Origin of the sequence: Micrococcus luteus (assembly GCF_022664405.1) — a bacterium.
Lineage (GTDB): Bacteria > Actinomycetota > Actinomycetes > Actinomycetales > Micrococcaceae > Micrococcus > Micrococcus luteus.
Map to the genome: position 1 here is coordinate 1 of NZ_JAKRLB010000015.1, position 56,318 is coordinate 56,318.

Below are 56,318 nucleotides of genomic sequence, written 5' to 3' on the forward strand. Positions count from 1 at the left end.
TTAGCGTGGGTCATGAGCGGGCTCTTTCCAGCGGAGGGGTTGTTGAGGAACTTCCATCCTGCCGGGCGGGGCCCGCTCGTCTCATCTCAGCCCGGGCCTCGTGCCAAGAACCTCATGACCCACAACAACTAGGCTGGCCGCATGACGGACCGCTTCGCCACCGCCACGGGCACGGTGCCGATGGTCGACCCCCAGACCCGCGGGGAACGTCTCGGCCGCTTCCTGCGTCGGCGCGCCCGTGCGGGCTGGTCCCGCGTCCGCTCCTCCGTGGGCCAGGCCGCCCTCGTCGCTGTCTGCGCGGTGGGCGCCTACTGGTTCGCGGAGGCCGTCCTGGGCCACCAGCAGCCCCTGTTCGCCTCCACCGCCCTACTGATCGCCCTCGGCTTCCAACGGGAGCCGAAGCTGCGCAAGGTGGCCGAGGTCGCCGTCGGCTGCACCGTCGGCATCCTGATCGGGGACCTGCTCATGGTCGGGCTCGGCCGCGGCCTGTGGCAGGCCTCGGTGGTCCTGTTCGTGTCCGTGATGGTGGCCCGGTTCCTGGACTCCGGCGCCACATTCACGATGCAGATGTCCCTGCAGTCCGTCCTCGTGGTCCTCCTGCCCACCGGCACGGGAGGGCCGTTCGTCCGCAGCCAGGACGCGATCGTGGGCGGCGTCCTGGCCCTGCTCGTCACGTTCCTCTCGCCCCAGGACGTGCGCCGTCCCGCGGTGCGTCAGCTGGGTGGACTCTACGACTCGATCGCCACGGTGCTGCGCGACCTCTCCCGGGCCCTGCGGGAGAACGACTCCCGCACCGCCTGGATGGCGCTCGTGGCCAGCCGCGGCACGCACACCACGCTGGAGGCGCTGCGCAAGGAGCTGCGCGTCACGCATGAGCAGACCGTGTTCAACCCGCTGCACCGCTCCTCGCGCTCCTTCGTGGAGGACGCGGTGAACGCGGCGGACCGCTCGGACCTGGCGGTGCGCTCCCTGCGGATCGTGGCCCGGCGGGTGGTCTCGGTCCTGGACGAGGGTGTGTTCGACGACGACGACCGCGAGCGCCTGGCCGCCTGGTTCGACGACGCCGCGGACGCCGTCGAGATCCTGCACCGCTCCCTCGTGGAGCCGCAGGCCGAGGGCCGCCATCGCTCGCTGTCCGTGGCGCGGGACGCCCTGGGGGCGTCCGCGTCCGCGCTGGACCCGCACCAGCTGGGCGGCGGGTCCGTGCACGGCGAGGCGCTCGTGATGCTGCTGCGGCCCATGATGGTGGACCTCATCGAGGCCACGGGCGCCGAGCACGACGAGGCGCGCGGCTACCTGCCCCGCGTCTGAGCCCGACGGCGGCGCACGGCCCCGGCGGCCGACGTCGGACCGCGCGCGGTGCCGGCTAACGCGTCCGCCTCGGCTCCTAGAGTGGGCGCATGGCCACCAAGACCGCCCCGAAGCGTGCCCCCGGATACCGCTGCACCGAGTGCGGCTGGACCACCGTGAAGTGGGTCGGCCGCTGCGGGGAGTGCCAGTCGTGGGGCACGGTCGAGGAGATCGGGCTGACGTCGACCACCGGTCGCACGCGCGCGGCCACGGTCGCGGAGGTCGCGCCGCGCATCGCGGACGTGGACGCCACGCTGGCCTCGTTCCGCTCCACGGGGGTGCGTGAGCTGGACCGCGTGCTCGGCGGCGGCCTCGTGCCGGGCGCGGTGATCCTGCTGGCCGGCGAGCCGGGCATCGGCAAGTCCACGCTGCTGTTGGACGTGGCCGCCCAGACGGCGCGCGGCGCGGGCGGCGGCGGTCCGCGCTCGGTGCTGTACCTGACGGGCGAGGAGTCGGCGGCGCAGGTGCGCTCCCGCGCAGACCGGATCGGGGCGATCGCGGACACCCTGCGTCTGACGGCGGAGACGGACCTGGGCCGGGCACTGGGGCAGATCGAGCGGACGGACCCGGAGCTGGTGATCGTGGACTCCGTGCAGACCCTGCAGTCCACCGAGGTGGACGGGATCGCCGGGGGCGTCAGCCAGGTGCGCGAGGTGGCGGCCAGCCTCATCCGCACGGCCAAGGAGAAGGGGATCACCACGGTCCTGGTGGGCCACGTGACGAAGGACGGGACCATCGCCGGCCCGCGGCTGCTCGAGCACCTCGTGGACGTGGTCTGCCAGTTCGAGGGGGACCGCCACTCACGGCTGCGCCTGGTGCGTGCGGTGAAGAACCGCTTCGGGCCCACGGACGAGGTCGGCTGCTTCGACCTGCGGGAGGACGGCATCGAGTCCCTGGACGACCCCTCCGGTCTGTTCCTCTCGGGCGTCTCGGAGCCGGTCGAGGGCACGTGCGTGACGGTGACGCTCGAGGGCCGGCGCCCGCTCGTGGCCGAGGTGCAGTCCCTGCTCACCCCGTCCGCCGGCGGCAGCCCGCGCCGCACCGTCTCCGGCGTGGACGCGGCGCGCGTGAACATGCTCCTGGCCGTGCTCCAGCGCCGGGCCCGTTTCGCCCTCGCCCAGGACGACTGCTACGTGGCCACCGTGGGCGGCGTGCGACTCTCGGAGCCCGCCTCGGACCTGGCCGTGGCCGTCGCCGTGGCCTCGGCGAAGCTCTCGGCCCCCGTCCCGCAGGGGATGATCGCCGTCGGTGAGCTCGGGCTGGCCGGGGAGGTGCGCCCCGTGCCCGGCATCGGGCGACGGGTGCGCGAGGCCGCCCGCCTGGGCTTCACCCGCGCCCTGGTCCCCCGCTCCCCCGAGCCGCTCGGGGACGTCCCCGCGGGCTTCACGGTGGCGGAGGTCGGCTCGATCGGCGAGGCCCTCGCCACGATCCCCACGTGGACCGGCGGCGGCCCGGCCGCGCATCCGGAGGCCGGCCCCGGCCGCTGACGGCGCGGCCGGCTCAGCGGGACGATGACGGCGACGGGTCGGTGGTCGAGGCCGACGCCGGGTCGGAGGCGGACCCCGACGGGGAGGCGCTGCCGCTCGAGGAGGGGGTGGCCGAGGAGGGGGTGGCCGAGGAGGGGGCGGCCGAGGAGCTGCTGTCCTGGGCCCCCGGGGCGAGCTCCTCGAGGATCTTCAGCGCGACGGGGCGGGAGGTGACGTCGCCGAGGCTGACCGTCAGCAGATGGGGCCCGGGCTCCGCGAGAGCGCCGAGGCGGCCGCAGTCCTGGCTCGAGGCGCGGCCGGACCAGCGGTACACGGCGGTGAGCTCCTCGTGCGGGTACAGCACCCGCTGGGCCTCCGCGGGGTCCGCCTGGCAGATGCGGGTGGAGAAGACGTCGTCGCCCTCGGCCGTGCGGATCGTGAACTCCTGCCGGGCCGTGCCCACATCCGTGCGGCACGGGGTCGAGGAGAGGTTCGTGATGCCCAGGCGCAGCTCGGCCTCCTCGCCCCGCTGGTACTCGGACCGGTCCGCGGAGGCGGCGATCCGCAGATCCGAGGGCTGGCACTCGGCGGCGTCCTCGAGGGCCACGGTAGGCGAGGCGGAACTGGACTCGGCGTCCGTGGCCGGGGCGGGCGACGGGGAGTGCACCGGCGTCGGGGCGGCGGAGGGGTCGGCGTCCTCGGAGGAGAAGGCGCCGATCCCGGCTCGGACGAGCGCCACGACGGCCCACCCCACCAGGAGCAGGAGCACGAGGGCGAGCAGGGCGGCCACGAGCCGCCGGCGGCGGTAGACGGCGGGGGACGGCTTCGACCCGGGGGAAGTCGGACGAGACGGCATGCGATCCAGGGTAGGCGGCGGCGCACCCTACAGTGGACGCCATGCCCGCGCCCGCCCCCCTCGTCCCGCCCACGGTGGACGTGCCGCACCTGCACGACGCGATGCTGGGCTGGTTCGCCGTCCACGCCCGGGACCTGCCCTGGCGCAGCCCGGACTGCTCCCCGTGGGGCGTGCTCGTCTCGGAGATCATGCTCCAGCAGACCCCGGTCGTGCGGGTGCTGCCCCGCTGGCGGGAGTGGCTGGAGCGCTGGCCCACCCCCGCGGACCTGGCCGCCGCCCCCACCGCAGACGTGCTCACGGCCTGGGACCGACTCGGCTACCCGCGCCGGGCCCTGCGCCTCCAGGAGGCCGCCCGGGCCGTCGTCGGGCGCCACGACGGCCGGGTGCCGGCCGACCCCGCCGCCCTGCGCGCCCTGCCCGGCATCGGCGAGTACACGGCCGCGGCGGTCGCGAGCTTCGCGTTCGGCGTCCCCGAGACCGTCGTGGACACCAACGTGCGCCGGGTGATCGCGCGCGCGGTCGCGGGTGAGGCCCTGCCCGGCAGGTCGCTGACCCGCGCCGAGATGCGCCGCGCCCAGGCCCTCATGCCCGAGGACCCCGCCCGCGCCAACGCGTGGAACGCGGCCGTCATGGAACTCGGGGCCCTCGTCTGCACCGCCCGCTCCCCCGCCTGCGACCGCTGCCCGCTGGCGGAGACGTGCGCGTGGGTCGCAGCGGGCTCCCCGCCGCCGGTGGAGGTGCCGCGCGGCCAGGCCTGGGCCGGCACGGACCGTCAGGTGCGCGGGGCCGTGATGGCCGCCGTCCGCGAGCACGGGCGCGTGGCCGAGGCGGAGGTGCCCGCCGTCGTCGTGGCCGGGGGGCGGCTCGGGTCGCACCGCCCCGACGACGCGCAGTGGGCGCGGTGCGTCGCCGGGCTCGTGTCGGACGGGCTGCTGGCCCGGGACGACGACGGCGGCCTCACCTTCCCGGCCTGACCTCGCCGGGGCCTGGGGCGGCCCGCGGTGCGGCGGCTCAGAGGCGGCGGATCATCCGCGTGTTGCCGAGCGTGTTCGGCTTGACCCGGGCGAGGTCCAGGAACTCGGCGACGCCCTCGTCCGTGGAGCGCAGCAGTTCCGCGTAGACCTCCGGGTCCACGGCGGACTGGTCCGCCATCACCTCGAAACCGTGCCGGCGGAAGAACTCGACCTCGAAGGTCAGGCAGAAGACCCGCTCGACGCCCACGGCCCGCGCACGGTCCAGCAGCTCCTCGATGATCAGGTGCCCGACGCCGGTCCCCCGGTGGGCCTCCGAGACGGCGAGGGTGCGGACCTCGGCGATGTCCTGCCACATCACGTGGAGGGCGCCGAAGCCGGCCAGGGTCCCGTCCGCCTCCTCGGCGACCACGAACTCCTGGATGGCCTCGTAGTAGGCCACCGCCTCCTTCTGGAGCAGCACGCGCTCCCGCGCCAGCGGCTCCACGAGCGCCTGGATGACCGGGACGTCCTGGGTCCGCGCCGAGCGGAGGGTGAGGGGGCGGTCGGCAGGCATGGGGTCCAGTCTAGGCACGGACATCCCGACCCCGGACAGACGGGAGCCCCCGTCCCGGCGGACCGGGCGGGGGCTCCCGCGGCGTCGACGGCAGGCTCAGGCCTGCTGCTCGCCCTCGTCCCCGGACAGGAACTTCTCCTGCGCGCCGTCGACACCCTTGTTCACGGTGTCGCCGTGCTCGCCGAGCTTGTCGCCGTGCTGCTCCTGAGCGTTGTCCACGGCCTCGTCGATCTTGTCCGAGTGCTGGTTTGCGAGGTTGTTCAGGTCACCGATACCCATGGGCGGCCTCCTTCTTCTCGGGGCTGCCCCGCAGCCGTCCCGGCGAGCGCCGGGTCGAAGCGGAGACAGGACCACCGTCGAGCGGTCACAGACCACAGTGGCACCGATCCCGCCGCGAGGGAACCCCTCTCGTGCCTCCGGAGAGGCGGGCCGGTTCAGCGGTCCTTCGCGAGGCCGTCCTTGATGCCGGCGGCGGTGTCGCGGACCTCGGCCCCGGCGTCCCCGCGGGGGCACGACGACGGCCCGCCGCCTCCTCCCCGAGGGGGAGGGGCGACGGGCCGTGGCCACCGGACGCGCGGTCCGGCGTCGTGGGTCAGACCCCGCAGGTCACACGGAGCGGTCGGCGTCCACCGGATCGCCGGCACCGGACTCGAGCTCGGCCAGGTCCGCACCCTCCAGGGCCTCCCGGCCGCCGGAGAACGCGAACGTCAGCTCGGCGCCCTCCCCCTCGCCCGTGGCGTCCACGGTGATGAGGGAGCCGGCCGGGATCTCGCCGAAGAGGATCTTCTCCGAGAGCTGGTCCTCCACCATCTGCTGGATGGTGCGGCGCAGCGGGCGGGCGCCCATGGCCGGATCGTAGCCGCGGTCCGCGAGCAGATCCTTGGCGGACTGGGTGAGCTCGATGGACAGGTCCTGCTCCGCCAGGCGCTTGCCGAGGCGGGAGACGAACAGGTCCACGATCTCCACGATCTCGTGCTTCTGCAGCTGCGGGAACACGATCACGTCGTCCACACGGTTGAGGAACTCGGGGCGGAAGTGCTGGCGCAGCTCCTCCTTGACCTTGCCCTTCATCCGCTCGTACCCGGTGGTGGTGTCCGTGGCCGACTGGAAGCCGGTCATGACGCCCTTGGAGATGTCCCGGGTGCCGAGGTTCGTGGTCATGATGATCACGGTGTTCTTGAAGTCCACCACACGGCCCTGCGAGTCGGTCAGGCGACCGTCCTCGAGGATCTGCAGCAGGGAGTTGAACAGGTCCTGATGGGCCTTCTCCACCTCGTCGAACAGCACCACGGAGAACGGACGGCGGCGGACCTTCTCGGTGAGCTGGCCGCCCTCCTCGTAGCCCACGTAGCCGGGAGGGGCGCCGAACAGACGCGAGACGGTGTGCTTCTCCTGGAACTCGGACATGTCCAGCGTGATGAGCGCGTCCTCGTCCCCGAAGAGGAACTCCGCGAGGGACTTGGCCAGCTCCGTCTTGCCGACGCCGGTGGGGCCGGCGAAGATGAACGACCCCGAGGGGCGGTTCGGGTCCTTCAGGCCCGCGCGGGTGCGGCGGATGGCGCGGGACAGGGACTTGATGGCCTCGTCCTGGCCGATCACGCGGCGGTGGAGCTCGTCCTCCATGTTGCGCAGGCGGTCCGTCTCCTCCTCGGTGAGCTTGAACACCGGGATGCCGGTGGACTTGGAGAGCACCTCGGCGATGAGGTCCTCGTCCACCGTGGCGACGTCGGCGTCCGCGCCGGTGCGCCACGCCTGCTCCTTCTCGCGGCGCTCGTCCCCGAGCTGCTGCTCCTGGTCCCGCAGGCGGGCGGCGCCCTCGAAGTCCTGGCCGTCGATGGCGGCCTCCTTCTGGGTGCGCACCTCCGCGATCCGGGACTCGTAGGCCTTGATCTCCGGCGGCACGGTCATGCGACGGATGCGCAGACGCGCGCCGGCCTCGTCGATCAGGTCGATGGCCTTGTCCGGCAGGTGCCGGTCGGAGACGTAGCGGTCCGCCAGGCCGGCGGCGGCCTTGAGCGCGCCGTCGGTGATGGAGACCTTGTGGTGCGCCTCGTAGCGGTCCCGCAGGCCGCGCAGGATCTCCGTGGCGTCCTCGACGGACGGCTCGGCGACCTGGATCGGCTGGAAGCGGCGCTCGAGCGCGGCGTCCTTCTCGATGTGCTTGCGGTACTCGTCCAGCGTGGTGGCGCCGATGGTCTGCAGCTCACCGCGGGCCAGCATCGGCTTGAGGATGCTGGCGGCGTCGATCGCGCCCTCGGCCGCACCCGCCCCGACGAGGGTGTGGATCTCGTCGATGAACAGGATGATGTCCCCGCGCGTGCGGATCTCCTTGAGCACCTTCTTCAGGCGCTCCTCGAAGTCGCCGCGGTAGCGGGAGCCGGCCACGAGGGAGCCGAGGTCCAGCGAGTAGAGCTGCTTGTCCCTGAGCGTCTCCGGGACGTCGCCGCGGTCGATCGCCTGGGCCAGGCCCTCGACGACGGCGGTCTTGCCGACGCCGGGCTCGCCGATGAGCACGGGGTTGTTCTTGGTGCGGCGGGAGAGCACCTGCATGACGCGCTCCATCTCACCCGCACGCCCGATGACGGGATCCAGCTTGCCGTCGTGCGCGGCCGCGGTGAGGTTGCGTCCGAACTGGTCCAGCACCACGGAGCCGGCGTTCTGGCCGGCCTCGCCGCCCTGGCCCACCCCGGCACCCGCGGTCTCCTTGCCACCCTGGGCGCCGCCCTGGTAGCCGGAGAGCAGCTGGATGACCGTCTGACGGACGCGGTTCAGGTCCGCGCCGAGCTGCACGAGGACCTGGGCGGCCACGCCCTCGCCCTCGCGGATCAGGCCGAGCAGGATGTGCTCGGTGCCGATGTAGTTGTGGCCGAGCTGCAGCGCCTCGCGCAGGGACAGCTCGAGCACCTTCTTGGCGCGCGGCGTGAAGGGGATGTGGCCGGGCGGGTTCTGCTGACCCTGGCCGATGTCCTCCTGCACCTTCTCTCGCACGGCGCCCAGGGAGATGTCCATGGACTCCAGTGCCTTGGCTGCGACGCCCTCACCCTCGTGGATCAGACCGAGCAGGATGTGCTCGGTGCCGATGTAGCTGTGGTTGAGCATGCGCGCCTCTTCCTGGGCGAGCACGACCACCCGCCGGGCGCGGTCGGTGAATCTCTCGAACATGGGCACACTCCTTGCGTACGGTCGTGGTCGACACTACGCACCCGGACCGCGTGCCGCGCGGCTGTTCGCCAGCGGGAGAAGCGGCCCGGCCGTCCTCGGGAGGGGCCGGAACGAGGCCCGGGGACGCCGATTCCTCGACGCACCCGGGCGGGACGCTCACTTGCGCTTCGCGTTGCGGTAGGCCTCCACCACGTCGCGGTGCAGGCGACCGCGGCTCGAGACCTCGTAGCCGTTCTCGGCCGCCCACTTGCGGATCTGGGCGGCCTCGACCTTGGGCGACGGCGGCGCCACGGCGCGGCCCTTCTTCATGTAGGGCTTCAGGAACTCACGGAGTTCCGCAGCGTGCTCCTTCGACAGGTCGATCTCGTAATTGCGACCGTCCAATGCAAAGTTCACGGTCTCATCTGCAGGCGAACTGTCAAGATCATCCACGAGGACCACTTCTACCTTCTGTGCCAACGGTGATTCCCACTTTCTTCTCTCGTGCGCGTGTCCCTGGGTTCCGGTCTTCGCTCTCGGGGTTCTTTCCCGCGTGCTCACGATTCCGGCCGTGCACTTGTGGTGATTCAAGAATACCGCAACGAAGCCGGGCAGAAGGATTCTTCAACGCCGGGGAAGGAATCTCACCGGGCGCGGTCCTCCGGATCAGCCCCCGGCCCTCCCTCGGCTCGGCGTCGGGCCGCCCACTCACGGGCCTCGGCCTCCTCGCGGGCCGCCCGCGCGTCCGCGCCCGAGAGCCGGCGGGCCTGACTCTCGCGCTCACCCGTGTCCGAACGCAGCAGGGAGCGCATCACCAGCCAGAAGATGAGCCCGAGGCCGATCGAGGGGGCGAGGACGGAGAAGTAGTCCCAGAAGGCGGCCATGTCAGGCCTCCGGCTTGAGCAGCGGGAAGAGGATGGTCTCGCGGATGCCGGCGTCCGTGAACAGCATCACCAGGCGGTCGATGCCCAGGCCGATGCCGCCCATGGGCGGGGCGCCGTACTCGAGGGCGCGCAGGAAGTCCTCGTCCAGCTGCATCGCCTCGTCGTCGCCGGCGGCCGCCATCGCCGACTGGGCGGTCAGGCGCTCGCGCTGGATGACGGGGTCGATCAGCTCGGAGAACGCGGTGCCGCGCTCCATGCCGCCGATGATCAGGTCCCAGGCCTCGATGACCCGGTCGTCCGAGCGGTGCGGGCGCGCGAGCGGCTGGGCGGCCGGCGGGTAGTCGTACACGAACGTGGGGTTCATCAGGGTGGGCTCCACGATCTCGCCGAACAGCTCGATCACGAGCTTCTCCGCGTCCCACGCGGGGTCCACCTTGACCTCGTGCTCCGCGGCGATCGCCCGCAGCGTCTCGGCGTCCGTCTCCGGGGTGATCTCGCGGCCCACGGCCTCGGACAGCCCCGGGTACACGGCGACCCAGGCCCACTCGCCGTCGAGGTCGATGACGCCCTTCGCGGTCTCGAGCCGACGCCCGGCGCCCACCGCGTCCGCGGCGTTGAGGATGATCTCCTGCATGCGCTCGGCCATGACGTGCATGTCCGCCCACGCCTCATAGGACTCGAGGGTGGTGAACTCGGGCGAGTGGGTCGAGTCCACGCCCTCGTTGCGGAACACGCGGCCGATCTCGAACACGCGGTCGATGCCGCCGACGACGGCGCGCTTGAGGTACAGCTCGGTGGCGATGCGCAGGGTCATCGGCTGGTCGAACGCGTTGAGGTGCGTCTCGAAGGGACGTGCGAGGGCGCCGCCGTGGACCAGCTGGAGCATCGGGGTCTCCACCTCCACGTAGCCGTGGCCCTCGAGGGTGCGCCGCACCGCCGAGGTGACCTTGGCCCGGGTGTAGACCATGCGGCGGGCCTCCTCGCGCACGATCAGGTCCGCGTAGCGCTGGCGGACGCGGGTCTCCTCGTTCAGGTCCGCGTGCAGCACGGGCAGGGGGCGCAGCGCCTTGGAGGCCATCTCCCACGCCGAGGCCATGATGGACAGCTCGCCGCGGCGCGAGACGATCACCTCGCCGGTGACGGAGAGGAAGTCGCCCAGGTCCACGACCTTCTTCCACTCGGCCAGGGACTCCTCACCGACGGCGGCCAGGGACACCATGACCTGGAGGCGGACGGCCTCCCCGTCCGCGCCGGACTCCTGCAGGGTGGCGAAGCAGAGCTTGCCGGTGTTGCGGAGGAAGACGACGCGCCCGGTCACCGACACGGTCTCGCCCGAGGTCCAGTCGGGCTCGTGGCCGTCGAACCGCTCACGCACCTCGGCCAGCGCGTGGGTGCGCGGCACCTGCACGGGGTAGGCCTCGCGGCCCGAGGCGAGCAGCTGCTCACGCTTGGCGGCGCGGACGGCCTGCTGATCGTGGTGGTCGACGGCGGCGGAGGCGGAGTTCTGGGTGGTCACGGTCCCCGAGTCTACCGACGGCGCCCCGCCGGTCAGCCGCGCACCTCGGGGTTGACGAGGGCCGGGGCCTCCGCGCCCGTGGCCATGGCGATCGCGTTGCGCGCGGCCAGCTCGGCCATCGCGGCGCGGGTGTCCCGGGTGGCGGAGCCCAGATGCGGCAGGAGCATCACGTTCTCCAGCTCGGCCAGGCCCGGGGCGAGGGCGGGCTCGTCCTCGTAGACGTCCAGACCGGCGCCGAAGAGCCGCCCCTCGCGCAGGGCGGTGACGAGGGCCGCCTCGTCCACCACGGGCCCCCGGGCCGTGTTGACGAGGACGGCGTCGTCCTTCATCTTCGCGATCACGTCCGCATCCACGAGGTGATGGGTGTCGTCCGTCAGGGGCACGTGGAGGGACAGGACGTCCGCGACCTCGACGAGCTCCTCCCAGCGGACCTGACGGACGCGGCCGGCGAGGTCGCCGAGCTCCGCGGCCGCGACCTCCCGGTGCGCGGGCGGCCGCGGCGCGAACACGACCTCCATGCCGAAGGCGAGCGCACGCTCGGCCACCGCCTTGCCGATCCGCCCGAAACCGGCCAGGCCCAGGGTCGCGCCACGCACGTCCCGGCCCACGAGCAGGTCCGGCGCCCAGCCGTGGAAGCGTCCCTCGCGCACCATCCGCTCACCCTCGGGGGCACGGCGGGTCACCCCGAGGATCAGGAGCATCGCGATGTCCGCGGTGGCGTCCGTGAGCACGTCCGGGGTGTTGCCGACGGCGATCCCCCGCCGCGTCGCGGCGGCCACGTCCACGTTGTTGTAGCCGACCGCGTAGTTGGCGATGCCCCTGATCCGCGCGTCGGCGAGCACGTCGGCGGTGAACTTCTGGTCCAGGGCCGCGACGACGACGTCGTAGTCCCCCGAGGCCACCAGCCGCGCGAGCGCGGCGTCCCCTCCGACGTCGGCGCCGTCCACCACCTCTCCGGCCTCGCGCAGCATTCCGAGCCCGGGCTCAGGGAGGCGGGTCATGAGCAGGAAACGGGGGGTCACGGCGGGCCTCACTCTCGGATCGGGGCGGGGAGGACGCGGCGTCGTCCGGCGTGACCAGGCTAACCGCGGACGGCGGGTGCGGCCCGGGCCGACGCCCCTTATGATTGACTCTCGTCAATCATTGACTTATGTCAATCACCGCGCCGCCCCTCCCGCCGAAGGACCCCATGACCCCAACCTCCCCCGCCCCCGAGGCCGTCGCGCCGGCCGGCGCCCCCTCGCTCGAGCGCGCCGCCGCCGACGCCGCGCGCCACCGCTCCGTGCTCCAGGCCCTGACCGGCCTCCTGCTGGGCATGTTCGTCTCGATGATCGCCAACACGGTGGTCTCGACCTCGATGCCGGTGATCATCCACGACATCGGCGGCGACCAGACCGCCTACACCTGGGTCATCACCTCGGCCCTGCTCGCCACGGCCATCGCCACCCCGATCTGGGGCAAGCTGGCCGACCTCGTCAACCGCAAGGTCCTCTTCCAGGTCGCCCTGGCGATCTTCGTCGCCGCCTCCGCGGCGGCCGGGTTCACCCACGATCCGACCTTCCTGATCGTCTGCCGCACCGTGCAGGGCCTGGGCGGCGGCGGCCTCGTCGCGCTCAGCCAGGTGATCATGGCGGACATCATCAGCCCGCGTGAGCGCGGCCGCTACATGGGCCTGTTCGGCGCCGTGATGGCCGTGGCCACGGTGGGCGGCCCGCTCGCCGGCGGCGTGATCACCGACCTGTGGGGCTGGCGCTGGAACTTCTTCGTGGCGGTGCCCTTCGCCGTCGTCGCCCTGGTGATGGTGCAGCGCACCCTCCACCTCCCGCACCGCGAGCGCCAGAAGGTGTCCATCGACTACCTCGGCATCGTGTTCCTGACCGCGGCCACCGCGCTGCTGCTGATCTGGGTCACCAGCGCCGGTCGCGACTTCGACTGGGCCAGCACCACCACCGCGTGGATGCTCGGCGGCGCCGCCGTCGCCACCGTCCTGTTCGTCGTGACCGAGCTGCGCGTCGCCGAGCCGCTCATCCCGCTCACCCTCTTCCGCGACCGCACCTTCACCCTCGCGACGATCGCCTCGATCGCCACGGGCCTGGCCATGTTCGGCTCCTCCGTCTACCTGGCCCAGTACATGCAGCTGGCCCGCGGCGCGACGCCGACCCAGGCCGGCCTCATGACCATCCCGATGATCCTCGGCCTGCTCGTGTCCTCCACGGTGATCGGCGGCCTCATCACCCGCACCGGCGTGTGGAAGCGCTGGCTCGTGATCGGCGCCGTCCTGCTGATCGCCGGCACCGCCCTGCTCGGCACCCTGCACTACGACACCTCCTTCTGGCTGGTGTCCCTCTACATGTTCCTGCTCGGCGCCGGCGTCGGCATGACCATGCAGAACCTCGTGCTCGTGGTGCAGAACACCACCGACCCGCGGCAGATGGGCGTCGCCAGCTCCGGCGTCACCTTCTTCCGCACCCTGGGCGGCAGCATCGGTGTCGCCGTGATGGGCGCCGTGGTCTCCAACGTGGTCCCGGACCGCATCGAGGAGCGCCGCGCGGACCTCGCCGCGGCCCTGCGCAGCCTGGGCCCGGACGCCGCCGAGTGGTCCGAGAGCCTGCAGTCCAGCACCCTGCCACGCGTGGCAGAGATGCCCGACTCGCTGCGGGTGATCTTCGAGGACGTCTACGCGCAGGGCATCGCCCTCGCCTTCCTCGTGGCCGTGCCGCTCGCGATCGTCGCGTTGATCGCGATCCTGTTCCTGCCGAACCTCCCACTGGGCCGCATGACCACCTCCGAGCGCCTCCACGCCACCCGCGCCGACCTGGCCACCCATGCCACGGCCGAGGCCATGCAGACGCTGCCCGCGACCGGCCCGATCCCCGTGGTGACCGCGGCGCAGGGGCAGCATCCGGCCGAGGACCCGGAGGAGTCCCGGTCGGTGTCGGCCGAGCGCCCGGCGACGGCGGTGGCCGACCGGCCCGTCGTCCCCGCGGCGCTGGCCGTGGCAGGGACGGCCCTGCTGGCGGCCGTCGTCACCGCGCTGGTCCGGGCCCGCCGTGGCTGACGGCGCCCCGGACCCGGGCGGAGGCGGCGACGACGCGGGCTTCGAGGCCGCCGTCCAGGGGCTCGAGCAGGCGTTCTCGCGTCTGGTCCTGCAGCACCGCCAGGTGATGGTCCGCTACGCGGCGGCCCTCAGCCCGGCCCTGTCCGTCGGGGCGATGAAGGCGTTCATGATGCTGGCCAACGAGGGGACCATGACGCCCTCGGCCGTGGCCGAGGGCCTGCTGGTGGACCGCGCGCAGGTCTCCCGCATGGTCCGCGACCTCGAGGCCGCCGGGCTGATCACCCGAGAGCCGGACCCGCGGGACCGCCGCTCCGCCCTCCTGAGCGCCAGCCCCGAGGGGCTCGCCCGCCTCGACGCGGTGCGCGGCGGCCCGGCGGGTCGCGGGCTGCGCGACGACCTGGCGCGCTGGGACCGCGAGGACATCCGGACGCTGACGCGCCTGCTGGACCGGCTGGCCGCCGAGCGTCAGACCCGGATGCAGGACCCCGCCGAATCCGAGTGAGCCGCCGGCCGGACCCGCGGGGCCCGGCCGGCGGGCGGGATCACCAGATGGTGACGCGCTCCTCCGGGGCCAGCCACATGGGATCCCCCTCGCGCGTGCCGAACGCCTCGTGGAAGGCGTCGAGGTTCTTGACCACCTGGTTGCAGCGGAACTCGTTGGGCGAGTGCGGGTCCGAGGCGATGCGGGTGACCATGGCCTCCGGTCGCGTGAGCTGACGCCACACGGTGGCCCAGGCGGTGAAGAACTCGCGGTCCCCCGCCGCGGCGTCGAGGGAGGCGCCGTCGCCCTCGTCCCGCCAGATCTCCAAGGCGCGGTGGGCGATGCCCAGGCCGCCGAGGTCGCCGATGTTCTCCCCCAGGGTGAACTCGCCGTTGACGCGGTGGTCCGGGGCCTCGGCCGGGGAGAGCGCGTTGTACTGGGCCACCAGCCGGGAGGTGCGCTCGGTGAACGCCGCGCGGTCCTCCTCGGTCCACCAGTCCTCGAGCCGACCGGCGCCGTCGTACCGCGAGCCCTGGTCGTCGAAGCCGTGGCCGATCTCGTGGCCGATCACGGCGCCGATCGCCCCCAGGTTCGCGGCCATCGAGGCCTCGGGGTCGAAGAACGGGGGCTGCAAAATGGCGGCCGGGAAGACGATCGCGTTCTCGAGCGGGGAGTAGTACGCGTTCACCGTCTGCGGCGTGATGTGCCACTCCTCCGGGTCCGGCCCGTCCGCGATCTTGCGCAGGTCCCGCTCCCACTCGAGCTCCGAGGAGGAGCGGGCGTTGCCCAGCAGGTCGCCGGCGTGGACCTCGAGGGCGGAGTAGTCCAGCCACTTCGAGGGGTAGCCCACCATGGGGCGGAACATCGCCAGCTTCTCGAGCGCCCGCTGACGGGTCTCCTCGCCCATCCACTCGAGCTCCTCGATGGACCGGCGATAGGCCTCCTGGAGCAGGCCCACGAGCTCGTCCATCGCGGCCACGTGGCCCTGCGGGAAATGGCGGGCCACGTAGAGCTGCGCCACGTCCTCGCCGGCCGCCCCGTTGACGAACGCGACCGCGCGCTTCCAGCGGGGGCGGACCTCCTCGGTGCCGGCCAGGCGGCGGCCGTAGAAGGAGAAGTTCTCCTGCACGAACGCGTCCGGCAGGAAGCCGGCGAAGGAGCGCAGCACCTGCAGGATCAGCCAGTGACGCCAGTCCTCGAGGTCGGCGGCCTCGGGTCCCTCGAGCAGCCCCTGCACACCGGAGAGGAAGTCCGGCTGCCACACCACGACCTCCGCGGCGCGCTCGCCGGCGGCGTCCACGCCCTCGAGCCACGCGTCGGCCAGGGGGAAGAGCTCCGTCAGCCGGTCGTGGGTCATGGGGTTGTAGCGGGCCACGGCGTCCCGGCTGCGGACCAGGTCCCAGTGCAGGGCGGCGATGCGCTTCTCCAGCTCCACCACCCGGACGCCCAGCGCGGCGGCCTCGTCCCGGTCCGCGCCGATCCCGGCCAGCGCCAGCAGACGGCCGGTGTGCTCGGTGTACTGCTCGAGGATCTCGGCGTAGGCCTCGTCCCGGTAGTAGGACTCGTCCGGCAGGCCCAGGCCGCCCTGGAGCAGGTGCAGGAGCATGCGGTCCGGGTTCCCGGCGTCGTTGAGGGCGCCGGTGTTGATGAGGCCGGAGACGCCCTGGCGCTGCAGTCGCCCGGACAGGGCGAGCAGCTCCGCGGGGGTGGACACGGTGGCCACCGCCGCCAGGTCCGAGGCGATCGGCTCGAGGCCGCGGGCCTCCACGGTCTCGTCGTCCATGAACGAGGCGTACAGCGCGGCGATCCGGCGCTTGAGCTCCGGATGCTCCGTGCCCTCCGTGTCCTCCGCATCCAGCGGCGCGAGCGGGGCGTCCCGGTGCGCGCCGGCCGCGGCCGTGGCCTGCACGCGCGCCTGGGCGGGGTCGAAGCCCGTGCCGACCTCGCGCACGGCGTCCTCGCACAGGTGCCGGACGGCGAGCTCGGCCGCGTCCCGCAGCTCGAGGAACGCGCCGTAGGCGCCCTGGTCCGCGGGGATCTCGTGGGTGTCCAGCCACCCGGTGTTGACGTGGCGGTACAGGTCCTCGCGCGGCGACGGGACTTCGGGCTCGGCGGTGGCGGTCACGGCGGATCCTCCTGGACGTGGGGGTGGACGGTCTCGCACGGCACTCTAGCCGTGACACCGGACACGACGACGGGCACCGCACCCTGGCCGGGTGCGTGCCCGTCGTCGAGGGGACGGCCGGCCCGGAGGCCGCCGTCGGGAGGCGGGGGTCAGCCGACCTCGGCGGCCAGCTTCGCGAGCGACTCCTCCATCTGCTCCTCGGACACCATTGGGAAGAGGTTCTTCGCCAGCAGCTCCGGGTCGGTCACGGCGGTCCAGTCGTAGGTGAGGGACACGACCGTGCTGCCGGAGCCGTTGTCCTCGAGCCGGTAGACCCACTGCCAACCCTTGGGCTCGGTGCCGGCGGGGGCGGTCTTCCAGCCGACCAGCTTGTTCGGGTCGTAGGCGACCACGTGGTTGTCCGTCTGGTAGTCGCCACCCATGTGCTCCGCGTGCATGTTCATGGTGAACACGTCGCCGACCTTCTGGATGCGCTGGGTCTTGTCGTCCGACTGCACCATGCCCGAGCCGTCGAACTTCGCGTGGTTCGCGGGCAGGGTCAGGAAGTCGAACACGTCCTTGGCGGACGCGTCGATGGTCCGGGTGACGGTCTGCTGGGTCTCGCCGTGGGCGGTCTTGTTCATCTCGGTCATGGTATCAACCTAGGCACGGGGCCGGGGCGGCCGACAAGGTCTGGGGCTCAGTCCGGCACGTTGCGCCCACGCCGGAACGCGGACACGCTGCGGTGGCCGGCCACGCTGAACCGCCACGGGAAGCGCACGGAGCCGCCCTCCCCCGAGACGCCGACGCGCGGGCCCGTCACGACCTCGGTCGGCGGCTCGGCCGGATCGCGGGGCGCGGGCGGGGCCAGGAGGAACCGGGCGGGCGCGGCCGGCGCGGCGAGGCGGGCCGGGGTGCCGCCGTCGTCGGACACCTCCGGCGGCGAGGCGACGATCTCCACGGGCGCGTGGCCCATCTCCAGGGTGATGCCGAGGCCCTGGCCGAGGTTGCCCGGCCCGGAGAGCAGCTTGGGGCCGGTGTCACGGCCGCGGCGGGCCACCGCGAGGTCCCCTCCCGCGAGCACCTCGGCCGCACGCAGCAGCACACCGCCGGCCTCCCCCTCGGGGTGGCCCACCAGGTTCAGGCAGCGGTGGATGCCGTAGTTCAGGTACACGTACGTGCGCCGCGGCGGCCCGAACAGCGCGGCATTGCGCTCGGTGCGACCGCGGAACGAGTGGGCGCCGGGGTCTGCGCCCGCGTTCCCGTACGCCTCGGTCTCGGTCAGCCGCACGGTGACGGCGCCGTCCGGGGCGACGACGGTCAGCCGGCACCCCAGCAGCGTCGCGGCGAGCGCGGGCGAGGGGCCGTCGAAGGCGGCGGCGAGACGCTCCGGGGTCACGGCAGCGGCCCCGCGGCGGGCAGCACCATGGTGTCGATCAGCCGGACGGGCGGCACGTGCGCGGCCACGAGGGCGAGGGCCTCGCGGCGCAGCGGCTGGCACAGCAGCTCCGGACCGAGCTCGGCGAAGGTGTCCCGGTCCACCACCACGAGGTGGTCCAGCTCGACGCCCGGCTCGTCCTCGACCATCCGGCGCGCGGCCTGGACGTCGACGGGCTCACCGGCCGCCGCGGCGTCGGCCAGGGAGCGCAGGGCGCGGCTGAGGACGAGCGCGTGTTCCAGGCCCGCGGCGTCCAGGCGGGTGTTGCGGCTGGAGAGCGCGAGGCCCTCGGGCGAGCGGACGATGGGCACGGCGCGGACGTCGACGTCGATGTCGAGGTCCGTGGCCAGGCGGCGCAGGACGGTGAGCTGCTGCGCGTCCTTCTGGCCGAAGTAGCTGCGCAGGACCGGCGCCGCCGGGCGCACGATGTTCCACAGCTTCGCCACGACGGTGGCCACGCCGTCGAAGTGGCCCGGGCGGGAGGCGCCCTCGAGGACCTCCCCCATGCGGCCGGCGGAGACGGTGACGATCGGCGCGTCCGGGTAACCCGGGTACATCTCCTGCACGTCCGGGGCGAACACGACGTCGGCGCCCGCCGCCGCCAGCAGGTCCAGGTCCGCGTCGAGGGTGCGCGGGTAGTGCTCCAGGTCGGCCGGATCGCCGAACTGGAGCGGGTTCACGAAGATGCTGACCGCGACGACGTCGTTCTCGGCGCGGGCCCGCCGCACCAGGGCCGCGTGGCCGCCGTGGAGGGCGCCCATCGTGGGGATCAGGCCGACGGTGACGGGCTCGGCGTCGCCGTCGTCCGTGGCGTGGGCGACGAGCTCACGGAGAGCGGAGCGCATCTCGGCGACGGTCCGGGCCAGACGCGGGCGCGCGGAGACGCCGTCGGCCTCGGCCGTCACGGGAGCGGGGAGGGCGTCCTCGAGGGTCAGGCCGGTGCCGGCGGGGACGGGGCGCTGGTCGGGGACGCGGTCGAGAGGGGTCACCCTCCGAGTCTAGGCACGGGGCCTCGGGGAGGACTTCCGCCTCACCACGCGCATCTGGTCCAAGGCCTGAGCCGCGGGCCGGATTCGGCCCCACCACGCGCGACGCCGGCCAGTCCCGTCAACGGGACCGGCCGGCGTCGTGCTCGGGTCGGGCTCAGGCGTCCTTCGCGGTGTCCTTCACCTGGCGGGCGGCGTCCTGGGACTCCGCCTTGAGGTCCTGCGCCGTGTCCGTGCCCTGCTCCTTGAGGCGGGAAGCGGCCTCGGCAGCCGACTCCTTCACGCTCCCGGCGGCCTCGCGGGCGGCGGGCTCGAGGTCCTCGCGCAGCTGCTGGGCGGCCTGCTTGGCCTCGTCCACCAGCGGGGCGGCCTGCTCCTTGAGGCCCTCCGCGGCGCGCTGCTCCACGCGTGAGGCGGGGATCAGCGAGCTGAGCAGCAGGCCGGCGCCGAAGGCGATCAGCCCGGCGGCCAGCGGGTTGCCCGCGGTGCGGCCGCGCAGCTGAGCCGGGGCCTGCTGCAGGGCGAGCTGGGCGTCGTCGGCCCACTCGGACACGCGGTCGCCGGCATCGCCCAGGCGGTCCTGGGCCTGGCCGGCAGCGTCGTACGCGGAGGCCCGGGCGTCGTCGATCACCCCGTGGGCGCGATCGCCCAGCGAGGGCTCGTGGCGGTGCTGCTCCGGGGAGCCCATGATGTTCTCCTTCGCGTGGATGAAGCCGTCCTTGATGCGGTTGGTCTGCCGGGACACGGCCTTCGTGGGGCTCACCTTCTCGGCGAGGGCGTCCACGTCCTGGCCGAGCTCGCGGCGCGTACGCTCGATGTCGGCGCGGATCTCATCGGGGTTGTTGCTCGTGGTCATCGCGTCTCCTTCGCGGGGTTCAGGGTCTCGGGGATCTCCTGAAGCGTCTCCTGGGTCTGCGGCAGACCCTTGATCTTCTCGATGTCCTTCTTGCCCTGCACGGCCAGCACGGCCGCCACGACGCCCCACAGCACGGCCACGATCAGCGCGGCCCAGCCGATCGGCAGGAACACGTCGAGCAGGTGCATCAGGGCGAGGGACAGGAACATCAGCAGGAAGAAGCCGCCGACGGCGGCGCCGGCCAGCAGCCCCGCCCCCTTGCCGGCCTTCTTCGCGGACTCGGTGGCCTCGGCCTTGGCCAGGGCGATCTCCTGGCTGACCAGCGTCGACAGCTTGGCCGACAGGCTCTGGAACATCTCGCCGAGGCTCTCGTGCTCGGCGCGGAACTCCGCCTGCGTGGGCGGCGGGGTGTGCGCGCCGGAGTGCGGCGTCGCGTCGCGGAACGGCTCGTGGGCGGTGCTCATGCGTCACCCCCGGGCCGGGTCTGGTCGAACGGCCGCTCGGCGGTCAGGCCCTGCTGGACCGGTGCCTGCGTGCCGTACGGGACGTCCCCGACGCCGGCCGCGCGGCGGGGCCCGGCGCCGTCCGCGACGCGGCCGTCGGCCTGGGAGAGCGAATCGCTCGAGTAGGCCGGGGCCTGCGAGTCCAGGTGGTGCGGAGTCACGTCCGCGTGCACCGCGTCCGGACGGGTCTCGTGACGGCGCGGCGAGGTGGAGGCGGTGGAGTCGGGCTGGGCGGCGTCGCGGATGCCGCGCGTCAGTCGACCGGCCACCAGCCCGGCGCCCAGGGCGAGGGCCAGGAACGTGCCCGGACGGCGAGCGGCGAAGCCGCGCACGTCCTGCAGCAGGTCCTGCGGGGAAGCGGTCTCCAGGCGCTGGGTCAGGGCCTCGGCACGGTCCGCCACCGAGGCGACGCCCTGGCGCACCAAATCGGTCTGCGGCTGCTCACCGGAGACCACGCGGTGCAGGTCGTCGGTGTAGCTGCGCACCTGGCCCGCGAGCCGCTCCTGCTGGGTCTGCACCTGCGCGCCGACCTGCTCCTGGGCGGAGCCGACCAGCGACTGCACCTGGTCAGCGGCCTCGTCCTTCACCTGGCCGGCCTCGTGCTTGGCGGTGGCCGCGAGGTCCTGGGCCTTGTCCTTGGCGTCGTGGGCCACGGCCTTCGCCTGGCCCTGGGCCTCGCCCGCGGCCTGCTGGGCCTTGCCCTTCGCCTGGTCCTTGGCGTCACGGCCCTCGGCTGAGGAGCCGTGGGCGTTCTTCGGCGTGTTCGTCGTCATGCTGTGCCTTCCTTCCTCCGGGTCGGCGTCCCTCATGGCCGGCCCTTCTGGCCGTCCACGTCACCGGGTCCACCGGTCTTGAGCGCCAAGGTAAGCACCGCAGGGACCCTGCCGGAAGACCTCGGGTCCGCCGGGATCGTCTCCGGTCGGGACGGGGTCAGCGCACCTTCAGGCCCCGCTGGGCGGTCTTGCCGACGCCCCGGCCCGGGTGCTCCTTCTTGCCCTGCATCCAGGTGTCCACGGCCTGCACGCCGAGGTCGGGGTGGTCGGTGAAGAAGCCGTCGATGCCGGCGTCGAGGAACGGCTGGATCATGCCGACCATGTCGCCCCGCGCGTTCGGGTCCGTGGAGGAGCGGAACTCCGTGTAGAGGAACTGGTTCTCGGCGCGGAAGGTGTACGGCACCACCTCAAGGCCCGCGCGGTGGGCGAGGGAGACGAACGCGGTCTCCTCGCCCATCGAGCCGTCCTTCTCCTTGGTGATGATCTGCGCGAAGGCCGGGCCGAGCGTGTCGACGCCGGCCGCGCGGACCTCGCGCATGCCCGCGGCGGTCTCGTAGAAGTCGTAGTCGCGGAGCCCGTCGCCGGCGGCCACGGAGTCATAGGGCGCGCCGGTGACGCTGGAGAGGAACACCGTCTCGGCCCTGAGGCCGAGGTTCTCGTTGAGATCGCGCAGGTTGGCGAGCTCGAAGGACTGCACGGTGGCGGGGGCGTTGCGCTTGTTCAGGCCGTGCTCGTCGAGCAGCTCGACGACGCGCTCCTCCATGGACAGGCCGATGGAGTCGAAGTAGGTGGGGTGCTTGATCTCGGGGATGACGCCGATCTCGCGGCCGTGCCGGGCCGAGAGGCGCTCCCGCAGCTCGAGCACCTCCTCGAAGGTGGGCACCTGGTACCGGCCGTCGTAGGACGCGGACTCGGGGCGGACCTGCGGCAGGCGCTCCTTGGCGCGCAGCGTCTTGAGCTCGGCGAGGGTGAAGTCCTCGGTGAACCAGCCGGTGAGGGCCACGCCGTCGACGACCTTGGTGGTCTTGCGGTCCGCGAACTCGGGTCGCTGGGCGACGTCCGTGGTGCCGTCGATCAGGTTCTCGTGGCGGACCACGAGCACGCCGTCCTTGGTGGAGACCAGGTCCGGCTCGATCACGTCCGCGCCCTGGGCGGCGGCCAGCTCGTAGGCGGCCAGGGTGTGCTCGGGTCGGTAGCCGGAGGCGCCACGGTGGCCGACGACGTCGGGGCGCACCACGGGCTTGCCCGTGACGGACTGCGCGGCGGCCGGGGCCGTCGGTGCGGCGGGGGCGGCGACGGCCGGGGCGGCCAGCGGGGCGCTGACGGCGACGGCGGCGGCGGCGAGGGCCACGAGGCCCCGGGCGGCGTGACGACGGACGGAGGTCATGGAACGGTCCTTTCCGGGAGGGGGATGACCGCTCCAGTGGGCCAGATCCGGGTGTCGGCCGGGTGGCCCCCCACCGGCCACAGACGGCCCGCCCGGTGAACAGCCGGTGACGGGCAGCTGATCGGAGACGTTCAACCGCCCGTCACGATGCCCGGCGCCGGGCCCGGCGGCTCAGCCCGCCGTCGACGACGGCCGCGTCAGTCCCAGCGTCTCCGGGACCGACGGGGCGCCGTCGCCGAGGACGTGCTCGCCCAGGAAGCCGAGGACGACCTCGTACCAGACCTTCGCGTGCTGCGGGGCGAGGATCCAGTGGTTCTCGTGCGGGAAGTAGAGGAAGCGGTGGTCCGTGGTGCCGTCCGCGGCGGCCGGCCGCCCGGACTTCGCCAGCAGGTCCGACCACAGGCGCAGCCCCTCGCCGATCGGCACGCGGTAGTCCTTGTCGCCGTGGATGACGAGCATCGGGGAGACGATCTCCCCCACGAACCGGTGCGGCGAGTTCTCCTGCTGCATCTGCTCGTCCATCTCGCGGGCCCAGTAGAACGCGGCGTCCGTCGTCGGGCCGAAGCCGTCCAGCGCCCACAGCGAGGCGTGCGTGACCACGCACCGGAACCGATCGGTGTGCCCGGCCACCCAGTTCGCCATGTAGCCGCCGAACGAGCCGCCCATGGCGGCGGTGCGGTCGCCGTCGACGTCCTCACGCGCCACGACGGCGTCCGTGAGCGCCATCAGGTCCGTGTAGGGCGCCTGGCCCCAGCGGCCCCAGCCGCGTTCGATGAAGTCCTGGCCGTAGCCCGTGGACAGCGCCGGGTCCGGCAGCAGCACCGCGTAGCCGCGCGCCGCCATGATCCACGGGGTCCAGCGCCAGCTCCACGCGTTCCACGAGCCCAGGGGCCCGCCGTGGATCCACAGCAGCAGCGGGTGACCGCCGGCCGGCGCCTCCCCCTCGGGGAGCACGAGCCAGCCGCGCACGTGCGTGCCGTCCTCGGCGACGGTCTCCACGTCCTCGAGGGTGCCCGGGATCGCGGGGCGCTCCACGGGGTTCGGCAGGCGCGTGGTCTCGCCCGTGGCCAGGTCGATCCGCGCCACCTCCGGCGGGAACAGGTAGGAGGAGCGGACGCCGTAGGCCGTGGCCCCGTCCGGGGAGAGCACGATGTCGGTCCACGCCTCGTCCTCCCGGGTCACCTGCGCGACGGCGCCGGTGGCCACCTCGATGCGGAACACCGGGCGGCGGCCCTCGGAGTCCGCGAGCGCGATCACCGCGGAGTCGTCCGGCAGCCACGCGACGACGTCGGCCCAGCGGTCCCAGCCGTGGGCCAGGGGCGTGGTCTGGCCCGTGGCCGTGTCCATCACGTACAGGCGCGGGTGCACGGCGGAGTGCGGGGTGGAGTCGGGGGTGCGGACGACGACGGCGCGCGTGCCGTCATGGCTGACGGGGCCGACGGCCACGTCCTCACCGGGGACGTCGTGCAGGACGCGGTGCTCGCCCGTGGCCAGGTCCACGCGCACCACCGTGCCCTCGCGCACGTTGCCGCGGGCCTCGGCGGTGGCGGCCGTGGTGAGCAGGAACGAGCCGTCCGGGGCCACCTGTGCGCCGATCCCGAATGCGTGGGAGCGCGGGAAGCCGGAGACGTGGCGCAGGTGGTGCGATGCGTCGTCGGCCTCGGGAGCCAGGCCGGAGGCGGCCGGGCCGGGCTCGGCGGCGTCCGCGTCCGTGGCGGGCTCGCCCTGCGGGTCCGGGCCGGCCTCGAGGACGAAGAGCTCGGGGCGGGCGGGGCCGAGGTCGTGGTCCCAGAAGCGGATGGGGTAGCCGGTGTGCAGGATGGCGTCCACGCCGGCGTCCCTGCGGGTCTGCGCGAGGGCCGCGTGCTCGGCCTCGGTGGTCGCACCGAGCAGCCGGTCCGCCGTGACGACCACGCGGTCCGCCGCGGATGCGCACGTGACCGCGGAGACCCCGCCCGGGCGGGAGAGCACCACGCGCGCCTCACCGCCCCGGGCCGGCAGGGCCCACAGGGCGCTGCGCTTCTCGGCCTCGGCGTCGGCGGGGTCGGGGCGGGCGGAGGTGAAGAAGAGGGTGCCGTCCGCGGCGAACTGTGCGCCGGCCTCGCCCTCGCGGGAGCGGGTCAGGCGGTGGGCGGGGCGCTCGCCCGCGGGGTCGACCTCCCAGAGGGCGGTGGCGTAGCCGGTGCCCTTTGCGTCCCGGGTGGCGACGGTGGTCACCAGGCGGGCGCCGTCCGGGCTGAGGGTGAGACCGGCGACGCGCGGCAGCGCGGTGAAGGCGTCGAGGTCGTGGAAGGGGGTGGCGGGGGCGGCCGGGGTGTCCGGGGTGGAGGTCATGCGTTCGTTTCTATCGGCCCGCACGTGATCCGGGCAACACGGAGGACGGCGGGGTGGCGGCCTTGACGGCGGGCCGCCCCGGTGCCCGCCGCGCCTCAGGCGCCGGGCCGCGTGCCGGCGTCGGCCCGGATCTGCTGGAGCTGCTCGCCGAGCCAGTCGACGTACTCGCCCATCCACTCCCCCGTGGCCTGATGGTTCCAGCTCTGGCCGACCACCGGCTGCGGGAAGACGACGGCGTCCGAGAGGGTGTCCCGCAGCGCGAGGGCGGGCCCCTCCTCATCCGCGACCGTCACCCACTGCATGCCGTGGCGCGCACCCAGGTGCTCGCCGAGCAGCACCGCGACGACGTCCAGCAGCACCGCCAGCTCCTCGGGGTCCAGCTCGTCGGCCTCCGCCTGCGAGCGGGCCAGCACGGCGTCGTAGTACGCGGCGACCGCGTCCAGGTCCAGGTGGTCCACGCCCTCCTGCGCGGCGAAGTCGCGACGGACGCGCACCCACTCCCGCTCGGGCTCGGTCAGGGGGCTCATCTCGGGCTGGTCGGTCATGGCCTCCATCCTGCCAGGCGCGTCGGGCGCCGTCGTCGCCGGAACGGACGGTGGCGGCCGCGCTTTCGTTCGCGAAACGGCGGCGTGTCGCAGCGCTTTCGTTCGAGAAACGGCGAGGAACCGGGGGGACACACCGCCGGAGGCCTCCGACCCTCCAGAGGGACCACTCGTGGACGCACCCGATGCCGCCCCGCCGGCGACGAGCCGAGCGTGCGGGCCGTCGTCGTCCGCCGCCCTCGCCCGGACTTGAGACACTGTCCCCATGCGCATCATGACCGTCTGCCTGGGGAACATCTGCCGCTCGCCCGCCGCCGAGGCCGTGCTGAACCGCAAGCTCGCGGAGGCCGGTCTCCACGACGTCGAGGTCACCTCCGCCGGCACGTCCGACGAGCACGTGGGCGCCCGGCCGCATCACCTCACCCGCGAGGTCGGCGGGGAACTGGGGTACGAGTTCCCGACGGTGGGGGTGCAGCTGTCCGCCGACCTCGTGGACGAGGCCGACCTGATCCTGGTGATGGACGAGGCCAACCTCGCCGACGCGCGGCGGCTCGCGACCACGGACGAGCAGCGGGACCGGATCCACCTGATGGGCGAGTTCGCGTCGGATGCGGACAGCGCCGGGGTGCGCGAGGTCCCCGATCCGTACGGGTATCCGCGGCCGCAGTTCGAGGAGATGTACCGGCAGATCGAGGACGCGGCAGACGGCGTCGTCGCCGCGATCCGCGACGGGCGCCTCTGACGGCCGGGGCGCGGTCCCGGGGTCCCGTCCCCGCCACGCGAACGCCGCCGGAAGCGGCCGTTTCTCGAACGAAAACGGTCTGGGACCCGCCGTTTCCCGAACGAAAGCGGGGTGGCGGCGGGGGTCGATCAGTCGTCGTGGGGGTCGTCGGAGTCGTCGAGGACCTCTCGCAGCCGCGCCGCCGTGTCCGCGCGCAGGGCGCCGCGGGTCTCGGCGCGGTCGGTCGTCGCGCGGGCGAGGGTCTCCCACACGGCCCGCACGTCCGCCGACAGTCCCCCGGCCTCGAGCTCGCCGAGGGTCTCACGGTGGGTCCGCAGCGTGTCGACGTCGCCGCGGGCCACGGGGCCGGTGAGGGCGCCGTCGCCGTCGGTGAGCGCGTTCTCCAGCGCGGCGGTCATGAGCGAGCGCAGCACCCGCTCCGGGTCGGCCACCCCGATCGTCTCGAGGATCTGACGGGCCTGCGCCGTCAGCGTCACCAGGTGGTTCGACCCGTGGGACAGCGCCAGGTGGTAGGCCGCCCGGTCGGCCTCCTTCACGACCACGGGCTCGCCGCCCATCTCCACCACGAGCGCCTGGGCCACGGGCAGCACCACGGGGTCCGCGGTCACGCCGAACACGCAGTCCTGCAGCCGGGCGACGTCGAGGCTCAGCCCCGTGAACGTCATGGCCGGGTGGATCGCCAGGGGGATCGCCCCGTGCGCGCGCACCGGCTCCATCACCCCCACCCCGTAGCGGCCGGAGGTGTGCACGAGCAGGTGGCCGGTCTGCACGTGGCCCGCGGCGGCCAGGCCGGCCACGAGCTCGCCCAGCGCGTCGTCCGGGACGGCGAAGACGACCATCTCGGAGCGGCGCAGGATCTCGGGGATCTCCAGGACGGGCACGCCCGGCAGGAGCATCTCCGCGCGGTCCCGCGAGGCCTCGGAGACGGCGTGCACGCCCGTGATCGTGTGGCCCGCAGCCCGCAGCGCCGAGCCCAGCACGGCCCCCACACGACCCGCGCTCACCACGCCGACGCCCAGCCGCCCGGGCCGCTGCGCCGGGTCATGCGGGTCCAGGCTCAGGTCGAGTCCGCCGGTCATCGCTCCTCCTCGCCGCGCACGGCGGGGACGTCTGCCCCGCTCTCCTCCCCGACGACGGCGCCGCCGCCGACGCCGGCCCGGGCCAGTTCGCGGCGGCCCACCTCGGTGGCCGCGACCTCGCGCGTGCGCTGCTCGAAGCGGGCCAGCTCCTCGGGGCGCATCCACTGGTCGCGGTCGGTGAGGCGACGCGAGACGGCGGCGTGCCGGGCCTCCCGGGCGTACAGGTCCACGGCCACGTCCTCGTCGAGGTCGCGGACCACGGCGTTCGCCCCCGCGACCCACACGCGCACCGTGGCCAGACCCAGGCGTCGCTGCACCGGGCCCTGCGCCAGCTCGGCCGCCTGCATGCGCTCGTGCTGGAGGGTCTGCAGCCGGCGGTTCAACCAGCCGCTGCGCACCACCAGCAGGGACCGCGTCGTCGTGAAGCCGGTCCGCCGCCAGGCGAACCAGTTGAACCACCACCTGCCGCGCCGCGGCACGTGCTGGAAGCCGCCCTCCGTGCCGGTGCCGTGCACGCCCAGGTGCATGAGCCCGGCGGGGGTCAGCCCCTGCGCGGCGCGCGGATCATCCTCCAGGCCCGGGTCCGGGGCCACGACCGTGAGGACGCGGAGCACGTCCTCCCACGGGCCGACGGGCAGCGCGACGTCCCGGGCGCCGTCGGACTCCTGCAGGTACCCGGCCACCGCCATGTTCACCCGATACCAGCCGAAGGGCCGCCAGAACAGGGGCTGGGAGACGGTCACCCCCTGCACCCGCCCCGGCGGGACGGCCTGGTGGGTGGTCTCGGTGAGCCCGTGCCGCAGTCGCAGCCCGTCGGTGGAGCGGCGCACCTGGAAACCCCAGCCGGCGTTCAGCCGGGACCACGCGACGCCGGCCACGGAGAACAGGGCGGGCAGGGCCGCGGCCGCGCCGATCCCGGTCAGGGTCTCCCCATCGTCCAGCACCGCCTCGGGCAGCAGCGCGACCACGAGGGCGAGGCCGCCCAGCCAGATCAGGGACCCGGCCAGCACCCCCAGCACGCCTCCGGAGAGCAGGACGGAGCCGAGGAGCCGCCCCGCGGGCACCTGCAGCATGAGTTCGCCGGCGTCCGCGGCGTCGGCGTCGGGGAGGCCGGGCTCGGCCGCGCGCTCCGGCGCGGACGCGTCCGCCCCGGCTCCCCCGAGCATCCCCGACGCGCGGTCCAGGATCTCCCGGCGCACCGCTTCGGCCTCGGCGCGGCGCAGGAAGGACAGCTCGAGCGCGGACTCGCCGCCGTCGGCCGCTTCGACCTTCACTGTGGCCAGCCCGAGCAGCCGAGCCACGAGGGGGTGCTGCAGGTCCACCGCCTGGATGCGGTCGTAGCGCATCTGCCGGCGGCTGCGGAAGAGCCAGCCCTGGCGCAGCTCGATCCGGTCCTCCCCGCAGCGGAACCGGGTGAACCACCAGGAGAAGAAGAACACGAGGCTGATCAGCAGGGTGACCCCCAGCAGGATGCCGCCGGCCACGAGCAGGCTGCCGTCGCCGCCGCCCGGGGCGTCCTCCCCGCTGAGCCGGCCCGCCGCGAAGTCCTCCACCGCGTTGCGGCCCGCGAAGAACAGGATCAGCAGCAGGAAGGTCCAGCCCCGCACCCAGGGCGAGGCGGGGTGGACGCGGACCCAGCCGGCGTCGTCGGCGGGGGGCGGGGCGGCCGCGCTCACAGGCCCGCCAGCCGCGCCTGGCCGCGCGCCATGAGGACCTCGCGCAGCTCCTCGGCCCTCTCGCGGGGCACGCCCTCCAGGGTGACGTCCCCGCCCGCGGCGGCGGTCTTCAGGGTGAGGGTCTGCAGCCCGACCCGGCGCAGCAGCGGACCGTCCGACACGTCCACGTACTGCAGGCGGCCGTACGGCACCGCATGCACGCTGCGGAACAGGATGCCCTCGCGCCACAGGACGTCGTCCTCGCGCTCGGCCCAGCCCATCGCGCGCACGCGCCGCGGGATCAGGATCAGGTCCACGATCCAGGACACGACGACGACGGCCGGCAGCCCCCACGCGACCCACGCGGCCATCCCCGCCCACGGGCCGGTGAGCTTGAGGATCAGCGGCACGGAGAACGCGGCGAGCCAGATCAGGTGGCCGATGGTCGTGGCGATGAGCTTCACCGTCGCCAGCCGCGGCGAGGCCGGCGTGAAGGCCACGCCGCTCAGGTCAATGCCGGGCACGGGCATACCCTCCTTCCGTCTCGGGACGGGCCGGTCGGCCCGGGGACCCATCCTGCCCACGACCGCCCTCGGGCGCATCCTCCTCAGGCGGGATCCGGCACCACCGTTCGACGATCAGCCCCACCACCAGCAGGACGAGACCGCCGACGGCCTGCAGGGCGGCCTCCCGCACGGTCGGTGCCTCCACGCCGGCCCGCAGCAGCACCTGCACCGCCACCCCGGCGTGCCACCCGCCGAGGGCCGCTCCCGCGAAGCCGGAGGCCTGGCCGAGCACGAGGGTGCGGGCCGCGGCGAGCGGGTCCATCCGCGCGGCGGCGGGCTTCTCCCGGTCGCGGCGCACGCGCCAGCCCAGCGCGAGGCACAGCACGGAGACCGCGGCCACGGTGATCAGGCCGCCGCGGCCCACCACGGGCGCCGGCCAGCCCAGGGACGGCGCGGCGAGCCCGGCCAGCCAGCCGAGCACGGCGGCCACCAGCACCACGAGCAGGGTCCACCCGGAGCGCAGCGCGATCACGTGGCCTCCCTCCCGAGGGCGTCCGGGCGAGCGGGGCGGAGCGGGGCGACGTCGTCGGTGCCGGCCAGCAGCCGGTGCCGCTCGGGCTCCTGGCGGCGCACCCCGGGGGCGTCCGCGGCGACGGCGGCGAGGTCGGCGACGGGCGTGCCGGCGAGCATGGCGTCCGCGTCGAGCCACAGCCACGGCAGCAGCACGAAGGCCCGCTCGGCCGCGCGGGGGTGCGGCAGGGTGAGGTCCGGGTGGTCGCTGCGCACGTCCCCGTAGGCGATCACGTCCACGTCCAGGGTGCGCGCGCCCCAGCGGACCTCACGCCGCCGATGGTGGTCCTGCTCGAGCCGGTGCGCCACCGCGAGCAGCTCCCACGGCGCGAGGTCCGTGCGCAGCGTGACCACCTGGTTGAGGTAGTCGGGCTGGCCCGGCGGCCCGCCCACGGGTGTGGTGACGGCCCGGGGCGAGGCCCGGACGTCCGTGATGTGCGGCAGCGCGGACAGGGCGGCGACGGCGGCGTCGAGCGTCTGCGCGGGCTCGCGCAGGTTGGCGCCGAGGGCCAGCACGGCCGCGACGGGCGCGTCCGGGCGGGCGCCCAGCTCGGGGATGGGCGCGGGGCCCTCGGCCGGGTGCGACCAGTCGACGGTGCTCACGCGAGGTCCTCCCGGGTGCGGTGCACGGTGACGGCGGCGTCCGCGAAGTCGTGCGGGATGGGCGCCTGCGGCTTGTGCACGGTGACCTCGACGGCGGTCACCACGGGCTGCTCGGCGAGGACGGCGCGGGCGATCCGGTCGGCGAGGGTCTCGATCAGGTCCACCGGCTCCCCGGTGACCAGGCGGACCACCGTGTCCGCGACCTCGGCGTAGTTGGCGGTGCGGGCGAGGTCGTCGCCGGCCGCGGCGGGGCCGGCGTCGAGGTGGAGGACGACGTCCGTGACGAACGGCTGCCCGTCCCGGCGCTCGTGGTCGAAGACCCCGTGGTGCCCGACGGCGGACAGCCCGGCCAGGCGGATGCGGTCCCGGGCGCTCACGGCAGCACGTCCTCGGAGACGGGCTCACCCGGGGCGTGCGCCCCGACCCAGGCGGCGGCGGCGCGGACGGCGTCGGCGCTGGCGCGCACGTCGTGCACGCGCACGCCCCACGCGCCCTGGGCGGCGGCGAGGGCGGAGATGGCCGCGGTGGCGGCGTCGCGCGCGGCGGGCGGGGCCGGGGTGCCGTCGTCGTCCGCCAGCAGCGTGCCCAGGAACCGCTTGCGCGAGGCGGCGACGAGCACCGGGTGGCCCATGGCGCGGAGCCACTCGAGGCCGCGCAGCAGCTCCCAGTTCTGCTCGCCGGCCTTCGCGAAGCCCAGGCCCGGGTCGACGATCAGCTGCGCGGGCTCGACGCCCGCGGCGAGGAAGCGGCCGGCCACGTCCCGCAGCTCGCACACGACGTCCGGGACGGTGTCCTCGTAGACGGCCAGCCCGTCCATGGTCTGCGGGTTCCCGCGGTTGTGCATGAGGATGTACGGCGCGCCCGACGCGGCGATCAGCGCCGGCATATCCGGCTCGTGGGCGAGGCCGGAGACGTCGTTGACGATCACCGGCCCCAGCGCCAGGGTGGCCCGGGCGGTGGCGGTGTGGCGCGTGTCCACGGAGAGGACGACGTCCTCGGCCAGCAGCGCCTCGATCACGGGCAGGATGCGCTCCTGCTCCTCGGCCGGCGGCACGGCGCGGGCCCCGGGGCGGGTGGACTCCCCGCCCACGTCCACGATGTCCGCGCCGTCCGCGACCATGCGCCGGGCGTGCTCGACGGCCGCGCGGACGGTGGCGTGCTCCCCGCCGTCCGAGAACGAGTCAGGGGTGACGTTGAGGATGCCCATGACCAGGGTCCGGCCCGCGGGCAGCCGCCCCAGCAGGGCGCGGTTCGCCTCCCGCGCCGCCGCGTCGATGCTCTCGTCCACGTGTCCTCCTCCGCCGTCGGTGGTCCTCAGCCGTGCATGATGAGGCTCATCGCCTCGGAGCGCGTGGACGGATCCCGCAGCTGGCCGCGCACCGCCGAGGTGACGGTCTTCGCGCCCGGCTTGCGCACGCCGCGCATGGACATGCACATGTGCTCGGCCTCCACCACCACGATCGCCCCGCGCGGGGCCAGGTGCTCCATGAGCGCCTCCACCACCTGCGTGGTCAGCCGCTCCTGGACCTGCGGACGCCGCGCGTACAGCTCCACGAGGCGGGCCAGCTTGGACAGCCCCGTCACGCGGCCCTCGGCGGAGGGGATGTAACCGATGTGCGCGGTGCCGTGGAACGGCACCAGGTGGTGCTCGCACGTCGAGTAGAACGGGATGTCCTTCACGAGCACGAGCTCCTCGTGCGCGATGTCGAACGTGGTGCCGAGCACCTGGTCCGGGCTCTGGTGCAGGCCCGCGAAGAACTCCGCGTACGCCTTGGCCACTCGCGCCGGGGTGTCCGCCAGGCCCTCGCGGTCCGGGTCCTCACCGATCGCCAGCAGGATCTCCCGCACCGCCGCCTCGATGCGCGGCCGGTCGACCGCGGTCGAGTCCGGGTCGAACGTGCCGGGGACGGCGTCGTCGGGGGTGTGGGCTGTCATGCGGGTCTCCTGCGCGGTCAAAAGGTCGGTCCCTCGCCGGGGCCCGGCGTGTTGCTCGGACCGCCGTGCGGCGGCAGGCCGGGGCCGGTCGCGTCCCCGCCCAGCGACGACGGCGGCGCACCCTCCGGACGCACCGGCACCGTGGTGCCCTCGACGCCGACGGGGGTCTGCTCCCCGCCGTCGTGGCGCGAGCGGCGCTCGGAGGGGGAGAGGACGGGCGGGATGTCCTGCGGGAGCCGGTCGTCCGAGGCCAGCCACACGCCGCGCTCGGGCCGCTTGCGCACGTCCGCGAAGATGGCGGCGATGGCCTCCTGGGTGAGCGTCTCCTTCTCGAGCAGCTCGTAGGCCAGCCGGTCCAGGACGTCCCGGTTCTCCGTGAGCACCCAGTGGGCCTCGGCGTGGGCCTGGTCCAGCAGGGTGCGGACCTCGGCGTCCACCAGGTACGCGAGCTCCTCGGAGTACTCGCGGGAGGAGCCGCCGGGGGCACCGCCCACGAAGGGCTCGGAGCTGCCGCCGCCGAGCTTGACGGCGCCCACCTTGGCGGACATGCCGTACTCGGTGACCATCTTGCGGGCCGTGTCCGTGGCCTTCTGGATGTCGTTCGCGGCGCCCGTGGACGGGTCCTTGAACACGATCTCCTCCGCCACGCGCCCGCCCATGGCGTACGCGAGCTGGTCCAGGAGCTCGTTGCGAGTGACGGAGTACTTGTCGTCCTCCGGGACCACCATCGTGTAGCCCAGGGCGCGGCCGCGGGGCAGGATCGTGATCTTGGTGACCGGGGCGGAGTTGCGCAGCCCGGCCGCGACGAGCGCGTGGCCGCCCTCGTGGTAGGCGGTGACCTTGCGCTCGTGCTCGTTCATCAGGCGGCTGCGCTTCTGCGGGCCGGCCATCACGCGGTCCACGGCCTCGTCCAGGGCGTGATTGTCGATCACGTTGTTGTTCGAGCGCGCCGTGAGCAGCGCGGCCTCGTTGATCACGTTGGCCAGGTCCGCACCCGTGTAGCCGGGGGTGCGCTTGGCCAGGGAGCGCAGGTCCACGTCCAGGGCGATCGGCTTGCCCTGCGCGTGCACCTCGAGGATCCTGGCACGGCCCTCGAGGTCCGGGGCGTCCACGGGGATCTGGCGGTCGAAGCGGCCCGGGCGCAGCAGCGCCGGGTCCAGGACGTCCGGGCGGTTGGTCGCGGCGATCATGATGACGTTCGTGGAGGCGTCGAAGCCGTCCATCTCCACGAGCATCTGGTTCAGGGTCTGCTCGCGCTCGTCGTTGCCGCCGCCGATGCCTGCGCCGCGGTGCCGGCCGACGGCGTCGATCTCGTCCACGAAGATGATGGCGGGGGCGTTGGACTTGGCCTGCTCGAAGAGGTCGCGCACGCGCGAGGCGCCGACGCCCACGAACATCTCCACGAAGTCCGAGCCGGAGATCGAGTAGAACGGCACGCCGGCCTCACCGGCCACGGCCTTGGCCAGGAGGGTCTTGCCCGTGCCGGGCGGGCCGTAGAGCAGCACGCCCTTGGGGATCTTGGCGCCCACCGCGCGGAAGCGGTCCGGCACGGTGAGGAACTCCTTGATCTCCTGGAGCTCCTCCACGGCCTCGTCCGCGCCCGCGACGTCCTTGAACAGCACGTCCGGGTTGTCCTTGTTGATCAGCTTGGCGCGGGACTTGCCGAACTGCATGACCTTGCCGCCGCCGCCCTGCATGCGGGACATCAGGAACCAGAACAGCAGTGCGATGAGCAGGAACGGGACCATGAAGCCGAGCAGCGAGAGGAACCAGTTGCTCCGCACCGGCTCGTCCGTGTAGCCGTCCAGGGCCGAGTCGTCCACCGCGGTGACCACGTCCGTGGCGCGCGCGCTGGCGAAGTAGAAGTAGACCTCCTTGCCGAGGTCCCGGTCGTCCTGCTTGTAGGGCTCACGCAGGGTGAGGTCCACGCGCTGGTCCCCGTCCACCACGCGGGCCTGCGCGGCCTTGTCGTCCTTCAGCAGGGCCATGCCCACGTTGGTGTCCACCATGGTGCGGCCGCTCTGTGACGTGGTCAGCGGGATCGCGACGGCGAGGACCAGCAGGCCCAGCAGGATCCAGACGTAGGGCTTGTTGAACAGCTTCTTCACGGTCCGAGTGTCTCCTGGTCTGCCGCGGGGGCCGGGCTGCCCGGGGCGGCCGCCGTGCGGCCGGGGCCGGCGCAGGGCCGACGTCGCGCCCGGGTCAAGCCCCCACGGTACCGGCCCGGCCCGGGTGTCCGCTGACTGTTCGCGTCAGGTGGACAGGGCGCGGGCGGTCGGCCGGCGGCGACGTCGGCCAGCGCCGTCTTGACGCCCACCGGGAATGCGAGAGGTCGGAATGGCGCGTGGATGGCGCCTCGGAGCGACCGCTCGCGTGACAGGTCGCCGGCGCTGCGGTCGCGCCCCTGTGTCCCCTCCTGCACAGACCCCCGTGCACCCGCATTCCTCCCCAGGCCGGCGGCGGCTCAGGACGCCGCCCGCTTTACCGCGCCAGGCTGGCACCATGCGTCACCCCGCCCCGCTTCCCGCGGCCTTGCTTCACGGCCCCTTCACCGCCGCGCAGGCGAGGGCCGCCGGCATCGACCGCAACCGGCTGCGTCGCTCCGACGTCGAACGCCTCGCCCGGGGCCTCTACCGCCGGCGTGAGGCCACCCCGGCCGCCGTCGAACGCCCCGTGGCCGGCTCCTCCCCCTACCGGTGGAGCACCCCGCTCTCGGCCACCCAACACGAGCTCCTGCTGCGACTCGCCCGGCACCGCGCCACCACGGTGGTGTCGCACCAGACCGCGGCCCGCGCCCGGGAGGTCTGGCTGCCGGAGCGACTGGACGCGGGGGACGACGTCCACGTGAGCCGCCCGCGAGACCGTGGCCAGCTCTCCCTCCCCGGCGTCACCTCCCACCGAACAGCGCTCCCGCCCGCGGACGTGGAGCGCGTGCGGATCGGCGGCCTGGCCTGGTACGTCACCGCCCCGCCCCGTCTCTGGGTCGACCTCTCGGCCCTGCTCGACGACGACGAGCTCGTCATCCTCGGCGACCATCTCGTCCGCCGGGCGCAGCTGTCCGGCGGCCCGGACGCCGCCGAGCGGACCCGGGCGGCCCTGGCCCAGGCGGCCGAAGCGAGCCCGTCCGCGCACAACCGACGACGACGGCTCCGCACCACCGCCACACTGGTCCGGGTGGGGGCGCACTCGCCGAAGGAGACGCGGCTGCGGCTCGCGCTGAGGGCCGCCGGGCTCCCCGAGCCCGCACTGCAGCTCGAGGTCTGGGACCCGGAGTTCTCCCTGCACCACCCCGCGACGGCGGACCTGGGCTATCGGCAGGCGAGAGTGGCCCTGCACTACGACGGCGGCCACCACGGCGCGGATCGCCAGATCGACCGCGACGTGCAGCGCAACGCGGCCTTCGAGCGACGGGGCTACCGGAACATCACCGTGTCCTCCTCCGACGCTCGCCGCGGATTCACGCGCGTGATCGTGGAGGTGCGCCGTCACCTCGGGGACGCCGGCGACCTGTCACGCAAGGAGTCGGAATGGGGCGTGAATGGCACCTCAGAGCGACCGCTCACGTGACAGGTCGCTGCTGCGGCGGCCACGCCGGGCCGGGCCCCCGGTCAGCTGTACACGTGCGGGGCGAGGGTGCCCACGAAGTCCAGGTTGCGGTACTTCTCCGCGTAGTCCAGGCCGTAGCCCACCACGAACTCGTTGGGGATGTCCCGCCCGACGTACTTCACGTCGATGTCCACCTTCATGGCCTCCGGCTTGCGCAGCAGGGTGCAGATCTCGACCGAGGCCGGGCCGCGGGACTCCAGGTTGGCCTTGAGCCAGGACAGGGTCAGGCCGGAGTCGATGATGTCCTCGACGATCAGGACGTGCCGGCCCGTGAGGTCCGCGTCGAGGTCCTTGAGGATGCGCACCACGCCGGAGGACTTGGTGCCGGAGCCGTAGGAGGAGACCGCCATGAAGTCCAGCTCCACGTGGGAGTGCAGGGCGCGGGTGAGGTCGGCGACCACCATCACGGCGCCCTTGAGCACGGCGACGATGAGCAGGTCCTTGTCCGCGTAGTCGCGGTCGATCTGGCGGGCCAGGTCCGTGATCGTGTCCTGCACGTCCTCGCGGGACATGAGGACGTGGCTGAGGTCGTTCTGGACATCCTGTGCGTCCATGCGCCGCTCCTGGTGAGTGCTCGTGCGGGAATGCCGGGCCGGGCCGCAGTCAGGGACCGGGCAGGCAGGGGATGAGGTCCAGTCTGGCACACGCCCGATGCGCGGCCACCCCGCCGGGCAGCTCCACCGGACCGGCCGACGTGCCCCCCGCGCGGGCGCCCGTCACGAGGGCGTCCACCGCGAGGATCCGTTCGCGGGGCGGGGCCTGCCCTCCCGCGGCGCGGGCGGCGCGCGCGATCACGCGGTGGCGCACGGCGGCGGGCAGCGCGGCCAGGGCGTCCAGATCCAGGGAGACGACGCGCGGGTCCCGGGCGGGCGGGTCGACGCGCAGCCGGGTGACCTCGGCGCCGGCCCATGCCTCGAGGGCCGCGGCGTCCTCGGCCGCGATGGCCGCGGTGCGCACCAGCCCGGCCCGCACGCCGGGGCCGAGGCCGGCGTCGGGGTCCTCGAGCGCGGGCAGCACGCGGGTGCGGACCCGCGAACGCAGCAGCGCGGGATCGCGGTTGTGCGGGTCCTCGAACCAGGTCAGCCCGGCCCAGCGGCAGATCGTCTCGGTGTCCGCGCGGGTCAGGCCCAGCAGCGGGCGGGCGACGGCGGCCCCGCCCGGCAGCGTCCCGCGCGCCGGGATCCCCGCGAGGGACCGCGTGCCGGACCCGCGGGCGAGCCCGAGGAGGACCTGTTCGGCCTGATCGTCGGCGGTGTGGGCGGTGAGGACGACGGCGGTGCCCGCCCCCGGGGCGGCGCCCCCCTGCCCCGCCTCCCGGGCGGCGGCGGCGAGGGCCACCCGGCGGGCACGCCGGGCGTCGGCCTCGGGGCCGTCGCCGGTGCGGGCCACCTCGACCCGCGTGACGGTGACCGGGGTCAGACCGAGGATGCGGGCGACGTCGGCGGCGGCCGCCGCCACCGCGTCGCTGCCCGACTGCAGCCCGTGGTCCACCACGGCCGCGCCGATCGGGCCGAGCCGCGCACCCTCCCGGGTGCCCACGAGGACGGCGCAGGCCACGGCGAGCGCGAGGGAGTCGGCGCCACCGGAGAGGGCGACGAGGCCGCGGGGACGACTCCCCGCCCGGCCCGGCACGACATCCGCGCGACGGGGCCCGTCGCCCGCCAGGGCCTCCCGCACCGCCGCGACGGCCCGGTGCAGGGGCTCGGGCCAGCGGGTGCGCGGCGGCCATGCGCCGACCGCGGGCAGGCCGCCGACCCCGCCCGCCGGCGTCGGCCCCGGGTCCCGCGCCTCAGGCCTGGGCACGGATGCGCGCCCCCCACGTCTCGGGGGCGTGGAGCTCGGCCTCGCTCGGCAGCAGCTCGGGGGCGTCCCAGACCACGTTGAACCCGGCCATGCCGAGCTCGGCCACGGCGGCGGCCACGAACCTCTGACCGTCGCGATACTGGGCCATCTTGGCGTCCATGCCCAGCAGGCGGCGGAGCATGCGGTCCAGGGGCGAGCGGCGGTCGCCGCGCTCGTCGAAGCGGCGGCGGATGGTCTTGACGGAGGACACGACGGAGGAGTCGACACCGTCCATCACCACGTTCGCGTGCCCCTCGAGCAGGGACATCACGGCCGTCAGCCGGGACAGGCGCTCCCGGTCCTCCTCGTCCTGGATCGCACCGAGCAGGCCCGGCGTGGGTCGGGCCGGGGCCACGTCCTGCGCGTCGTGTCCGTCCCGCGCCCCAGTCCGGCCGGCGTCGGCCTCCCGACCCAGCGGGTTCGCCGCCGCGAGCGCGGTGCGCAGGCGCTCGGGCAGGGACTCGGCCTTGTCGAACAGGCCGACGGTGAGCGCCGTGATCTCGGCCCGCAGGTGCTCGCGCAGCCAGGGCGCGGCCGCGAACTGCACGCGGTGGGTCTGCTCGTGCAGGCACACCCAGAGGCGGAAGTCCGCCGGGTCCACGTTGATCTCCGCGCGCACCTGCGCGACGTTCGGGGCCACGAGCAGCAGGCGTCCGCCGGCGGGGCCGCCCGCCGTCCCCCCGGGGCCGGGCAGCGCGATGAACGGGTCGTACTGGCCGAGGATCCTCCCGGACATCCAGGCGAGGATCCCGCCCATCTCCAGGGCGGTGGCGTGCCGGGTGACGCGGGTGGTGGCGGCGGCGTGCTCGCGGGGCCGGGTGTCCCGCAGATGCGCGAACGTGGGGTCCAGCAGGGTGGCGAAGGACTGGGTGGCGGCGCGCGACCAGGTGGGGCGGTCCACCACGAGCACCTGCGAGTCGCGCAGGTCCCGTGCCGCCTCGAGCCCGGTCAGGCGGTGGACGTGCGGCACGGCGGCCTCCGCGGCGGCGCGCAGGCCCTCCGCCTCGCGCGTCGCCTCCCGCGGCGTGAACCGGGGCCCGGCGGCGGCGAGGGACCGTGCGGTCCGTGCTGCGAAGGCCCAGTCCACCGGGTGGGCGACGGCGGGGCCCGGCTCGGCGGGGGCGCCCGGCTCGGCGTCCGCGGCGGCGCGGGGGCGGTCGGTCGCGTGGTCGTCGCTCATGGGCTCCATCAGATCACAGGCCCCGGACCTCGGATCAGAGCCCGGCGACGGCGCTGACGGCCTCGTCGACCGCCGCGCGCGCGGGCTCCAGCTTCCACTGCAGATCCGAGCAGATGATGCTGAACGCGAGGACCCGCCCGGACGTCGTGGTGACGGTGCCGGTGAGGGAGACCGTCTGGTCGAGCGTGCCGGTCTTCGCGGCCACGGCCTGCCGCGCGGGGGCATCCGGGAACCGATCGCCGAGGGTGGAGTCCTCGCCGGGCCGCGGCAGGCCCTCCAGCACGGTGCCCAGGGCGGGTGTGCGGGCCACCCCGGCGACGACGCCGGCCAGCTGGCCCGCGCTGACCCGGTTGTCCGGGGAGAGGCCCGAGGAGTCCACGAGCGCCATCCCGGCGGTGTCCACGCCGAGGTCCTCGGCGGTGGCCGTCAGCAGCTGCGTGGCGCCCTCGTGGGTGGCGGACAGGTCGGCGGCGGGCGCGGCCGTGTGGGCCAGGGCCTCGACCACCTGGTTCTCCGAGTGGGCCAGCAGGTACGCGACCTGCTCCCCCACGGGCGCGGACTCCACCGCCGCGACGGGGGCGGCGGCGAGGACCGTGGCGCGCGGCACCTCGGTGGCCGGAATCGTGTCCCGCAGACCCACCTCGAGGTCGGCGCCGGAGGCGGCCGCCGCGTCGTCGAGCGCGGCCTGGAAGGTGAGCGCGGCGAACTGCGCCGGGGCCTCGATGCGGTCCTCCCCGGTGCCAGGGGCCTCACGGCCGCCGTAGGTGGCCAACGGCTGCACCGGCGCGATGTTGCCGCTCTCCGGGATGTCCGACGTCCAGCGCGGGTTCAGGGCCGTGCGGTCCGCGAAGAGCCGCAGGTCCGTGCTGACCACCACCTGCCCGGTGACGCCGTCCTCGACCAGCCCGGCCACGGTCCGCTCCGCGAGGGTGCGCAGGCCCGCGCGGCCGGAGACGGCCTTCGAGTCCGAGGCGCCCGTGCCCAGCAGCACGTCGCCGCCGCCCACGAGCACCAGCTCGGTGGCCGCGCCGTCCGCGGTGGGCTGGGCCACCACGGTGGTCTGCAGGGTCGTCTCAGGACCCAGTGCGGAGACGATGGCCGCGGCGGCGAGCACCTTGAGCGAGGACGCGGGGGCCACGGGCTCGTCCGCGTCCCGCGCGTACAGCACCTCGCCGGTGGCCAGGTCGCGGAACTCGGCGGAGACCGTGCCCGGAGACGTCGCCAGCCCCGGCTCGACGGCGGCCGCCACCTCGGCCGCGGTGGGGCCGGCGGACGGGGACGACGACGTCGGCGCGGCGGTCGTCGACGAGGCGGGCGCGCTCGACGGGGCCGTCGGTGCGGTCACGGGCCCGCAGGCGACCAGGACGGCCGCGAGCGCGGCCAGGAGGACGGCGGGGAGCGGGCGGCTCCGGGGGCGTTCCGTGCGTCGATCCCGACGCCCAGCGCGCCCCGTGTCCACCTGTCCCATGCGTCCATCATGACGGACGCCCCCGGTAGGCTGACGGCAGCACCGCCGGTCGGCGCCGCGCCGCCCGGACACCCCACCCTCTGTGCGAAGGAGAGTCATGGCGCACGACGTCACCATCGAGATCCCCGCGGGCTCCCGCGTGAAGTACGAGTTCGACCACGAGACCGGCCGCCTGCGCCTGGACCGCGTGCTCTTCACCTCCATGCAGTACCCCACGCACTACGGCTACTTCGAGAACACCCTCGGCGAGGACGGCGACCCGCTGGACGCCCTCGTGTACCTGCCGGGCTTCGACCTGGTGCCGGGCTGCGTCGTCGAGGCCCGCCCGATCGGCGTGTTCAACATGACCGACGACGGCGGCGGCGACGCCAAGCTGCTGTGCGTCCCGGCGGACAAGCGCTACGACCACATCACCGAGCTCGAGCACGTGGAGGAGTCGCTCAAGCAGGAGATCGAGCACTTCTTCACCCGCTACAAGGACCTGGAGCCGGGCAAGTGGGTCAAGGCCGAGGGCTGGGAGGGCCGCGCGGCGGCCGAGGCCGAGCTCGAGGCCTCCATCCAGCGCTTCAACGCCGAGGGCGAGGAGTCCCCGACCGACGAGCCCCAGGGCCGCGCGGTGGACACCGAGGAGGCGCAGCCGGCCACCGAGGAGGGCGAGGCGACGGACGAGCCCCAGGGCCGCTGATCCCCGCACCGCCCACGCGCGCGACGCCGGCCGCTCACCCCTCGGGGTGGGCGGCCGGCGTCGTCTGCGGGCTGGCAGAATCGACGACCATGTTCGTGCTCACCATCAACCAGCGGGACACCCTCGACGCCGGCGACCGCGTGGACACGTTCCTGCGCGCCCTCCAGGACGTGCCGGGGCTGGGCGACGCCGTCGCGCTCCCGTTCCAGCGCGCCGTGGGCGACGAGCTGATCGGCGCCGTCGAGGACCCGCGCGTCGCCGTGGACGTGGCGCTGCGCGCCCTGCGGCAGCGCCGCTGGAACGTGGGGGTCGGCGTCGGGACGGTGACGCACGCGGACGGTGCGGCGGGCGTGCCCGCCTCCGGGGACCTGCACGACGCCGGCGGGCCCGGTCTCGCGGCGGCGCGGCGGGCCGTGGAGGCGGCGGCCGTGTCCACCGCGCGGATCCCGTTGGCCGTGCGCGGCCGCGACGAGGAGGCGGCCGCCGAGGCCGAGGCCGTGCTGCGACTCGTCGGGCAGCTCGTGTGGTCCCGGACCGACGCCGAGTGGGCGGTGCTGGACCTGCTGGTGCCCGGCGTGCGCGGCCAGCAGAAGCCGGCGGCCGCCGCGCTCGGGATCACGGCGCAGGCCGTCTCGCAGGCGGTGCAGCGCTCCTACTGGAACGAGGAGCACGCCTGCCGCCCCGCCGCCGCGCGGCTGCTCACGCTGGCGGGGGGCTGACCCGGCGGCCCGGGCCGGTCGCGCCGCTCAGGCCGCGGCCGGCTCCTCGAGGAGCGAGCGCAGCACCGTGGCGAGCCCGTGCTCGTCCACGTGCCCGGTGACCTCGTCCGCGGCGGCCACGACCTCCTCCACGGCCTGGCCCATGGCCACGCCGCGGCCGGCCCAGCGCAGCATCTCGATGTCGTTGCGGCCGTCGCCCACGGCCACGGTGTCCTCGGGGGCCACCTTCAGCACGGTGCGCAGCGCCTCGAGCCCGGAGGCCTTGGTCACGCCCGCCGCGGCGACGTCGAGCCACGCCGTCCAGCCCACGGAGTAGGTCACGCCGGACAGGCCGATGCCCTCCACCGCGCGACCGAACTCCTCGGCGGAGGAGTCCGTGGAGAACACCACGAGGCGCACGGCCGTGGTGTCCATGAGCTCCTCGAACGTGACGCCCTCCGCGGCCACGCCGAAGGACATGTCCTGGAACCGCTCGGTGGAGCGGAAGGTGCCGTCCGGCAGCTCGAGCGCGTACTTGGCGCTGGGCAGGCGGTGGCGCAGCTGGGTCAGGACCGAGCGCGGGTCGAAGGTGCGCAGGTCCGTGACCTCGTAGCCCTCCTCCAGCTCGGGGTCCAGGCGCAGCGTGACGCCGCCGTTGGAGCACACCATGAAGCCGGCGCCGATCCCCAGGGAGCGGGCCACGGGCAGGGTGGCCGCGCGGGAGCGGCCCGTCGCGATGACCACGTGGTGCCCGGCGTCCAGCACGGCCCGCACGGCCGCGCGCACGGGCTCATGCAGATGGCCGTCATGGTCCACGATCGTTCCGTCCACGTCCAGGCACACGAGCTTCTTCGTCATGACCTCCACCCAACCACACGGCCCGGACACGACGGCGACGCGCGGGTGAACCGCAGGGGCGCCGCAGGGGCGCCGCAGGGGCGCCGCGGGGCGGGCGGGCGAGGCGACCGGCGCCGCGGGGGACGACGTCGTCCGTTCAGACCAGCTCGAAGCGCTCCATCCCGCCGAGGTAGGGGCGCAGCGCGGCGGGCACGGTGACCGAGCCGTCCGCGTTCTGGTGGTTCTCCAGGATCGCCACGATCCAGCGGGTGGTGGCCAGGGTGCCGTTGAGCGTGGCCACCATGCGGGTGCCGCCCTTGGAACCGTCCTCCGTGCGGACCCGCTCGCGGATGTTGAGACGGCGGGCCTGGAACGTGGTGCAGTTCGAGGTGGACGTCAGCTCGCGATAGGTGCCCTGCGTGGGGACCCAGGCCTCGCAGTCGAACTTGCGGGCGGCGGAGAGGCCGAGGTCGCCGGCGGCGATGTCGATCACGCGGTACGGCACCTCGATGGCGCCCAGCATCCGCTCCTCCCACGCCAGCAGGCGCTCGTGCTCCGCCTCCGCGTCCTCCTGTGCGGCGTAGATGAACATCTCCAGCTTGTTGAACTGGTGCACGCGGATGATGCCGCGGGTGTCCTTGCCCGCCGAGCCCGCCTCACGCCGGTAGCACGTGGACCAGCCCGCGTACCGGACGGGGGCGCTCACGTCCATGATCTCGTCCGCGTGGTAGCCGGCCAGGGCCACCTCGGAGGTGCCCACGAGATACAGGTCGTCGCGCTCCAGACGGTAGATCTCGTCGTCGTGCTCGACGTCGAAGCCGGTGCCCTGCATGGTCTCCGGGCGCACCAGGGTGGGCGGGATGACCGGCACGAAGCCGTTCTCCAGGGCCAGGTCCAGGCCCAGCTGCATCAGGGCGAGCTCGAGACGCGCGCCCACGCCCTTGAGGAAGCTGAACCGGGCGCCGGACACCTTCGCGCCGCGCTCCATGTCGATCGCCCCGAGCAGCTCGCCGAGCTCGAGGTGGTCGCGCGGCTCGAAGCCCTCGGCGGCGAAGTCGCGCGGGGTGCCGACCTCCTTGAGGACCACGAAGTCGTCCTCGCCGCCGGCCGGGACGCCGTCGACGATCAGGTTCGGGAAGGCGCGCTGCAGCTCCGCGAGGCGGGCCTCGGCCGCGCCGGCGGCCGACTCGGCCTCCTTCACGCGCGCGGCCAGGTCCTTCACCTCGGCCAGCAGGGCCTGCTTCTCCTCGCCCTTCGCCTGGGCGACGCGCTTGCCGAAGGCCTTCTGCTCCGCGCGCAGCTGCTCGAAGCCCGCGATGGACGAGCGGCGGGCCGCGTCCGCCTCGACCACGCGGTCCACGAGGGACGCGTCCTCCCCGCGCGCCTCCTGGGAGACGCGGTACTTCTCGGGCTGCTCGATGAGGTCCTTGACGTCGATCACGTGCGCCAGCCTAGCGGGCGGGGCCGACGCCTAGACTCAGGGCATGACTCCCGAGTGGTGGATGGCGCTGGCCGCCCTGGTGCTCCTGGCCGTGCTGGTCGTCGTCGTGGTGGTGCTGGCGGTGCGCCAGGTCCGCCTCGGCGTGCAGCACGAGCGGACGCGTCTCCTGGTGGACGCCCTCGACGCGCGGGTGGGCGGCGTGCAGCGCCGGCTGGAGGAGGTGCCCGGCATCGGCACGGGCCGCCACGAGGTCGCGCTGGTGCTGAACCCCATCAAGACGCACGCGGACCGGGTGCGGCGCGAGCTCGAGCGGCTCGCGGCGGCGGAGGGCCTCGGCGAGGTGCTCGTGCTCGAGACGCAGGAGGACGACCCCGGCACCGCCATGGCGCGGCAGGCCCTCGACGCCGGTGCCCGGCTCGTGATCGCCGCGGGCGGCGACGGCACGGTCCGCACCGTGGCCGAGCAGCTGGCCGGCACCGACGTCGCCCTCGGCGTGGTGCCGCTGGGCACCGGGAACCTGCTGGCCCGCAACCTGGACCTGCCGATCAACGACGTCGAGCAATGCCTGCGGATCGCCGTGGGGGGCCGGCAGCGACGCATCGACACCGTGGACGTCCGCTTCACGCACGAGGACGGGCGCGTCACCCGGCAGACCTTCACCGTGATCGGTGGCGCCGGCTACGACGCGGACATCATGGGCGACACCAAGGATGAGCTGAAGGATCTGGCCGGCTGGCTGGCCTACAGCGAGGCCGGCATACGGCACCTGCGCGGCAAGCGGCACGAGGTGACCGTGGCCCTCGACGGCGGTCAGCCCCGCCGGTTCAAGGTGCGCACCGTGATGGTGGCCAACTGCGGGATGCTCACGGGCGGCGTCGAGCTGCTGCCCCAGGCCAAGCTCGACGACGGCCTCCTCGACGTCATGGTCCTCTCGCCCCGGCACGCGCTCGACTGGGCGCGGATCGCCGTGAAGACCGTGACCCGGTCTCGCAGCTCCATCCCCGTGATGCACACGGAGCAGGCGCAGCGCGTGAAGGTGGAGTTCGCCGAGCCGATGCCCTCCCAGCTCGACGGCGACGCCACCGGGGTCATCACCGCCCTCGACGCCCGCGTGCAGCCGGACTCGCTCGTCGTGATGCTCGTGGCCGAGGACGACGCCTCCGTCCGCGACGACGGCGTCTCCGCCGCCGCCCCCGTCCCGGAGCCGGCCCCGCACATCTGACCCCCCGCCCCCGCTTTCGTTCGGGAAACGGCGGCTTCCCCACCGCTTTCGTTCGGGAAACGGCGGCTTCCCCACCGCTTTCGTTCGGGAAACGGCGGCTTCCCCAGCGCTTTCGTTCGGGAAACGGGCGCCGGGGCGACGCGCGGACGGGAAGCACGACGACGGCCCGTCGTCGTGGTGATCGTCCCGTTTCGGCCACGAAAGGGGCCTAGGAACCTCCCGTTTCGTCAACGAAAGTCCCTCGGGGGCCGCCGTTTCCCGAACGAAAGTGCTGCACCGCCTCAGCGGGAGCGGAGGGACTCCACCCAGGCGCGGCCGGAGCGATACGCGGCGTCGGTGAACTCGGCCGGCACCCTCGTGGGCACGGGCTCGGCCTGGGCGTAGGAGCCCAGGAACCGCAGGTCGGGGTACTCCCGGTACAGGGCCGCGAGCGCATCACCCACGCGGGCCTCCGCCAGGTGCCCCTCGAGGTCGAGGGAGAAGAAGTACCGCCCGATGCCCTCGCCGGTCGGCCGGGACTCGATGCGGGAGAGGTTCACCCCGCGCGTGGTGAACTCGGCCAGGATCTGCCCGAGGGCGCCGGGCCGGTCCTCCGGCAGCGGCACCACGAGCGTGGTCTTGTCCGCCCCCGTGGGCGCGGGCAGGGCCGTCGGCCGGGAGAGCAGCACGAAGCGCGTCACGGCGCCCGGCACGTCCTCGATCCGCTCGGCGAGCACCGGCAGCCCGGTCTGCTCGGCCACGAGCGGGGCGCACACGGCGGCGTCGAAGTCGCCCTGGGCCACGAGGCCGGCCCCGGCCGCCGTCGACGGGGCGGGCGTGAACTCCACGCCCGGCAGCGCCGTCTCGGCCCAGCCGCGCACCTGCGCCCAGGCGTGGGGGTGCGTGGTCACGCGCCGCACGTCCTCGATCGCGACGCCGGGCCGGCCCACGAGCACGAAGCTGATGGGCACGTGCACCTCCGCGAGGATCTGCAGCGTCTCCCCGAGGGCGATCTCGTCCACGGTGGCGGAGACGCCGCCCTCCACCGAGTTCTCGATGGGCACGACGGCGCGGTCCACCTCCCCCCTGCGCAGCGCCGCCACGGCGCTCAGCACGGAGCCCGCAGACACGAACTCGGCCTCGGCCGGGTCCGCCACCTTGCGCAGGGCGGCCTCGGTGAAGGTGCCGGCCGGGCCGAGGAAGGCGTAGCGCAGGCGCGACGGCGTCGCGTCAGCGGAGTCCGTCCCCGTCACTTGACGGTGGGCTCGGCGTCGCCGTCGGCCTCCATCGGCTTGCCGGCCTCGAGCCACGCGCCGGAGCCGCCGGCCACGTTGATGGCCGAGTAGCCGCGGCCGGTCATGAACTCGGCGGCGCGGGCGGAGCGGCCGCCGGTGCGGCAGATCAGGTAGTAGTCCGTGTCCGGGTCCAGCTCCTCGAGCCGGTCCGGCAGCTGGCCCAGCGGGATGTGCTGGGCGCCGGCGGCGCGGCCCAGGGCCCACTCGTCGTCCTCGCGGACGTCCAGGATGGCCGCATCGGCGGGGATCTCGTTCACATCGACGGTCTCGAAGGCGCTCATGGCTTCAGCGTAGCCACCCGCCCGGACGTCCCAGGAAGGCCCCGCCGTCCATGACCCGGCCCACGCCCGTTAGGCTCGGCCGCATGCAGACCTCCGACGCCGCACCCGCCGCCGACGACGACCGCACCCCCTCCGCCCCCGGCCCGGCCCGGCTCCTGGACCGCTCGGCCGTGCGCCTGCGGGAGGACCTCGCCGCCGGGGCGCTGAGCGCCCGGGAGGTCACGGAGGCGGCCCTCGCCGCGGCCCAGGCCCACGCGGACCTCGGCGCGTTCGCCCTCCTCGACGCCGAGGGCGCCCGGACCCGTGCGGCCGAGCTGGACGCGGCCCACCCGCGCGTCGCACCCCGGGCCGTGCCCGGTCCGCGCACCTCCCCCGCCCCGGACGACGACGGCGCCCCCGCCTCCCTGCACGGCCTTCCGCTGGCGTACAAGGACCTGATCGACGTGCGCGGGATGCCCACGCGGTTCGGCTCCGCCCTGCTGGCCGATGCGCCGCCGGCCGCGCAGGACGACCCGCTCGCGCTCCGCCTGCGCGCGGCCGGCACGGTCACCCTCGGCAAGACGACCGTGCCCGAGTTCGGCCTGGACTCCTACTCGGAGAACCTCGTCACGGCGCCGGCCCGCAACCCCCTGGACCCCGCCCGCACCGCGGGTGGCTCCTCGGGCGGGGCCGCGGCCGCCGTCGCCGCGGGGATCCTGCCGTTCGCCCCGGGCTCGGACGGGGGCGGGTCCATCCGCATCCCCGCCGCCGCGTGCGGGCTCGTGGGCCTCAAGCCCGGCCGCGGGGAGCTGCCGATGGACGAGCACGCGGACACGGTCCGCAACCTCACGGTGTCGGGCCCGCTGGCCCACACGGTCGAGGACGCCGCCCTGCTCTACGACGTGCTGCTCTCCCCCGAGGGCCTGCCCGGCCGGGTGCTGCCGGACCTGCGCCGCACCGTGGAGACCGCGCGGGCCGGGGGCGCCGTCGACGTCCGCTGGATCGGCGTCACCACGGCCTCGCCCTTCACCTCCGACCTCGAGATCTCCCTGGCCCGGCCCGCCCTCACCGCCCTGACGAAGGCCGCCGCCGCCCTGGACGCGGGCGGCCACGCGGTCGAGGACCTCTCCCCCTACTACGGCGAGGACTACCACCGGGACTTCCGCACGGTGTGGACCGCAGGACTGCTCCGGGCGCCGCTGCCGGAGGACGCCGAGGCCCACGTGGGCGCGGTGGCCGCGCACTTCCTGCGCACGGCCCGGGCCGCAGGGCGCGCCGAGCTCGACGACGCCGCCCACCGGCTCGAGGAGTGGGCGCGCGGGGTGCGGGCGCAGTTCGCCGCCGTCGACGTGGTGATGACCCCGGTGCTGGCCACCGCGCCCCCGCCGGTCGGCCACTTCCTGGCGATGGAGCCCGAGGCCAACTACGAGGCGCAGTGCGCGTTCACGCCCTACACCTCGATGGTCAACGTGCTCGGCCTGCCCGCGGTCGCGGTGCCCGTGCTCCGGGACGAGCGGGGCCTGAACTGGTCCGTCCAGCTCATCGGCCGACCCGGCACGTCCGCGCCCCTGCTCGCCCTGGCCGCGCACCTCGAACTGCTGCTGGCCGGCTGAGCCGGCCGGTCAGGTCGAGGTGTAGTCGCCCAGGGAGATGCCGGCGATCACCAGGATCACGAGGAACACGACGGCGAGCAGCAGCAGGGCGAGGGACACGTAGTTCATCACGAGGCCGGCGATCGCCATGCCGCGGCCGTGGGGCTCGCGCTTGAGGCCCAGATGGCCGAGGACCACGCCCACGATCGGCGGGAGGAGGAACGTGAACCCGCCCACCACGGAGATGATGCCGAGGATCATGGACGCCACCGAGCGGCCGACGCCCTCGGTCTGGCCGGGCTGCAGCGGGGCTCCGAAGCCGTAGCCGGGCGTGCCCTGCCCGTAGCCGTAGGCGGGGACGGTGTTCGCGTCCTGGCCGTAGCCGTACGGCTGCCCGTAGGCGGGGCGGGTCTGCCCCTCCTGCTCGGCGTACGAGGGGGCCCGGTCCCAGGCGGCGCGGTCGGCGTCGCCGGCCGGGGCGTCGGGCCAGCCGGCGGCGGAGGAGCCGGTGCCGGAGGAGCCCGCACCGGCCTCGGACCCGTACCAGCTCGGCCGGGCGGCCTCGCGGCGCGGGTCGTGGGAGGAGTGGGGGTCGGTCATGACGGTCCTTCCGGTTCGGGGCGTCGCGGCCCGGTGCCGAGTCTAGGCGGTGCCCCCGGACCCGGCCCGGACCCGCACCCCCTGTTCCACGGCCGGCCTCACCCGGGCCGGCCCACCGCCTTGAGGTGCCCGGAGAACCCGCCGGGGGTCCGCCCCTCCAGGCGGGACGAGGTGAGCACGCGGGTGGTGTCGGTGGCGATCACGCGCACCCGGCGGCCGTCACCGCCGTCGCGCTCCCCCGCCAGGGCCCGCACCGCCGCGGCCAGGCCGACGTCCTCGTGCTCGGCCACCGGCGGGAACCCGCCCACGGCCTCGTACAGCGACCACGGCAGCCCCAGGTTCGCCCCGTGCACGTGCGCGTGCCCCTCCTCGTGCCGGTAGCCGCGGAGCCAGGCCTGCCGCAGCGGCCCCTGGCGCACGTCCACCGTGCCCAGCACGAGCGCCTCGTCGCGGCCGGCGGCCACGGTCTGCGCCAGCAGCCAGTCGGCGGGGACGCGGCTGTCCGCGTCGGTGGAGGCGAGCCAGAGGCGCTCGGCGGGCACGTCGGGGAACAGCGCGCGGGCCCGGCGCGCACCCTCCGCGCGGGCCCGCCCGACGCCGGCCTGCCCGGCGGTCGGCTCCCCCAGTTCGAGGACGTGGATGCGCGGGTCGGCGGCGCGGGCCTCGAGGGCGGCGGCCACCGTGGCGTCGTCGCAGCGGTCCGCGGCGACCACGACCGCGGCCGTGCCCTGCGCGTGGTGCTCCTCCCAGCGGTCCAGGGCGGCGGTGAGGGCCGCGAGCGCGGCCGGCAGCCGCTCCTGCTCGTCCTTGGCGGGCACCACGACGACGGCGTGGGTCGCGGCGGCGGCCCGCACGTGGAGGCTGAGCCGGAAGTCGTCCTCCACGAGCTCGGTGCGCAGCCGCCAGCGCGGGTCGGCGGCGACGCGCGCGTGCACGGCGTCCCCGTCCAGCGGCCAGCCCTCGATGGGGTGGCGCCAGTGGCACAGCAGCAGCTCGCCGCCGGGGGCGAGCGCGGCGTCGGCGTCGTCGATCAGCGCGTCGAGCTCCTCGGGCTGCAGGAAGTAGCCGATCTCGGAGGCGATCACGAGGTCCGCGCCGGCGACGTCGGCCGGCCAGTCCGCGGGCAGCACGGCTCGGCGCACCTCGGCGTGCGGCGCGCCGGCCAGCCGGGCGGCGGCGCGCTCGACGGCGGTGGAGGACGCCTCGAGGCCGACCACGCGGTCCGCGCGCGCGGCCACGTCCGCGGTGAGCACGCCGATGGACGCGCCCGCCTCGACCACGGTCCCGTAGCGGGGCCGGGGCAGGGCGGCGAGGGTGAGCGCCCGCTTGCGGGCCTCGTAGGACGAGCTGAGGTAGCGCCACGGGTCCTCCTGGGCCCGGTAGAGCCGATCGAAGACGGCGGCGGCCCGGTGGGCGTCGGCGTCGTCGGGGCCGGAGACGCGGTGGGCCTCGAACGGGCGCTCGTGGTGGGCGAGCACGGCGGGGCCCAGGATCGCCTCGTCGCCGGGCGCGGCGGAGAGGGGCCGGACCTGGGAGGCGTGCGCGTCGAGGGCGGCACGGCGGGCGGCACGGTCGTCGTCGGTGAGCGGCAGCCGTCGGTAGCGGCGGGCGGGCAGGTCGGCCGGGTCGGCCCAGTGCCAGAACCAGATGGGGAAGGCGTAGAGCGGCAGGTCGCACTCGCCCGCGACCGCGCCGACGGCCCGGCCCACGGCCTCGTGGTCCGCGTGGCCGTCGCCCGGGTCGTGGGAGGCGAGCACGGCGGGGCCGGGGTGGGCGTCGAGGGCCGCGGCGACGGCGTCGCGCACGGCGTCCTCGTGCTCGGCCACGCCGGAGTCGGGCAGGGCCAGGGACGCCCACGTCAGCCGGTCCCGCGCCGGGGCGCCGGGGCCCGCGGAGGCGGGCAGGCCGGCGGCGAGGGCGTCGAGGGCGTGCTCCATCTCGTCCCGGCGCAGCCGGACCAGGTCCGCGGGCGTGTGCGTGAGCGAGTGCGGGTGGGAGGCCTCGCCGGCGGTGGCGACCAGCACGTGCACGCGTGCCCCGCCGCGCAGGGCGGAGCGGATCAGGCCGGTGGCGGCGAGGGTCTCGTCGTCCGGGTGCGCCACGGCCACGAGCAGCAGCGTCTGCGCGTCCCAGACGGGCAGGCGCAGCTCCGGCAGCTCGCCGACGCCGCCCTCGGCCCAGGCCGCCTCGGACGTGCCGTCGTCGGTGTGGGAGAAGCTCACCACGTCCAGCCGCCGTCGGTCTCGCCGGTCAGGAGCGCGGCGCCCAGCCGGGCGTCGTCGCGGTGTCCGTGGTGCTGGCGCAGGTAGACCTGCAGGTCGGCGACGGCGCGGGCGTGCGCGGCGCTGCCGGTGAGCGGGCCGGGGCCGGTGGCCTGCCCGACGACGTCCATCACCTCGGTGCACAGCTGCGCCACGGTGCCGCGGATCCGGTCGGCCTCGACCATGCCGCGGCCGTGGTCCAAGCGGCCGGCGTCCACGTCGTCGGCGGCACGGGCGAGCAGGGCGGCCATCGCATGGAGCAGCCGGTCGACGCGGCCGAGCGCCGCCTGGCCGATCTGGTCCGGGCCCGGTCCGCGGCCCTCGGCCTCGGCGGCCGCGCGGGCGGCGGTGGCGTTCCGCAGGGTGCGGGCGATGCCGACGGCGCCGCCGAACCACACCGCCGCCACGCCGATGCCGCCCCATGCGAAGCCGGGCCGGCGCAGGTACCACTCGGCGCCGCCGACGGCGCTGCCGGGGACGGCGTCGAAGGCCAGGCCCACCGTGCGGATCGGGGCGAGGCCGAGCGCGGGCCAGGCCGAGTCGGTCTCGGCGACGCCGGGGTGGGACAGGTCCACGAGCACGGCGCGGCGGGTGCCGTCCGCCTCCCGGCCGGTCACGACGGCGGCCGCGCACCGGTCCGCGAGCGAGCACCACGGCTTCTCGCCGTCGAGCAGCCAGGCGGTGTCGGGGCCGTCCGGGACGGGGCGCAGGGCGGGGGTGCGGCCGCCGGACTCGGAGGCGTAGACGCCGAGCAGCCCGGCCGGGGCGGGGACGCCGGCCTGGGACAGGATCGAGAGCGCGTCCAGATGGGGCTCGAGCACGCGGGCGGCCGAGAGGTCCTGCGCGGCGACGGAGGCGAGCAGCTCCCACTGCTCCCGGGTGCGCCCCGCGCCGGTCAGCGGCAGGTCGAGCGGGGCGGCGTCGTCGCCGGACACGGCGCCGGACGCCGCACGGAGCAGCTCGACCATCGCGTCGACGTCCCCGTCGCAGGCCGCGGCGGCCGCGAGGAGGGCCTGCTCGGCCGGGCGGTCCACGGCTCCACCCGGGACGAGACGGACGGGCTCGGGCTGGGCCATGGGTGGGGACCTCCTCGTCGACGGCGCCCGGGCCGGTGCGCCCCGGGGTCGAGGATTCACCGTAGTCAGCACGGGCACGGCGGGGAATGGCCGGTGCGCCGGGGGCGAAGCGGCCCGCTCTTTCTTGACATGTTCCAGAGAACCGGATGGGATCGACTGGCATGGAGACCACGACGCGGGACGAGGACGAGCGCACGCTGCTGCGCGGCGTCGGCCTGCGCGTGACCCGGCCCCGCCTGGCGGTGCTGACCGCCCTCGCCGACCACCCCCACGCGGACGCGTCCACCGTGCTGGCCGCCGTGCGTCGGGCCCTGCCCGGCACCTCGCACCAGGCCGTCTACGACTGCCTCCACGCGCTCACCGAGGCCGGGCTCGTGCGCTCCCTGCAGCCCGCCGGCTCCCCGGCCCGCTACGAGATCTGCACGGGCGACAACCACCACCACCTCGTGTGCCGCGGCTGCGGCACGGTCGTGGACGTGCCGTGCCGCACCGGCTCCGCCCCGTGCCTCGACGCCCCCGAGGGCCACGGCTTCGCGGTCGACGAGGCCGAGGTCTACTACTGGGGGCTGTGCGCCGGCTGCCGGGAGTGACCGCCGGCGTCGCCCCGGTGGGCCGCGCGTCTTCCCCCGTCCGCCCGCCCGTGCCAAGGTGTGGCACATGACCGAGAACACCGCCGCCCTGCCCGCCGCCGAGCGTCCCGGCACCCCCGCCCTGCCGCAGGACCTGATCGACGTCGACGCCCTCCTGGAGGCGTACCACACCGGTCACCCGGACGTGACGGACCCGGCGCAGAAGGTCGTGTTCGGCACCTCCGGCCACCGCGGCTCCGCGTTCACGACCTCGTTCAACGACGACCACATCGCCGCCATCACGCAGGCCGTGGTCGAGTACCGCGCGCACCACGGGATCACGGGGCCGGTCCTCGTCGGCAAGGACACGCACGCCCTGTCCGGGCCCGCGCAGGACACCGCCGTCGAGGTGCTGCTGGGCAACGACGTCGAGGTGCTCGTCGACTCCCGCGGCGGCTACACGCCCACCCCCGCCGTCTCCCACGCGATCCTGCACCTGAACGCCGGGCGCGAGCTGTCGCCGTCGGGCTTCGCGGTGGACGGGGACAACGCCGGCCTCGTGGACGGCCTCGTGATCACCCCCTCGCACAACCCGCCCGCGGACGGCGGCTTCAAGTACAACCCACCCCACGGCGGCCCCGCGGACACCGAGGCGACCACGTGGATCGCCGACCGCGCCAACGAGCTGCTCGCCGCCGGGCTGGCGGGCGTGCACCGGGTGGCGAGCGCCGACGTCGCCGGCCACGCGAAGCTGGGCGGCTTCGACTTCCTGGACCGGTACGTGTCCGATCTGCCGCAGGTGATCGACGTGGAGGCGATCCGCGAGGCGGGCGTGCGCATCGGCGCCGACCCCATGGGCGGGGCGTCCGTGGCGTACTGGGGCGAGATCGCCGACCGCCACGGGCTGGATCTGACCGTGGTGAACCCGGAGGTGGACCCGCGGTTCGGGTTCATGACCCTGGACTGGGACGGCAAGATCCGCATGGACTGCTCGTCGCCGAACGCGATGGCCTCGCTGATCGAGCGGATGACCCCGGACGCGGACGGGCAGGCGCCCTTCGACGTCGCCACCGGCAACGACGCCGACGCGGACCGGCACGGGATCGTCACCCCCGACGGCGGGCTGATGAACCCGAACCACTACCTCGCCGTGGCCATCGACTACCTGTACCGCCACCGCCAGCAGTGGCCCCAGAGCGCGGGCGTGGGCAAGACCCTGGTGAGCTCCTCGATGATCGACCGCGTGGCCGGGGACCTGGGCCGCGAGCTCGTGGAGGTGCCGGTGGGCTTCAAGTGGTTCGTGCCGGGCCTGCTGACGGGCACCGGCGTGTTCGGCGGCGAGGAGTCCGCGGGCGCGTCCTTCGTGCAGTTCGACGGCAGCCCGTGGTCCACCGACAAGGACGGGCTGCTGCTGTGCCTGCTGGCCGCGGAGATCATCGCCGCGACGGGCCAGTCCCCGTCCGAGCGGTACCGCGACCTCGTCGCCCTGCACGGCGACCCGGCGTACGCGCGCATCGACGCCCCCGCGACCGCCGAGCAGAAGGCGAAGCTGAAGACCCTCTCCCCCGACGACGTCCCCGTGACCGAGCTGGCCGGCGAGACCATCCTCGCGACGCTGACCAACGCCCCGGGCAACGACGCCCCGATCGGCGGGCTCAAGGTGGTCACGCAGCACGCGTGGTTCGCGGCGCGGCCCTCCGGCACCGAGGACGTCTACAAGATCTACGCGGAGTCCTTCCGCGGCCCCGAGCACCTGACGCAGGTGCAGGCGGAGGCGCAGCGGCTGGTGGACGCGGTCATCGGCTGACCCCCGCCCCATCTCCCCTCCCCCCGTCCGCTTTCGTTCGGGAAACGGCGGCGTGTCGCACCGCTTTCGTTCGGGAAATGGCGGGGCGCGTGCGCCGTTTCCCGAACGAAAACGCCGTGGCGCCCGTCGGGGCGGCACCAGCGGCCGGAGGACGACGACGGCGCCCCGCCCTGCCGCCGCACAGGGCGGCTCGGTAGCGTGGCCGACATGAGCACGCAGCCCCCCGGTCTGACTACCGGCTCCCCCGACACCCCCGACGACGATCCCGTCCGCGAGCCGTTGCCCACCGAGGCCCTGCCGATCGCGCCGGCCGGGCCCCGACCCGAGGAGCCGCGGGCCGCCGTCGAGCGGCTGCGCGCCGCCGCCCGCTCCCGCGCCGCCCACCCGCGCGCGGTGCGGGTGCGCCAGCTCAAGGGCCTGAAGCGGATGCTGACCGAGCACACGGACCGGTTCGTCGCGGCGCTCGGCACGGACCTGGGCAAGCCGGCCACCGAGGCGCTGATCACGGAGATCGTCTCGGTGCGCTCCGAGGTGGACCACGCGCTGCTGCATCTGACCGACTGGATGGAACCGCGGCCCGTGAAGCTGCCGCTGGCCCTGCGGCCCGCGAGCGCGGAGGTCAGGCCGCGGCCCAAGGGTCTCGTGCTGGTCATCGGCGCGTGGAACTACCCGGTGCAGCTCGCGCTCGCCCCGGTCGTGGGTGCGCTGGCGGCCGGCAACACGGTGGTGCTCAGCCCGTCGGAGAAGGCCCCGGCCACGGCGGCGGCGCTGCAGGAGCTGGTGCCGCAGTACCTGGACTCCGCGCTGGTCTCCGTGGTGGCGGGCGGCAAGGAGTGCAACACCGCGCTGCTGGCGGAGCCGTGGGACCACATCCTCTACACCGGCGGGGAGCGCGTGGGCCGGATCGTCTACGAGGCGGCGGCGAAGACCCTCTCCCCCGTGACGCTCGAGCTGGGAGGCAAGTCGCCGGCGGTGGTGACGCCGTCGCGGAACACGGGCGCGATGGCCCGCCGCATCGCATGGGCGAAGTTCACCAACGCGGGCCAGACGTGCGTGGCCCCGGACTACGTGCTGGCCGTCGGCGAGGCCGCGCTGCGCCAGGTGACCGCCGAGATCCCCGCCGCCCTGCGCGAGTTCTACGGCGACGACCCCCGCGCGTCGAAGGACTACGGCCGGCTCATCTCCGCCGAGCACGCGGAGCGGCTGCGGGAGATGCTCCAGGCGGACCTCGACGCCGGCGCCGAGCTGCTCGTCGGCGGCGACGTGGATGTGGCGGCGCGGTACATGGCGCCGACCGTGGTGACGGGCGTCAAACCGGACGGCGCGCTCATGCAGGAGGAGCTGTTCGGCCCGATCCTGCCCGTGCTGACCGTGGACACCTTCCAGGACGCCCTGGACTTCATCGCGGAGCGCCCGCACCCGCTGGCCGCCTACCTGTTCACGGACCGGCCGAGCTACCACCGGGCGTTCGACGAGCAGGTGCAGGCCGGTGGCCTCGGCTACGACGTCGGCCTGCTGCACGCCGGCATCGCGACGCTGCCGTTCGGCGGGATCGGCGCGTCCGGGATGGGCGCGTACCACGGCATCCACGGGTTCGAGACGTTCTCC

Annotated in this window: 52 protein-coding genes (1 of these 52 running past the window's edge); 14 read left to right on the plus strand and 38 right to left on the minus strand. The window is 74.5% G+C overall.

All coding sequences use genetic code 11. The features are described from left to right. Positions 1 to 141 precede the first annotated feature (141 nt). A complete protein-coding gene (locus MF605_RS07880; protein ID WP_069941088.1) occupies positions 142 to 1,311 on the plus strand; it encodes an FUSC family protein in 1,170 nt (389 codons plus the stop codon). Between the two features lie 89 nt (positions 1,312 to 1,400). Then, positions 1,401 to 2,837, plus strand: a complete 1,437-nt coding sequence (gene radA / locus MF605_RS07885) for a DNA repair protein RadA (RefSeq protein ID WP_069941089.1) — start codon at positions 1,401 to 1,403, stop codon at positions 2,835 to 2,837. 13 nt (positions 2,838 to 2,850) lie between these two features. Here the strand turns inward: radA and MF605_RS07890 are convergent, their stop codons facing one another. Next, positions 2,851 to 3,672, minus strand: a complete 822-nt coding sequence (locus MF605_RS07890) for a hypothetical protein (RefSeq protein ID WP_069941090.1) — start codon at positions 3,670 to 3,672, stop codon at positions 2,851 to 2,853. 41 nt (positions 3,673 to 3,713) lie between these two features. Here MF605_RS07890 and MF605_RS07895 point away from each other — a divergent pair, with 41 nt between their 5' ends. After that, positions 3,714 to 4,646 carry an iron-sulfur binding domain-containing protein gene (locus tag MF605_RS07895; RefSeq protein ID WP_152743583.1) on the plus strand — a complete coding sequence of 311 codons (933 nt, stop codon included), beginning with the start codon at positions 3,714 to 3,716 and terminating at the stop codon, positions 4,644 to 4,646. A gap of 37 nt (positions 4,647 to 4,683) precedes the next feature. Here MF605_RS07895 and MF605_RS07900 read toward each other — a convergent pair whose 3' ends face one another. From MF605_RS07900 to MF605_RS07930, 7 genes are all read right to left on the minus strand, one after another. Beyond that, complete coding sequence (locus MF605_RS07900) at positions 4,684 to 5,199, minus strand: amino-acid N-acetyltransferase (protein ID WP_002856080.1); 516 nt, start codon at positions 5,197 to 5,199, stop codon at positions 4,684 to 4,686. Positions 5,200 to 5,295: 96 nt separating this feature from the next. Next, positions 5,296 to 5,478, minus strand: a complete 183-nt coding sequence (locus tag MF605_RS07905) for an Rv0909 family putative TA system antitoxin (RefSeq protein ID WP_041104640.1) — start codon at positions 5,476 to 5,478, stop codon at positions 5,296 to 5,298. A gap of 327 nt (positions 5,479 to 5,805) precedes the next feature. Then, on the minus strand, positions 5,806 to 8,361 hold the full coding sequence (locus tag MF605_RS07910) for an ATP-dependent Clp protease ATP-binding subunit (protein ID WP_041104641.1): 2,556 nt from the start codon (positions 8,359 to 8,361) through the stop codon (positions 5,806 to 5,808). Between the two features lie 156 nt (positions 8,362 to 8,517). Continuing rightward, entirely contained in the window at positions 8,518 to 8,901 is a 384-nt protein-coding gene (locus MF605_RS07915) for a histone-like nucleoid-structuring protein Lsr2 (protein ID WP_370446019.1), read from the minus strand. An 83-nt stretch (positions 8,902 to 8,984) separates the two neighbouring features. Continuing rightward, the gene (locus MF605_RS07920) at positions 8,985 to 9,224 is read right to left on the minus strand and encodes a hypothetical protein (protein ID WP_041104642.1); all 240 of its coding nucleotides are present in this window, start codon (positions 9,222 to 9,224) and stop codon (positions 8,985 to 8,987) included. A gap of 1 nt (position 9,225) precedes the next feature. Then, positions 9,226 to 10,740 (minus strand): lysine--tRNA ligase, encoded by a 1,515-nt coding sequence (gene lysS / locus MF605_RS07925; protein WP_036384191.1) that lies wholly within the window; start codon positions 10,738 to 10,740, stop codon positions 9,226 to 9,228. Between the two features lie 32 nt (positions 10,741 to 10,772). Beyond that, positions 10,773 to 11,762, minus strand: coding sequence for a 2-hydroxyacid dehydrogenase (locus tag MF605_RS07930; RefSeq protein ID WP_069941093.1), 990 nt, complete (start codon positions 11,760 to 11,762; stop codon positions 10,773 to 10,775). 167 nt (positions 11,763 to 11,929) lie between these two features. Here MF605_RS07930 and MF605_RS07935 point away from each other — a divergent pair, with 167 nt between their 5' ends. Then, entirely contained in the window at positions 11,930 to 13,798 is a 1,869-nt protein-coding gene (locus tag MF605_RS07935; RefSeq protein WP_069941094.1) for an MDR family MFS transporter, read from the plus strand. Next, complete coding sequence (locus MF605_RS07940; RefSeq protein WP_036380863.1) at positions 13,791 to 14,300, plus strand: MarR family winged helix-turn-helix transcriptional regulator; 510 nt, start codon at positions 13,791 to 13,793, stop codon at positions 14,298 to 14,300. The genes MF605_RS07935 and MF605_RS07940 overlap by 8 nt, the downstream gene beginning before the upstream one ends. A 40-nt stretch (positions 14,301 to 14,340) precedes the next feature. Here MF605_RS07940 and MF605_RS07945 read toward each other — a convergent pair whose 3' ends face one another. The 10 genes from MF605_RS07945 to MF605_RS07990 all read right to left on the minus strand — a co-directional run bounded on the left by MF605_RS07945 (position 14,341) and on the right by MF605_RS07990 (position 25,205). After that, positions 14,341 to 16,404, minus strand: a complete 2,064-nt coding sequence (locus MF605_RS07945; RefSeq protein WP_134417083.1) for a M13 family metallopeptidase — start codon at positions 16,402 to 16,404, stop codon at positions 14,341 to 14,343. Between the two features lie 149 nt (positions 16,405 to 16,553). Further along, positions 16,554 to 17,036: an SRPBCC family protein gene (locus tag MF605_RS07950; protein ID WP_036380856.1), complete on the minus strand. Its 483-nt coding sequence runs from the start codon at positions 17,034 to 17,036 to the stop codon at positions 16,554 to 16,556. 47 nt (positions 17,037 to 17,083) lie between these two features. Next, entirely contained in the window at positions 17,084 to 17,782 is a 699-nt protein-coding gene (locus tag MF605_RS07955; RefSeq protein ID WP_044658621.1) for a DNA-3-methyladenine glycosylase, read from the minus strand. Beyond that, a complete protein-coding gene (gene panC / locus MF605_RS07960; RefSeq protein WP_044658620.1) occupies positions 17,779 to 18,810 on the minus strand; it encodes a pantoate--beta-alanine ligase in 1,032 nt (343 codons plus the stop codon). Before panC ends, MF605_RS07955 begins: the two co-directional genes overlap by 4 nt. A gap of 154 nt (positions 18,811 to 18,964) precedes the next feature. Continuing rightward, positions 18,965 to 19,663: a DUF3618 domain-containing protein gene (locus MF605_RS07965; RefSeq protein ID WP_095695208.1), complete on the minus strand. Its 699-nt coding sequence runs from the start codon at positions 19,661 to 19,663 to the stop codon at positions 18,965 to 18,967. After that, positions 19,660 to 20,127: a phage holin family protein gene (locus MF605_RS07970; RefSeq protein ID WP_036314802.1), complete on the minus strand. Its 468-nt coding sequence runs from the start codon at positions 20,125 to 20,127 to the stop codon at positions 19,660 to 19,662. Before MF605_RS07970 ends, MF605_RS07965 begins: the two co-directional genes overlap by 4 nt. Next, complete coding sequence (locus tag MF605_RS07975) at positions 20,124 to 20,939, minus strand: CsbD family protein (protein ID WP_020625303.1); 816 nt, start codon at positions 20,937 to 20,939, stop codon at positions 20,124 to 20,126. Before MF605_RS07975 ends, MF605_RS07970 begins: the two co-directional genes overlap by 4 nt. Positions 20,940 to 21,096: 157 nt before the next feature. Further along, complete coding sequence (locus MF605_RS07980) at positions 21,097 to 22,326, minus strand: glycerophosphodiester phosphodiesterase (protein ID WP_095695207.1); 1,230 nt, start codon at positions 22,324 to 22,326, stop codon at positions 21,097 to 21,099. A 171-nt stretch (positions 22,327 to 22,497) separates the two neighbouring features. Beyond that, the gene (locus tag MF605_RS07985) at positions 22,498 to 24,660 is read right to left on the minus strand and encodes a S9 family peptidase (protein WP_134417082.1); all 2,163 of its coding nucleotides are present in this window, start codon (positions 24,658 to 24,660) and stop codon (positions 22,498 to 22,500) included. A gap of 95 nt (positions 24,661 to 24,755) precedes the next feature. Next, the gene (locus tag MF605_RS07990) at positions 24,756 to 25,205 is read right to left on the minus strand and encodes a DUF3806 domain-containing protein (RefSeq protein WP_134417081.1); all 450 of its coding nucleotides are present in this window, start codon (positions 25,203 to 25,205) and stop codon (positions 24,756 to 24,758) included. 262 nt (positions 25,206 to 25,467) lie between these two features. Here MF605_RS07990 and MF605_RS07995 point away from each other — a divergent pair, with 262 nt between their 5' ends. Further along, the gene (locus MF605_RS07995; protein WP_078025978.1) at positions 25,468 to 25,944 is read left to right on the plus strand and encodes a low molecular weight protein-tyrosine-phosphatase; all 477 of its coding nucleotides are present in this window, start codon (positions 25,468 to 25,470) and stop codon (positions 25,942 to 25,944) included. 128 nt (positions 25,945 to 26,072) lie between these two features. Here MF605_RS07995 and MF605_RS08000 read toward each other — a convergent pair whose 3' ends face one another. The 9 genes from MF605_RS08000 to ftsH are packed head-to-tail and all read right to left on the minus strand — an operon-like array spanning position 26,073 to position 34,400. Then, positions 26,073 to 27,023, minus strand: a complete 951-nt coding sequence (locus MF605_RS08000; RefSeq protein ID WP_020625298.1) for a Rossmann-like and DUF2520 domain-containing protein — start codon at positions 27,021 to 27,023, stop codon at positions 26,073 to 26,075. Next, positions 27,020 to 28,699: a PH domain-containing protein gene (locus MF605_RS08005; protein WP_044659877.1), complete on the minus strand. Its 1,680-nt coding sequence runs from the start codon at positions 28,697 to 28,699 to the stop codon at positions 27,020 to 27,022. Before MF605_RS08005 ends, MF605_RS08000 begins: the two co-directional genes overlap by 4 nt. Next, entirely contained in the window at positions 28,696 to 29,208 is a 513-nt protein-coding gene (locus tag MF605_RS08010; protein WP_020625296.1) for a PH domain-containing protein, read from the minus strand. The genes MF605_RS08005 and MF605_RS08010 overlap by 4 nt, the downstream gene beginning before the upstream one ends. Beyond that, entirely contained in the window at positions 29,189 to 29,716 is a 528-nt protein-coding gene (locus tag MF605_RS08015; RefSeq protein ID WP_020625295.1) for a DUF3180 domain-containing protein, read from the minus strand. Before MF605_RS08015 ends, MF605_RS08010 begins: the two co-directional genes overlap by 20 nt. Next, a complete protein-coding gene (gene folK, locus MF605_RS08020; protein WP_134417080.1) occupies positions 29,713 to 30,357 on the minus strand; it encodes a 2-amino-4-hydroxy-6-hydroxymethyldihydropteridine diphosphokinase in 645 nt (214 codons plus the stop codon). Before folK ends, MF605_RS08015 begins: the two co-directional genes overlap by 4 nt. Next, the gene (gene folB, locus MF605_RS08025; protein ID WP_044659875.1) at positions 30,354 to 30,734 is read right to left on the minus strand and encodes a dihydroneopterin aldolase; all 381 of its coding nucleotides are present in this window, start codon (positions 30,732 to 30,734) and stop codon (positions 30,354 to 30,356) included. Before folB ends, folK begins: the two co-directional genes overlap by 4 nt. Continuing rightward, positions 30,731 to 31,645, minus strand: coding sequence for a dihydropteroate synthase (folP, locus tag MF605_RS08030; protein ID WP_134417079.1), 915 nt, complete (start codon positions 31,643 to 31,645; stop codon positions 30,731 to 30,733). Before folP ends, folB begins: the two co-directional genes overlap by 4 nt. Positions 31,646 to 31,671: 26 nt before the next feature. Further along, on the minus strand, positions 31,672 to 32,292 hold the full coding sequence (gene folE, locus MF605_RS08035) for a GTP cyclohydrolase I FolE (RefSeq protein ID WP_020625291.1): 621 nt from the start codon (positions 32,290 to 32,292) through the stop codon (positions 31,672 to 31,674). A gap of 17 nt (positions 32,293 to 32,309) precedes the next feature. Continuing rightward, complete coding sequence (gene ftsH, locus MF605_RS08040; protein ID WP_134417078.1) at positions 32,310 to 34,400, minus strand: ATP-dependent zinc metalloprotease FtsH; 2,091 nt, start codon at positions 34,398 to 34,400, stop codon at positions 32,310 to 32,312. 394 nt (positions 34,401 to 34,794) lie between these two features. Between ftsH and MF605_RS08045 the strand changes: the two genes are divergently transcribed. Beyond that, positions 34,795 to 35,859: a type IV toxin-antitoxin system AbiEi family antitoxin domain-containing protein gene (locus MF605_RS08045; RefSeq protein ID WP_134417077.1), complete on the plus strand. Its 1,065-nt coding sequence runs from the start codon at positions 34,795 to 34,797 to the stop codon at positions 35,857 to 35,859. 41 nt (positions 35,860 to 35,900) lie between these two features. On the opposite strand, the gene hpt is transcribed toward MF605_RS08045, so the two are convergent. The 4 genes from hpt to dacB are packed head-to-tail and all read right to left on the minus strand — an operon-like array spanning position 35,901 to position 40,265. Further along, positions 35,901 to 36,452 (minus strand): hypoxanthine phosphoribosyltransferase, encoded by a 552-nt coding sequence (gene hpt, locus MF605_RS08050; RefSeq protein ID WP_020625288.1) that lies wholly within the window; start codon positions 36,450 to 36,452, stop codon positions 35,901 to 35,903. A gap of 49 nt (positions 36,453 to 36,501) precedes the next feature. Continuing rightward, positions 36,502 to 37,701, minus strand: coding sequence for a tRNA lysidine(34) synthetase TilS (gene tilS, locus MF605_RS08055; protein ID WP_134417076.1), 1,200 nt, complete (start codon positions 37,699 to 37,701; stop codon positions 36,502 to 36,504). Beyond that, entirely contained in the window at positions 37,688 to 38,920 is a 1,233-nt protein-coding gene (locus tag MF605_RS08060; protein WP_134417075.1) for an Rv3626c family coenzyme F420 biosynthesis-associated protein, read from the minus strand. The genes tilS and MF605_RS08060 overlap by 14 nt, the downstream gene beginning before the upstream one ends. 34 nt (positions 38,921 to 38,954) lie before the next feature. Beyond that, positions 38,955 to 40,265, minus strand: coding sequence for a D-alanyl-D-alanine carboxypeptidase/D-alanyl-D-alanine endopeptidase (gene dacB, locus MF605_RS08065; RefSeq protein ID WP_231866281.1), 1,311 nt, complete (start codon positions 40,263 to 40,265; stop codon positions 38,955 to 38,957). Between the two features lie 220 nt (positions 40,266 to 40,485). Between dacB and MF605_RS08070 the strand changes: the two genes are divergently transcribed. Then, the gene (locus MF605_RS08070) at positions 40,486 to 41,073 is read left to right on the plus strand and encodes an inorganic diphosphatase (RefSeq protein ID WP_069941985.1); all 588 of its coding nucleotides are present in this window, start codon (positions 40,486 to 40,488) and stop codon (positions 41,071 to 41,073) included. Between the two features lie 89 nt (positions 41,074 to 41,162). Further along, positions 41,163 to 41,792, plus strand: a complete 630-nt coding sequence (locus tag MF605_RS08075) for a hypothetical protein (protein WP_049160667.1) — start codon at positions 41,163 to 41,165, stop codon at positions 41,790 to 41,792. Positions 41,793 to 41,819: 27 nt separating this feature from the next. On the opposite strand, the gene MF605_RS08080 is transcribed toward MF605_RS08075, so the two are convergent. Next, positions 41,820 to 42,629, minus strand: coding sequence for an HAD family hydrolase (locus MF605_RS08080; protein WP_044659867.1), 810 nt, complete (start codon positions 42,627 to 42,629; stop codon positions 41,820 to 41,822). 136 nt (positions 42,630 to 42,765) lie between these two features. Then, positions 42,766 to 44,049 carry a serine--tRNA ligase gene (gene serS, locus MF605_RS08085; RefSeq protein ID WP_036380800.1) on the minus strand — a complete coding sequence of 428 codons (1,284 nt, stop codon included), beginning with the start codon at positions 44,047 to 44,049 and terminating at the stop codon, positions 42,766 to 42,768. A 43-nt stretch (positions 44,050 to 44,092) separates the two neighbouring features. Here serS and MF605_RS08090 point away from each other — a divergent pair, with 43 nt between their 5' ends. Next, positions 44,093 to 45,271: a diacylglycerol/lipid kinase family protein gene (locus MF605_RS08090; RefSeq protein WP_134417074.1), complete on the plus strand. Its 1,179-nt coding sequence runs from the start codon at positions 44,093 to 44,095 to the stop codon at positions 45,269 to 45,271. A 281-nt stretch (positions 45,272 to 45,552) separates the two neighbouring features. On the opposite strand, the gene pheA is transcribed toward MF605_RS08090, so the two are convergent. Both pheA and MF605_RS08100 read right to left on the minus strand, forming a co-directional pair. After that, positions 45,553 to 46,503, minus strand: coding sequence for a prephenate dehydratase (gene pheA / locus MF605_RS08095; protein WP_020625278.1), 951 nt, complete (start codon positions 46,501 to 46,503; stop codon positions 45,553 to 45,555). Further along, positions 46,500 to 46,826, minus strand: coding sequence for a rhodanese-like domain-containing protein (locus MF605_RS08100; RefSeq protein ID WP_010079684.1), 327 nt, complete (start codon positions 46,824 to 46,826; stop codon positions 46,500 to 46,502). The genes pheA and MF605_RS08100 overlap by 4 nt, the downstream gene beginning before the upstream one ends. A gap of 83 nt (positions 46,827 to 46,909) precedes the next feature. Between MF605_RS08100 and MF605_RS08105 the strand changes: the two genes are divergently transcribed. Beyond that, complete coding sequence (locus MF605_RS08105) at positions 46,910 to 48,418, plus strand: amidase (RefSeq protein WP_134417073.1); 1,509 nt, start codon at positions 46,910 to 46,912, stop codon at positions 48,416 to 48,418. A gap of 9 nt (positions 48,419 to 48,427) precedes the next feature. Here MF605_RS08105 and MF605_RS08110 read toward each other — a convergent pair whose 3' ends face one another. The 3 genes from MF605_RS08110 to MF605_RS08120 all read right to left on the minus strand — a co-directional run bounded on the left by MF605_RS08110 (position 48,428) and on the right by MF605_RS08120 (position 52,334). Next, positions 48,428 to 48,997, minus strand: a complete 570-nt coding sequence (locus MF605_RS08110) for a DUF4190 domain-containing protein (protein WP_036380784.1) — start codon at positions 48,995 to 48,997, stop codon at positions 48,428 to 48,430. Positions 48,998 to 49,095: 98 nt separating this feature from the next. Next, a complete protein-coding gene (locus MF605_RS08115; protein WP_036380869.1) occupies positions 49,096 to 51,219 on the minus strand; it encodes a PIG-L family deacetylase in 2,124 nt (707 codons plus the stop codon). Then, positions 51,216 to 52,334, minus strand: a complete 1,119-nt coding sequence (locus MF605_RS08120) for an acyl-CoA dehydrogenase family protein (RefSeq protein ID WP_036380781.1) — start codon at positions 52,332 to 52,334, stop codon at positions 51,216 to 51,218. Before MF605_RS08120 ends, MF605_RS08115 begins: the two co-directional genes overlap by 4 nt. A gap of 161 nt (positions 52,335 to 52,495) precedes the next feature. Between MF605_RS08120 and MF605_RS08125 the strand changes: the two genes are divergently transcribed. From MF605_RS08125 to MF605_RS08135, 3 genes are all read left to right on the plus strand, one after another. Further along, positions 52,496 to 52,924, plus strand: coding sequence for a Fur family transcriptional regulator (locus MF605_RS08125; RefSeq protein ID WP_036380778.1), 429 nt, complete (start codon positions 52,496 to 52,498; stop codon positions 52,922 to 52,924). Positions 52,925 to 52,991: 67 nt separating this feature from the next. After that, entirely contained in the window at positions 52,992 to 54,710 is a 1,719-nt protein-coding gene (gene pgm / locus MF605_RS08130; protein WP_036380774.1) for a phosphoglucomutase (alpha-D-glucose-1,6-bisphosphate-dependent), read from the plus strand. Between the two features lie 207 nt (positions 54,711 to 54,917). After that, positions 54,918 to 56,318, plus strand: the 5' portion of a protein-coding gene (locus tag MF605_RS08135) for an aldehyde dehydrogenase family protein (protein WP_134417072.1). The gene runs 105 nt beyond the window's last position; only the first 1,401 of its 1,506 coding nucleotides appear in the window; the start codon lies at positions 54,918 to 54,920; its stop codon lies off the right edge, out of view.

What these genes read in the sequence shown, in the direction of transcription:
- MF605_RS07880 (WP_069941088.1), top strand. Translation starts at nt 142, where the DNA reads ATGACGGACCGCTTCGCCACCGCCACGGGCACGGTGCCGATGGTCGAC.
- radA (WP_069941089.1), top strand. Translation starts at nt 1,401, where the DNA reads ATGGCCACCAAGACCGCCCCGAAGCGTGCCCCCGGATACCGCTGCACC.
- MF605_RS07890 (WP_069941090.1), bottom strand. Translation starts at nt 3,672, where the DNA reads ATGCCGTCTCGTCCGACTTCCCCCGGGTCGAAGCCGTCCCCCGCCGTC.
- MF605_RS07895 (WP_152743583.1), top strand. Translation starts at nt 3,714, where the DNA reads ATGCCCGCGCCCGCCCCCCTCGTCCCGCCCACGGTGGACGTGCCGCAC.
- MF605_RS07900 (WP_002856080.1), bottom strand. Translation starts at nt 5,199, where the DNA reads ATGCCTGCCGACCGCCCCCTCACCCTCCGCTCGGCGCGGACCCAGGAC.
- MF605_RS07905 (WP_041104640.1), bottom strand. Translation starts at nt 5,478, where the DNA reads ATGGGTATCGGTGACCTGAACAACCTCGCAAACCAGCACTCGGACAAG.
- MF605_RS07910 (WP_041104641.1), bottom strand. Translation starts at nt 8,361, where the DNA reads ATGTTCGAGAGATTCACCGACCGCGCCCGGCGGGTGGTCGTGCTCGCC.
- MF605_RS07920 (WP_041104642.1), bottom strand. Translation starts at nt 9,224, where the DNA reads ATGGCCGCCTTCTGGGACTACTTCTCCGTCCTCGCCCCCTCGATCGGC.
- MF605_RS07935 (WP_069941094.1), top strand. Translation starts at nt 11,930, where the DNA reads ATGACCCCAACCTCCCCCGCCCCCGAGGCCGTCGCGCCGGCCGGCGCC.
- MF605_RS07950 (WP_036380856.1), bottom strand. Translation starts at nt 17,036, where the DNA reads ATGACCGAGATGAACAAGACCGCCCACGGCGAGACCCAGCAGACCGTC.
- MF605_RS07965 (WP_095695208.1), bottom strand. Translation starts at nt 19,663, where the DNA reads ATGACCACGAGCAACAACCCCGATGAGATCCGCGCCGACATCGAGCGT.
- MF605_RS07970 (WP_036314802.1), bottom strand. Translation starts at nt 20,127, where the DNA reads ATGAGCACCGCCCACGAGCCGTTCCGCGACGCGACGCCGCACTCCGGC.
- MF605_RS07975 (WP_020625303.1), bottom strand. Translation starts at nt 20,939, where the DNA reads ATGACGACGAACACGCCGAAGAACGCCCACGGCTCCTCAGCCGAGGGC.
- MF605_RS07980 (WP_095695207.1), bottom strand. Translation starts at nt 22,326, where the DNA reads ATGACCTCCGTCCGTCGTCACGCCGCCCGGGGCCTCGTGGCCCTCGCC.
- MF605_RS07985 (WP_134417082.1), bottom strand. Translation starts at nt 24,660, where the DNA reads ATGACCTCCACCCCGGACACCCCGGCCGCCCCCGCCACCCCCTTCCAC.
- MF605_RS07990 (WP_134417081.1), bottom strand. Translation starts at nt 25,205, where the DNA reads ATGACCGACCAGCCCGAGATGAGCCCCCTGACCGAGCCCGAGCGGGAG.
- MF605_RS07995 (WP_078025978.1), top strand. Translation starts at nt 25,468, where the DNA reads ATGCGCATCATGACCGTCTGCCTGGGGAACATCTGCCGCTCGCCCGCC.
- MF605_RS08000 (WP_020625298.1), bottom strand. Translation starts at nt 27,023, where the DNA reads ATGACCGGCGGACTCGACCTGAGCCTGGACCCGCATGACCCGGCGCAG.
- MF605_RS08010 (WP_020625296.1), bottom strand. Translation starts at nt 29,208, where the DNA reads ATGCCCGTGCCCGGCATTGACCTGAGCGGCGTGGCCTTCACGCCGGCC.
- folE (WP_020625291.1), bottom strand. Translation starts at nt 32,292, where the DNA reads ATGACAGCCCACACCCCCGACGACGCCGTCCCCGGCACGTTCGACCCG.
- MF605_RS08045 (WP_134417077.1), top strand. Translation starts at nt 34,795, where the DNA reads ATGCGTCACCCCGCCCCGCTTCCCGCGGCCTTGCTTCACGGCCCCTTC.
- hpt (WP_020625288.1), bottom strand. Translation starts at nt 36,452, where the DNA reads ATGGACGCACAGGATGTCCAGAACGACCTCAGCCACGTCCTCATGTCC.
- MF605_RS08060 (WP_134417075.1), bottom strand. Translation starts at nt 38,920, where the DNA reads ATGAGCGACGACCACGCGACCGACCGCCCCCGCGCCGCCGCGGACGCC.
- MF605_RS08070 (WP_069941985.1), top strand. Translation starts at nt 40,486, where the DNA reads ATGGCGCACGACGTCACCATCGAGATCCCCGCGGGCTCCCGCGTGAAG.
- MF605_RS08075 (WP_049160667.1), top strand. Translation starts at nt 41,163, where the DNA reads ATGTTCGTGCTCACCATCAACCAGCGGGACACCCTCGACGCCGGCGAC.
- MF605_RS08080 (WP_044659867.1), bottom strand. Translation starts at nt 42,629, where the DNA reads ATGACGAAGAAGCTCGTGTGCCTGGACGTGGACGGAACGATCGTGGAC.
- MF605_RS08090 (WP_134417074.1), top strand. Translation starts at nt 44,093, where the DNA reads ATGACTCCCGAGTGGTGGATGGCGCTGGCCGCCCTGGTGCTCCTGGCC.
- MF605_RS08100 (WP_010079684.1), bottom strand. Translation starts at nt 46,826, where the DNA reads ATGAGCGCCTTCGAGACCGTCGATGTGAACGAGATCCCCGCCGATGCG.
- MF605_RS08105 (WP_134417073.1), top strand. Translation starts at nt 46,910, where the DNA reads ATGCAGACCTCCGACGCCGCACCCGCCGCCGACGACGACCGCACCCCC.
- MF605_RS08110 (WP_036380784.1), bottom strand. Translation starts at nt 48,997, where the DNA reads ATGACCGACCCCCACTCCTCCCACGACCCGCGCCGCGAGGCCGCCCGG.
- MF605_RS08120 (WP_036380781.1), bottom strand. Translation starts at nt 52,334, where the DNA reads ATGGCCCAGCCCGAGCCCGTCCGTCTCGTCCCGGGTGGAGCCGTGGAC.
- MF605_RS08125 (WP_036380778.1), top strand. Translation starts at nt 52,496, where the DNA reads ATGGAGACCACGACGCGGGACGAGGACGAGCGCACGCTGCTGCGCGGC.
- pgm (WP_036380774.1), top strand. Translation starts at nt 52,992, where the DNA reads ATGACCGAGAACACCGCCGCCCTGCCCGCCGCCGAGCGTCCCGGCACC.